Here is a 57,671-nt window from a genome sequence, read left to right as displayed (position 1 = left end):
GATGATCCGGACAGGTGGAGAATACCGGGTAAGTAACTTTCTTTTATACCAGCTAGCCTATGCTGAACTCTATTTCACGGATGTTAAATGGCCCGATTTCAGGAAAGAAAACCTTTATGAGGCGATCATTGAGTTCCAGCAACGTGAAAGACGTTTTGGAAAAACCAGCGCACAGGTGCAAGATGCTCCCCTTTAACAAAGCTTTTTTAAACAATCACCTTAATTTGCCTACTTTATAAAACCAACTGGATGCACAGAAGATTAGCCGTTGTGGCCTTACTGCTTATGTTGATCGGATTTAGCGCGCAGGCCCAACAACCTGATACCACAGGTCCAAAGGGGATCGACCCTGACCTGGAGGCATTAGTAAATGCAAAAACTCCCAAAGAATATACTATAGCTGGCATTGAGGTTACAGGTACAAAATACCGCGATCAGGCTTTGCTTTTATCTATCTCCGGTTTATCAGTTGGTGATAAAGTGGTTATTCCTGGAAGCGATAATATCAGCAAAGCAATCAATAACCTGTGGAAGCAAAACCTGTTCTCCGATGTACAGATTTATTATACCAGGCTTGAAGGCAGCAACCTGTTTATCGAGATCAATGTTGCAGAACGACCAAGCTTATCAGGCTTTGTTTTCAGAGGGGTAAAAAAATCCGAAGCTGAAGATCTGGAAGGTAAGACCGGACTTGTGAAAGGTCGCGTGATCACAGAGAATATGAAGCGTACTGCTATTGAAAACATCGAGAAATACTATATCGAGAAAGGATTCAGGGGTGCAAGGGTTAGTATCACCGAAAGAGCAGATACTGCATTTGTAAATACACAACAGCTTACTTTCAATATTGTCAAAGGAAATAAAGTACGGATAAACAATGTAAGTTTCTACGGCAATGAAATGGTTAATGAACTGAAGCTGAAGAAAAAAATGAAGGGTACAAAAGAGATGACAAGGATCAGCCTCTACCCCGAAAAAGATTCAAGCAGTTTCGGTGTTAAAAAACCGATGGAATTTAGTGAGTACATGAAAGACTGGGGCTTCCTTTCCCTTAGCAAAACAAGAGATTATTTAGATCCTTATTTCCGTTTCAAACTTTTCAGCTCCGCTAAATTCAACCAGAAGAAATTTGATGAGGACAAAGAAAAAGTATTGGAATATTATAACTCCATGGGATACCGCGATGCCAACATCGTTGAAGACTCGCAATACTATTCTAATAACGGCAACCTTAATATTGACCTCAAAGTTGAAGAAGGCAGGCGCTATTATTTCGGTAATATAGCCTGGAAGGGAAATACAAAATATGGAGATTCTATACTTAATGTAATCCTTGGAATTAAGAAAGGCGATATCTATAATGTGGAAACGCTTAATAAAAAGTTAGGTGTGCAGATGAGTGCTGAAGGTGGAGATATCAAAGGACTCTATATGGATGATGGTTATTTGTTTGCAGACGTTACCGCTGTGGAAACTGCTGTATACAATGACACCATAGATTTCGAGATCCGTATGCGTGAGGGCCCGCAGGCAACAATTAAGAATGTGAATATTTCCGGGAATGACAAAACAAAGGAATATGTTATCCGCCGTGAGATACGTACAGTGCCAGGCGATAAATTCAGTCGCGCTGCTTTAATACGTTCGCAGCGGGAGATCGCTAACCTCGGTTATTTCAACCAGGAAAAAATTGACATCAACCCTGTTCCCAATCCTGATGATGGAACAGTTGATATCAATTATAAGCTCGAGGAAAAATCAAATGACCAGTTGGAACTTTCTGCAGGTTGGGGTGGGGGTATTGGCTTGACAGGAACACTTGGCGTTACCTTCAATAACTTTTCGATCCGGAACATTTTCAATAAAGAAACATGGGATCCTCTCCCTACTGGTGATGGACAAAAGCTCAGCCTCCGTTTGCAGAGTAATGGACGCCAATTCCGGTCTTATAATTTCTCCTTCACCGAACCATGGCTTGGTGGAAAGCGACGCAACTCTTTTACAGTAAGTTTCAACAGCACACGTTTTGCCAATTCATATAACTATCTAACAGGTAGGTATGACCGCAAAGCTGCAGATACATCTTTCCTTCGCGCCATCAGTATGTCTGTTGCATTGGGTAAGCAGCTCAGATGGCCTGATGATTATTTCACGCTGGTTTATGCGCTTAATTTTACGCAGTATAAACTCAGTAATTATCCAAACCTGTTCCCCGGACTTGATAATACAACTGCGCATAATTTAAGTCTTAAGCTTTCACTTAGCAGGTCATCAATTGATCAGCCAATTTTCCCAAGAAGTGGATCAAGTTTCCTTGCCAGTGTACAGGCAACACCACCATATTCGCTCTTCAATCCCGACCGTGTAAAGGCCGGGAACCCATATGAGCTTCCGGAGTTTCATAAGTGGAGATTTACAGGTGAATGGTATGTTCCTATTGGAAAAGCAATGGGGGCTGATAAAAGCCGGCAGTTCGTGTTGAAAGCTGCTGCCAAGTATGGTTTTATGGGGCGTTATAACAAAAAACTTGAATATTCTCCATTTGAAAGATTCCAGGTTGGTGATGCCGGTTTGCAGAATAACTTCGGGATACTTGGATATGATATCATAGCACACCGCGGTTATCCGGTTTATGATAATTCAGATCCCACTGTGAATCCCGATAAATCACAGGCAGCGCAGTTCTTCACGATCTTTAATAAGTATACTCTGGAATTACGATATCCGTTTTCAACTAATCCAAACAGTACCATTTTCGGACTTGCGTTTTTTGAAGCCGCCAATGGATGGTATGATTATAAAGATTACAATCCCTTCAGATTACGTCGCAGTGCGGGTTTGGGTATGCGTTTCTTTTTGCCGATGTTCGGACTACTCGGTTTCGATTATGGGGTTGGATTTGACAGAATGGGACCCAATACCAAATTACGTGATGCGGCAAGGTTTACCTTTATGTTAGGATTTGAACCAGAATAAGGACAATAATTTTACCAATAAATGATCAGTATGAAAAAGTATATATTAGCGATTCTCGTATGTGTTGCGGCTACCCTGTCGCTCCAGGCACAGCGTTATGCCATAGTGGATACCAAATTCATTCTTGACAAAATGCCTGAATATAAACAGGCGCAGGAATCACTTGATCAGTTCAGCCAGCAGTGGCAAAAAGAGATCGATAATAAGCAGGCAGCACTAGATAAAATGTACAAAGACTTCGAGGCTGAACAGGTCATGCTTAGTGCGGAACTTCGTAAAAAAAGGGAAGATGAGATATTTGTACGGGAAAAAGAGGTTAGAGAACTCCAGCGTAAAAGGTTTGGCTTCGAAGGTGATCTTTTCAAGCTCCGTCAGGAACTCGTGAAACCTGTACAGGACAAGGTTTACACCGCAATTCAGAAAATTGCAGTGGCCCGTATGTATGACTTTATTTTGGATAAAAGTGAAGGAATTACTGTTATATTTGCCGATCCCAAACTCGACAAGAGTGAAGATGTACTCAAGGAGCTGGGTGTTAAATAATGTCTAATTCAATTTGTTAAGACAACTAAAACCACAACTAAAACAACTTTTAAGTAACAAAAAATCGCATGAAAAAAGTTTTATCAATTCTAATGGTGGCTGTGACGCTGGTTCTGGTTAGCAGCAGTGTACAGGCGCAAAGCAAGATCGGCTACATCAGTTTCAATGAAGTAGTTGCTGCTATGCCTGAAGCAAAGAAAGCAGATTCTGCCCTGGTTCAATTCCGTGACGCAATGATACAGAGCGCACAGGATAAAGAGAATGCACTCAATGAAGGCATCCAGAAGTTTAATGCCGATTCTTCCAAGATGACGAGCGCAGTTAAAGAAGTAAAGCGCCAGGATCTCCAGAAGAAACTTCAGGAACTGCAGGGTGAAGAGCAGCGTATCCAGCAGGAACTTCAAAAAAAGCAGGAAGAGCTGAGCGCACCAATTCAGAAAAAAGCTATGGATGCAGTAAATGCTGTTGCAAAAGAGAACGGCTACACTTATGTACTTCCTAAAGAATACCTGATTGTTTCTCCTCCGGGCGATGACTTGTTGCCAATGGTAAAGAAGAAACTGGGTCTTAAATAAAGATACTTTTCACAGGCTCTGTATGAACGCCGGGATAGCATCCTGGCGTTTGTTATTTTTGTATGATATGATAACTGACAACCAGGATGCTATTACGAATGATGGCCTCGCAGAAAATATTCCCATCGTACCTGCCAGTAAAAAGCCCGGAGAATTACCCATGGGCGACCCTCTGGCCTCGCTGCTTGGCGAACTGGCCAATGCTCCGATAGGAATTTTTGATTCTGGTTATGGAGGGCTCACCGTAATGAAGGAAATCGTAAAAGCCCTGCCGCAATACGATTATGTTTATTTGGGTGATAATGCCAGGGCTCCTTACGGAACCAGAAGTTTTGATACCGTGTATCGCTATACCCTGGAGGCCATAAAATGGTTTTTTAACCAGGGCTGTCAGCTTGTTGTTCTGGCCTGTAATACCGCGTCTGCAAAGGCCCTGCGCTCTATTCAGCAGAATGACCTGCCCAAATTGGCACCAGATAGAAGGATATTGGGTGTAATTCGTCCTACAACAGAGGTTATTGGAAATTTTTCTAGCAGCTTCGAAGTTGGTATACTGGCAACTCCTGGTACTGTCTCTTCCGGATCATATCCCATTGAGATTGCTAAATTCTTCCCCGGACTTAAAGTACATCAACATGCCTGTGCGATGTGGGTGCCTTTGGTTGAAAACAATGAGTATGATAAGGCGGGTGCAGATTATTTTGTTGAACAGGATATAAAACAACTCCTTGAACAGGGTGAAAATATCGATACGGTTCTGCTTGCATGTACTCATTATCCATTGCTTGAAAAGAAGATCAGGCAATTTCTGCCACAGGGAATCCGGTTATTGCAACAAGGTGAAATTGTAGCTGTAAGCCTGGTTGACTACCTCAAACGCCATCCTGAACTGGTTGCGCGCATTTCAACAGGCGGTAGCCGAAGGTTTTGCACAACAGATGATGTTACCGATTTTGAACGGCATGCGGGGATGTTTTACGGGCAGGGTGTAAAGGCTGCAAGAGTTGAGTTGGGCTAGCCGGGCTGTTTTCTAAACTAACCTGAATTTTCTCATCAGGAAGTAGATCAAAATGATAAATTTCCTTACCTTTGCCGTCCCTTTCACGACACAAGCGGGTATGGTGGCCCGATGTGATTGGAATTCAATCGTCTGGCTCTCCACAGGCGACTATTTTTTGGGCTAGTAAAAAACTTGTAAAATGAAAAGAACATTTCAACCACACCGCCGTCGTCGTAAATCCGTTCACGGATTCCGCAAGCGCATGCAAACCGCCAATGGCCGTAAAGTGCTGGCTAGCCGTCGTGCGAAAGGTCGTAAGAAACTAAGCGTTTCTTCTGAAAGCAAATTAAAGTAATCTGATCCCGCCTTTGTGCGAGGTTTCGATGATATTTATAGCTCCGCCGCATTATGCCGGTCCGGAGCTATTTTTGTATAAAATAGGTGTCTGACAGATGTTCGGGGGATGTTCGAACAAGTGTGAGATACCGGATAATCATGATAAACTCATTAAGAAAATCTGAAAGGCTTAAGCATCGCAAAAAGATCGATGAACTTTTCAAGAGCGGCAAAAGCTTTTCCATTTATCCCTTGAGGATTTACTACAAGGTAGAGAGTTTCAATTCGGTGATAACAGATCAGCAAGGCCTTGCACATGGTCTGCGACCTAGACCAGGTGTTTTGGCAGGTGTTGGGGTAAGCAAACGTCATTTCAGGAAAGCGGTTGACCGCAACCGTATCAAAAGACTTTTGCGCGAATCATATCGCACACAAAAACATGGGCTTACCGGGCTGGTAGATTCATTGCAGATAAGGGTGGACCTGTTTTTGATATACACCGGCAGAGAATTGCCGGGTTTGGAAATATGTGAAAAAGCAACCGGTCAATCATTGGAAAAATTGCAACGGTTGCTTTTTGAAAAACCCCAAACACCAATCATTTAGTGTATGGAAAAATTGAAGAAAATTCTGAGTTTACCCTTTATTGGATTGATCCGGTTCTACAAGTGGGGTATTTCGCCAATACTGGGTCCCAAATGCAGGTTTACACCAACATGCTCACAGTATAGCCTTGATGCTTTTAGAAAATATGGTATTTTCAAAGGCTTCTGGCTTACTATAAAACGTATAGGTCGTTGCCACCCATGGGGCGGATCGGGCTATGATCCCGTACCCTGAATTACCTGAATATTATTCAGCTTCAGCTTTAAGCATCTTCTCTAGCCTGCCCAAAGTTTCCCGCGCATCCTTATTGGTAATAAATTTATAGACCTCTGGCACATTGCCATTTTTGTCTGGTGTCAAAGAAGCAGGCATTCCTTTGAATGGTCCAACCAGGATTGCATTGTCTGCCGCAGTGATCTTTTTCATTTCTCCCGGAGCCAGGAAATGATTTCTTTTTTCCGCCGCAACATTAGAACCCACCATAAGTTGTTGAAGACTATCCATCCGTTCCATTAACTGGTCCTGGGTGATTCTACCCTCACGGGATGCTGCTTCCCCAAATGGCTGAAATCCCCCGATAAGGGTATCTTTTTTCAGATTTAATAAAAAGGTGCCGGATTCTGTAACAGGAAAATCCTTATTACCATCAGGACCTGAAAGGGTCAGTTTATCACCTTTGATATTAATGGTTTCTTCGTTGTGCTGGGTCCCTGGCTCAATAGTTACGCCATCCCCCGATACAACAAGCTTACCACTTGCCATCACTACTACTTTTTTTTGAGGAGGTGTTGAACAGGCAGCAAACAGAATAATGGCCGAGAGGCCAGTTAAAATCTTTTTCATGATATAGTTTTAAAAAAAGATCCCGCCCCATGGGCGGGATCAGGTATAAAGATACATTTAGAACTTTTATCAGGATGCAGCGCTGAAACGTTCCGCAACTTTTGTCCAGTTAACAACATTCCAGAATGCTGCGAGATAATCAGCTCTTCTGTTCTGGTATTTAAGATAATAAGCATGTTCCCAAACATCAACACCAAGTATTGGTGTTCCCTTTACTTCAGCAACATCCATCAATGGATTGTCCTGATTTGGTGTGGAACTGATTTCCAGGGCGCCATTCTTAACTATCAGCCATGCCCAGCCGCTTCCGAAACGCGTCATGCCAGCATTGGCAAATTTTTCCTTAAAAGCATCAAATGATCCGAATGCAGCCGTGATGGCATCATTCAATGTGCCCGATGGCTGTCCACCTGCATTTGGGGCCAGGCTATCCCAGAAAAAACTATGATTCCAGTGGCCACCACCGTTATTGCGAACTGCCGCTGAATGAGCTCCGGCATTGGCAATAAGTTCTTCGATGGTCTTGCTTTCATTTTCTGTGCCTGCAATGGCCTTATTCAGATTGTCTACATATGCCTGGTGGTGCTTGCCATGATGTATCTGCATGGTCTGCGTGTCAATATGCGGTTCCAATGCTTCATGGGAGTAAGGGAGCGCAGGGAGTGTAAATGCCATAAGATCAGTATTTAAAGATTAAAAAAAATAAGAAGTTCAATGGGAGGAGTTGCAAATTTAGAACCATTAGCTGAATAGGCAAAACTTCAAGCTTCTAACAAACCATTTATCCTAAAGTTGCACTTGTCCGCAAATTTTTGCCATTTTATGCGGCATTAAACGTTAAATTAGTGTATTAACCATTTCTAATTACTTAAAACATTATTCATGAGAAAATTACTGCTTGCGGTAAATCTCTTGCTTTTTCTATGCATTTCACTGATTGGTGTTGCACAGGAAAGAAGAGTGACCGGGAAGGTCACCAATGCCAGAGGTGAAGCGGTACCTTCCGCTTCTGTTGTAATCAAAGGAACAACCACTGGAACTACAACTGATGAAGGTGGAAACTTTTCTATCTCCGTACCGGATAATAATACCATTCTTCTGGTATCATACGCCGGGTATCTGTCCCAGGAAATAAGAGTTGGCGGAAGCAACATGCTATCCGTAAGTCTTCAGGAAGGGGAAGGAATGGAGGAGGTCATCGTTACTGCTTTTGGTGTCAAAAAGGAAAAGCGTGCCCTGGGATATTCGGCCCAGGAAATTAAAGGCGATGACCTGGTAAATATGCGACAACCCAATGTAATCAATGCCATGCAGGGTAAGGTTGCTGGTGTACAGATTAACAGCACAGGTGGCGCACCTGGCCAGGGTTCAAGGATCATTATCCGCGGAATAAATTCTCTTGATCCGAATGCTAACAACCAGCCCTTGTTTGTAATTGATGGCGTTGTTATGGACAACAGTACAACTGTATCTTCCAGTAATCAATCCGAGTTACGAGGGATGTCTAACAGGGTAGCGGATATTAATCCTGATGATATAGAAACCATGTCTGTTTTGAAAGGCGGCGCTGCAACTGCATTGTATGGATCATTGGGATCTAATGGTGTTGTAGTGATAACAACCAAATCAGCCAGGTCAGGTAAGATGAGGGTTGGCTTCACATCTTCCTATGGAATAGATGAGGTGAATAAATTCCCGGATGTGCAAAGAACATTCAGCCAGGGTAATAATGGTGTTTACGATCCAGTCAGTTTTTGGCCAAGCTGGGGACCAACTACAGAAGCTGCCAAAGCCATTGATCCAACACATCCCGATAAAATCTACCATCATTACAAACAAGGTTATAAGCAGGGCGACCAATTCAGGGCAAGCATCAATATGTCTGGAGGAACTGAAGCTGCATTGCTGAGTTCCTCACTGTCATATTTCAAACAGTATGGTACAATTCCCAACACTGATTATAAAAATATAAGTGCCAGGATAAATGGAAAATTTAAAGTCAGTGATAAGCTGAGTTTTAGTCCCTCAATAAATTATATCAATTCAGGTGGCTTGAGAGTTAATGCAGATAGATATAATGAGAGCCTCACATATTGGTCGCCGCGTTGGGATGTAATGGACTATATAAACCCTGACGGCACTATGAAAACTTATGGAAACAATAATCCGGTATATGGAACAGCAACAAATCAACTACGCGACAATGTAAACCGCATAATAGCCAATGGTTTGGTCAGTTATAAGCCACTTAAATGGCTCGCAGTTGATTATCGTTTTGGTATTGATAATTACAGTGACTTCCGGCGCTATACTGCACCTGGTCCAAAAGGTGTTGTGGATGAGATCGTTTACGAAGACAACGGACTTGGATTTGTTAATGAACAACGTATTGGAAACAGGATCATCAATTCCAATCTTATTATTTCTGCAAATAATGATTGGTCAGAGAAGTTTAATACAGTTTTACGCGTAGGCCACGATGTTCAGGATTATAAAAGCCATTCCCTCACAGCAGATGGACAGGAACTTGATATACCTGATCTGCTTACACTTAATAATACCAAATTCAGAACTGCATCAGAAGTACTGAGCCGGAGCAGACTGGTAAGTGTTTTTGGGGATCTCACAATGAGTTGGGATAACTATCTGTTCCTCACTGTTACAGCAAGAAATGAATGGACTTCTACTCTTACCATAGGAAACAATTCATTTTTCTACCCCTCTGTAAGTCTTTCTTATGTATTCAGTGATATGTTAGACCTTCCTTCCTGGATAAATTTTGGAAAGCTACGTGCCAGTTATGCCGAGATTGGAAAAGGAACTACACCATACAGAACCAATTCTTATTATGGAACAAGTGTTCTTCAGTCAAATGGTCAGGTGCTCTGGACTCGTTCCGATTCAAAAGGCGATGTTAACCTCGCTCCTGAAAGAACAAGGACACTGGAATTTGGAACAGATCTGAAATTTCTCAATAACCGACTGGGCTTAGAATTTTCCTGGTACAAACTTAACAGTACTGACCAGATCATTCCTGTATCCGTATCACCAACATCGGGATATACGCAGTTCATCCTGAATTCAGGTGAGCTCGAAAACAAAGGAATAGAACTGGGCTTAAGCGCCAATCCGGTTCGAAGCAGAAATTTTAACTGGGATGTTAATGTGAATTTTTCCAGGAACAGAAATAAAATTATTTCATTACGGGAAGGACTAACCGAAATAGTAATAGGAAGCCATTTTGGATATGTCGGATCCACCGTTACCATGAAGTACGTACCGGGATCTGCAGTGGGTAACCTCTATGGTTCATCCTTACTTCGTTACTACGGCGATAAGACCGATGATAAAAATACCGTTGATAAAGATCTTCCTTTGCAGATCGCTACAACCGGATCTAATGCCGGATTCCCGATATATGATCCAACCCAACGCATTCTTGGTAACTCACAGCCAAAATGGATCGGTGGTATCAGCAACAGCTTTACTTATAAAAATTTCAATTTGAGTTTTCTCTTTGATACACAGCAAGGTCAATTCCGGTATAACCAGTTAGAGAATTTTATGGCAGCATTTGGCATTGCAGATTATACAGAGAACAGGAATGAAACGATAGTATTTAATGGCGTACTGCCTGATGGGCAGCCGAATACCCAGCAGGTTTGGTTGGGCCAGGCTGTAGGACCAGATGGCAGAAACTACGGCGCAGGTTATTACAGAAATATTTATCGTCGCGCTTCTGAAAATTTTGTACATGACGCATCATGGGTAAGATTGAGAAATCTAAGTTTCACATATAACTTCTCACGTAGCTTACTCGAAAAAACGTTTGTGCAGGGAGCTTCTATTTCACTTACAGGAAACAATCTCTGGTTAATCACTAACTATAATGGATTTGATCCTGAATCTTCAAGCTTTAATGCCGGAAGCAATATGGATGGGTTCAGTGGATTTACTTATCCTGCTACCCGTAGCTATATCATGACATTAAACCTTAACTTCTAACCTTGTTTATTATGAAAAGACTAATAAATTTTATGCTTATTGCAGGGTCTGTAGTTGGGCTCACATCCTGTGAAAAATACCTGGATATAAATAATAATCCCAACCAGGCCACAAGGCCTCCGTTAAATGGACTTCTTGCCAGGGCAACATTTGATGCGGCACTAAATGTATTCCGCGTATCTAATACCAGTTCTTATTATGTTCAATACCTGGCTTCTCCCAACCCAGGTGGAGCATCAGATATTTTTGAGCCAATTGATGCCAGCAGTAGCTGGACTCAGCTCTATGATAATCTGAGTGATTCATATGATCTCTACCAAATGGGCGGAGAGCGTGGTGCTACAGAGTACCAGGGAGTAGCAAGAATACTGCAGGCCATGGACCTTATCCAGATACATGACCTATGGGGGGCCGCGCCTTTTGAACAGGCATTTACCGGTGAATTTATTCGACCGGTGTACGACGATGCAGAATCAATTTATGCTACCATCCTTAGTTATCTTGATGAGGGTATTGTATTACTTGGACAATCCGGATCTACGATTGCCCTCCCAACCGATAATTCTGACCTTATTCACCAGGGTAGCGTAGAAAATTGGATCAAAACAGCCCATGCCCTTAAAGCAAGGATGTTAAACCGCGTAAGTAAAACTTCGGAGTATGATGCAACAGCAATTCTGGAAGAAGTTGACGCTTCTTATGAGTCAACAGATGATGATGCTGCAATACTAACCTTTGACATTAGAAACCCATGGGCTGGTGTTGCCTTAAATAACGAGCAACTTGTTCTTGATGGATGGTTATCAGAACAGTTTGTAGATGCCATGGATGGAACAACCTTTGGGGTTGTAGATAAACGCATCGATAAGATTGCCACCCTCACCAAGTTTGGGGATTATCGCGGCACTCCTAATGGAGTGGGTCGGGTAGGTTCAGGTATTGATGATGAAGAAAGTTATATAAGCAGGCAAGGCTATTACTCAAATGATGAGGCCCCACTTTTTATTATCACCTATGAAGAAGTGCTTTTTATTGAAGCTGAAGCGGCATTCCGGTCTGGCGATAAGGCAAGGGCATATTCAGCCTACCTTAAGGGCATCCGCACCAATTTCGACAGACTTGGTGTTGCGGCTGCTGATCGCGATGCTTACCTGGCCAGTGATGTGGTGGCAGTTGGAGAAGATGGCCTAACCCTTCAACGCATCTTCGACGAGAAATACAAAGCCCTTTTTCTTAGTCCTGAAACATGGAATGATGCCAGGCGTTTTGATTATGGTTATACAGATTTTGAAATGCCTGCAAATGCTGCTACCACTACATTTGTACGCCGTTTAGTTTATCCATCTGTAGAAACCAGCAGAAACGGTGCAAACGTTCCTGCAATTGATGATAATACATTAAGGCTTTGGTGGGATGAGTGATTTTGGCAATAGTGATTTGTGAATAAGAAAGGGCCATCCGTTTTTCCGGATGGCCCTTTCTTATATTCCATGTTTACTTTATAATTAAAAACCACTGGTACTACAATACCAATCCATCTGGTCAATAGCATCCCAGTAGGTCATCCAGTAATCACGTACATCGGCCTGCATAAGTAAACCCTCCGATCTGTTGTAAATAGTTTGCATACCATAGCGATTCAGATCTCCGTATACTACAGACCCCCTTAATGGTGTAAAGCCACCCCATGCTCTCATCAAACTGAAACCATTATATGTTTCCACAATATAGTAGTCGCACTGGAAATCGCTATAAGCAACAATTCCCCTTTCCCGCTGTAACCAGTAAGATTCGTCTATGGGCTGCCTCGGACCAGTATCCTGGCGGCTACAGGCCGCGAGAAAAAGGACCATGGGCAACACAAAAAGTATAATCTTTTTCATCATCTTTTAATTATACAGCATAGACTCAAATGGACCCCGAAAGATTGACAAGAATTTGTTAATTGAGCGAGTAGAATAATGTTAAAAAAGTTAACGACGCATTTCGAAAAAACTCTTCATTAGGGAAGCACATTCCGTGGCCATTACCCCCCTTTCTACAATAGCTTTTGGATGAAAAGGCCAGTTGGTTCCCGTAATCCTGGCATGCCCATTCTTTTCATCTGCAGCTCCCCACACAACCCTGCTAACTTTGCTCCAATATAATGCTCCGGTACACATCAGGCAAGGTTCAACAGTAACATAAAGTGCTGCGTCAGGAAGATACTTTGCGCCCAGGTAATTGAAGGCCGATGTTAAAGCTATCATCTCGGCATGTGCGGTAGGGTCTTTTAATTGCTCCACCTGGTTGTGCCCCCGGGCAATGATCTTATTATCTATGACAATTATGGCACCCACGGGAACCTCACCCTTATCAAAAGCCAGTTGAGCTTCTCGTAATGCTTGTTGCATGTAGTATTCATCGGTCATTCCTCCGAAATTAAACAATAATATTACAGCACTGTTATTAGGTAGGAAGTGAAATAATTAATGACCTTTTTTTTGTCGTAATTTGAAATATGCAAATAGCCACCCTTCCTGAAAAAAAGTCCATTGACGATGAAATGCTGATTGCTTTAAATGGATTGCGCGCCAATTTTAAGTCTGGTGCAATAAGGTCATATGATTCACGACGCAATTCATTGCTCAAACTGAAAGCATTATTATTAAAGTATGAAGAGGAATTGTATGATGCCCTTTATGCTGATCTCCGTAAAAGCAAAGAGGAGGCATGGGTCACGGAGTTGGGGTTTGTTCTCTCTGAGATAAATCACACATTGGCCAACCTGAAAAAATGGATGCGGCCCAAAAGGGTTTCAACAAACCTCATGAATCTTCCATCTTCCAGTCATATCTATAAAGAACCCTTAGGTGTTGTTTTAATCATCGGGCCCTGGAATTATCCATTTCAACTTCTCTTTGGGCCGCTTGTGGGTGCTTTGGCAGCGGGCAACGCTATCGTCCTCAAACCCAGCGAACATGCTCCGGCTACCACGGCGGTTATGAAAAAATTAATAGCAGACGGTTTTTCTAAAAATGAAATTCTATATATCGAAGGTGATGGCTCAGTTGTTATTCCATCCATGATGAATAATTTCAGGTTTGACCATGTTTTCTTTACAGGAGGCACAGCAGTAGGTAAGGCAATTTACAAGATGGCCGCAGCGCAACTTGTTCCCGTAACACTCGAACTCGGTGGTAAAAGCCCTTGTGTAGTGGAAGCGGATGCCAATATTGAAGTAGCAGCCAGGAGAATTGGACTCACTACTTATTCTAATGCCGGACAAATGTGCATCGCTCCCGATTATATATTAGTACATCATTCTGTGAAGAACAGATTAGTAGAATCGTTACAGAAAGTTATAACTGATTTTTTTACTGAAGACCCGGCGGTCTCTTACAACTACGGTAGAATAATAAATGAGAAGCAATTTCAACGAATAAGTTCTTATCTAAAGCAAGGGCGGGTGATCTTTGGGGGCAAAACAAACGCGGCAGACCTTTATATTGAGCCCACTTTGATGGATGAAGTTTCATTGGACGCCCCCATTATGCAGGAAGAAATATTCGGCCCTGTGCTTCCCATCATCTCCTTCAACACCATGGATGAGGCTATTGAGATCATCTCAAGAAATCCGAACCCGCTTTCATTTTATGTATATACTTCCAGCAAAGAGAAAGAAGAAAAATGGATACATGCTTTGCCTTTTGGTGGTGGCGCTGTAAACAATAGCAGCTGGCATTTTACCAATCCGGCGCTGCCATTCGGTGGTCGGGGTACGAGTGGGATGGGCGCCTGCCATGGTAAGCATTCTTTCGATTGCTTCACCCATGAGAAAGCAGTACTAAAAACACCCACATGGTTTGATCCGGCAATGAAATATCCCCCCTTCAAGGGAAAATTGTCGTTGTTTCGAAAATTAATCAGGTAAGCATGATGCGTAAATATTTATTTGGTACGTTAAGCTTATCCCTAATAGTATTCTTTCTAATAATTTTTTCAAACGGAAATGAAATGAGTGGCAGACAACAAATAATGAAATTGATTTATCCACTGATAATGAAAGCAGGAAAATTATTTGGTGCCAAATCCGGCATTTTGGAGAATTCAGGAAAACATCCATGCAGTTCTCTTTACTCCATTTCTTATACTGCCAATAATGGACAGCAGATATCTCTTGGTTCAATGCAAGGCAAGAAACTGTTAATTGTTAATACAGCTTCTGATTGCGGATATACTGCTCAGTATGAAACACTGCAGAAGCTTTATGATACATATAAAGACAGGCTGGAGATCATTGCGTTTCCGGCAAATGATTTTAAGGAGCAGGAAAAAGGTAGCGATGAGGCAATCGCCCACTTCTGTAAAGTCAATTATGGAATAAGTTTCCCCCTGGCAAGAAAAACAACTGTTATAAAAGGAAATGACCAGAATCCTGTTTTTCGATGGCTGAGTGATCCAAACTTAAATGGTTGGTGCAACCAGGCGCCTGAGTGGAATTTTTCCAAATACCTCGTAGATGAAAAAGGTGTGCTCCTGAGGTATTTCGCTCCATCTGTTTCACCAATGGACAAATCTTTGACTGATATACTCAAGTAGCCCCAACCCTTAGCCGCAATTATAGGCCATATTGTCCATATCAACAGTTCGACGCTCAAATTGATAGCCTTGATACTGTTTCATTATCTCATCCAGCACGTAATCTATTTCCTCAACAGTTTTAACTGTAACCAGCTTAAGGCGGAATTCTTTTATGTTAGGAAGTCCTTTCAGGTAATTATTGTAATGCCGACGCATTTCATTGATGCCCGGTGTCAACCCTTTCCACTCTACTGACCTGTGCAGGTGCTTGCGGATCACATCCACTCTTTGAACTATATCCGGAGGAGTGAGGTGTTCGCCAGTGGAGAGAAAATGTTTTATTTCCCTGAAGATCCAAGGATAGCCAATGGCAGCTCTGCCTATCATTATCCCGTCCACACCATATCGGTTCTTATATTCCAATGCTTTTTCTGGTGAATCAATGTCACCATTGCCAAATATCGGAATGCTGATCCTTGGATTGTTTTTGACGCGGGCTATATGACTCCAATCTGAATGGCCTTTGTACAACTGGCTACGGGTTCTTCCATGTATTGACAATGCACTGATACCTGTATCCTGTAGCCTTTCAGCCACTTCATTGATATTAATCGATTCGGTATCCCATCCCAAACGGGTCTTTACCGTTACTGGTAATTTAGTTGATCTTACACAGGCTGCCGTCAACTTTACCATCATATCTACATCCTTCAACACGGCGGCACCCGCACCTTTTGTAACCACCTTTTTAACGGGGCAGCCGAAATTGATATCAAGCAGATCGGGATTAACAGCATCTACAATTTGCGCACTAAGCGCCATGGCTTCCTCGTCGCCGCCAAAAATCTGTATGCCAATCGGACGTTCATAATCAAATATGTCGAGTTTCTGCCGGCTCTTCATGGCATCTCTGATTAATCCCTCGCTACTGATGAATTCAGTATACATCAGGTCAGCGCCATTATCTTTGCATACCGCACGGAAAGGAGGGTCGCTTACATCCTCCATAGGTGCAAGCAACAATGGGAACTCCGGTAATGTTATATTTCCTATCTGTATCAATAGAGTATTTTATTATGCCTTGCGTTAAGCTGCCGCAGGTGCACTTGCATGGTCACAAAAAAAATGCATCTTGCAGCATGGCTTCCACGGGCAGAACCGCAAATTTACCAACTTAAACCGTGATGGCAACATCTGACCAATATGAATACCTATCTTAAGTATAAACCAGCCTGGTTGCAGTTGTTGGTTTTCGGGAGTCTTTGCTTTGGCATTTACCTGGTGCTGGGTTCGCTGGTCCAAATTTTTGTTGCCTGGATGCATGATATTTCTGTCATCGATCTGCAATCTATTGACTATGATAAACCAGGAATGATCCCGGCATTACGTAGCCTCCAGGGCTTGCTTACTATTGTTGTATTCCTGATCCCCTCCCTTATTTTTGCTTATCTCAGCCATAATCGCCCCCTACAGTATATCGGACTTAAAAGGCCCATGCCATCTAGTTTTTGGTGGCTTGGCTTACTCTTGCTGATAATAGCATTCCCGGCAGCTGCATGGGTTAATAAATTAAATCAGGAGATTCATCTTCCTTCATTTCTTAAGGATACCGAATTGGCAATGCGCGCAGCCGAAGAGAATGCACGGAAACTGGTAAAAGCAATGCTTGATATGAAGGGTCCGGCCGACCTGGCATTTATGCTGTTAATCATTGCCCTTCTGCCTGCAATTGCTGAAGAACTCTTCTTTAGAGGAGTGTTGCAGAGACTGTTTATTCAGGTAACAAAAAGTCCGTGGATGGGAATCATTATCACCGCCATTTTATTCTCAGCATTTCATGGTCAATTTCTTGGTTTCTTTACCCGAATGATGCTGGGTATTCTTCTTGGCGCCTTGTACTGGTACAGCGGTAGTATCTGGCCCGCCATCATCGGCCACTTCGTAAATAACGCTATTCAGGTTATCTATGTTTACCGCGATAAGACCTATATTGACCAGGAGCATCCGCTGCCACCAGGGTTTGTTATCTTTAGTTTCGTGGCCATTCTGGCGATACTGTGGTATATGCGAAAAATATCTCATACACATTATGGGGAAATATATGATACGGATGATGAACTGATATTGCCGGCCAGGCAGGATAACCAAAACGAGTAAAATAATCTTCATGGCTTTTAACTGGCAAACATTCAGAACCAGAACAGGAACTGCAATAATTTTTGCAGTGGTTATGTTGGCTGGATTACTCTGGAACCAATGGCTGTTCCTGTTGCTATTTTCAATTATACATTTCGGATGTTGGTATGAATACCAGCAACTGCTGGAGAAAATTGATCCTGATTATAAACAGATCACGCCTTTTCACCGATATGGAGTAATGATTGCGGGCTGGTGTATTCTTTTGTTCTTTACAGGAGACGATAGCTTTTCTGATGTTCTGTCGCTTCATGCAATAGCCTGGTGGGTAGGATTAGTGCTTATACTTGTTTTGCCAATTATGGAATTGCTTTTTTCTCGGCATATTAACCTGAGAAACATCAGACACTCCATACTTGGGTTGCTCTATATCTCCCTTAGCTTTGGTCTGCTGGTACAAATGAGATGGGAAGATATGCGTTTGCCTATGCTGATTATCTTTTCTATCTGGATTAATGATACAATGGCATATATAGTCGGCTCCCTGATAGGAAAAACCCCGTTAAGTGCTATTTCTCCAAAAAAAACCTGGGAAGGAACCATCGGGGGTATAATGCTCAGCGTTCTTGTAATGGCAATTATATCATATACCACCAATTATTTTTATTCTTTAACCCATTCGGTAATAATAGCATTGATCGCAGCTGTTTTCGGAACTTTTGGCGACCTTCTGGAGAGTAAGATTAAACGGATGGCCAATGTAAAAGACAGCGGATCATTTATGCCGGGCCATGGTGGATTTCTTGATCGGTTTGACTCCATCCTCCTGGCAACACCTTTTGTATGGATCTATGTGAATCTCTTCCTGCGTTGATTTCAGCCCCCCGTGCTTTTCCTTATCTTTGAGCTATGGAAAATCTCTTATCCCAGATCGCAGCATATAAGCAAGAGATCGAAAATACACAGGCCAATGGGGCGGCCAGCTTAGAAGAATATCGCATAAGGTTTCTTGGTACAAAAGGGATCGTCAAAGCCATGTTTGGTGAAATGAAGAATGTTCCAGCCGAACAAAAGAAAGAATTTGGCGCTATCCTGAATGAGTTTAAACAGTTTGCAGAAGCTAAATATGAATCCTGGAAGTCCTCGTTTTCAGGCCCCGTTGAATCAACCAATGATATTGATCTGACTCTTCCGGGTGACCCAATGAATCTTGGTTCGAGGCACCCCATCAGCCTGGTGAGAAACGAGATAATTTCAATATTCCGAAGGTTGGGATTTTCCGTTGCAGAAGGTCCGGAGGTTGAAGATGACTGGCATAATTTCACCGCCCTGAACCTTCCCGAGAACCATCCCGCCCGCGATATGCAGGACACATTTTATCTGAACCAGAATCCCGATTGGTTGCTACGTACACATACCAGCAATGTTCAGGTAAGAGAAATGGAAAAAGGTAAGCTGCCAATTCGCATCATTTGCCCGGGAAGGGTATACCGAAATGAAACGATTTCGGCACGCGCACACTGCTTCTTTCACCAGGTGGAAGGATTATATATTGACGAACATGTTTCTTTTGCCGATCTAAAACAGACCCTATACTTTTTTGTTCAGGAATTGTTTGGACGCGATGTAAAGATCCGCTTCCGGCCATCCTATTTCCCCTTTACAGAACCCAGTGCAGAGATGGATATAAGCTGCCTGCTTTGCAACGGAAAAGGTTGTAATCTATGTAAACATACCGGTTGGGTTGAGATACTTGGCTGTGGAATGGTTCACCCCCAGGTTTTGGAAAATTGTGGTATTGATAGTAATAAATACACTGGTTTTGCATTCGGAATGGGCATTGAAAGAATTACTATGCTGAAATACCAGATAAATGATCTTCGCCTCTTTAGCGAAAACGATGTGAGGTTTCTGCAACAGTTCACTGCAAGTTTATAAATGAATTCAATGATCAAATCCATTTGCGTATGTGGAGCTGGTACAATGGGAACCGGTATTGCACAGGCTGCTGCCCAGCATGGATTTACTGTTACAGTATATGATATCGGCGAAAGCATGCTGAAACAGAGCCGGATGGGCATGGAGAAAAACCTGCAATCTCTGGTAAATAAGAATAAAATTTCTGCATCTACCCGGAATATAATACTTGATGGGGTGTCCTTTACATCCAGCTACCAGTCATGTATAGCTGATTTTGTAATTGAAGCCATTCTCGAAAAGCCACTTGCCAAACAGGAACTTTTCAGGCAGCTTTTTGAAGTAAATAGTGAGGCCACCATTTTTGCCACTAATACCTCATCCTTATCAGTAACGGAAATCGCCAGGGCATTGCCTGACCCATCACGGGTGGTCGGTATGCATTTTTTTAACCCCGCCACCATAATGAAACTTGTAGAAGTTGTCCAAACTGAATTTAATAGTGCTGCAACTATAGAACTGGTTATGCAACTGGCGCTTGATATGGGAAAGAAACCAGTGCGATGCATTGATGCACCAGGCTTCATCGTCAATCGCGTGGCCAGGCCTTATTACATTGAAGCCTTACGGCTGGCGGAGGAGGGCGTGTCCATGACCGTTATTGACGCCCTGATGGAGTCGGCCGGTTTTAAAATGGGACCCTTCCATCTGATGGACCTTATCGGTAATGACATAAATTATGCGGTTAGCTGCAGTGTATATGAACAACTCGGTAAACCCTCAAGACTAACACCATCAGCCATACAGCAACAAATTGTTGCGGCAGGAAAACTGGGTCGGAAATCCGGTGAAGGCTACTATACCTATTGATATCTTTTATTATTACTTAGATTTGACTTCATGACCCCAACAGGTAATCCCGAAGCAGGAATGAATCACATATTGGTTACAGGAGGAACTGGATTTCTGGGGGCCTATATCCTCAGGAGGCTCATATTGGATGGTTTCAAGGTAACTGCCATTAAAAGAAAAGATAGTGCCCTGCCCAATTTTATTGATCCCGAAATAATGCAGCAAGTCAACTGGGTTGAAGGCGATGTTCTCAACATTGGTTCGCTGGAAGATGCAATGGAAAATGTTGACGCAGTCATCCATTCAGCCGCAGTAGTCTCTTTCCATAAGGCCGACCGTAATAAAATGTATGCTACCAATATAAATGGTACGGCTAATGTGGTGAATATGGCTATTGAAAAAGGTATTAAGAAGATGGTACATGTTAGTTCGGTGGCCGCGCTTGGTAGAACCAAAAACGGTGAGACCGTAGACGAGAATAAAACCTGGACTATCAGCAGAAATAATACTCATTATGCCATTACCAAACAGAAAGCAGAAATGGAAATGTGGAGGGGAATGGCTGAAGGCCTGCAGGGTGTAATTGTGAATCCCAGTACGATACTCGGCTATGGAAACTGGAATAACAGTAGCTGTGCTATTTTCAAAAATGCATGGCAGGAATTTCCCTGGTATACCAATGGAGTAAACGGCTTTGTTTATGTTGAAGATGTTGCAAATGCTACGGTCCAACTTCTTAAGTCAGATATTTCAATGGAACGTTTCATTGTAAATGGGGACAACTGGAGTTTTAAGGATCTGCTCACTTCGATGGCCACTTCTTTTGGGAAAAAACCTCCTTCACGAGAGGCAAGTCGGCTCCTGGGCTCCCTGGCATGGCGCTTCGAAAAACTTAAATCAATATTTTCCGGGCAGAAACCTCTACTCAGTCGTGAATCTGCAAAAATCGCACAAAGCAAAACCCGATTTACCAATAGTAAAATTATGGGAGCGTTACCCGGATTTCAGTTTACCCCCCTTGAAGAGGCAATTAAGATGAGCTGTAAACGGTATTTACAAGAGCATTCACGATAAATGGCCTCTTTTTTGATTCATCTGCATACGACTTCACTTAAAACAACGTTTTAATTGCTGTTCCAAACTTGATCCTTATGCAAACACTGGTCGTACTTTTTACCGCTCTGTTCTTATGTCTCAATTCCCTTAATGCCCAGGACCAATTTAAAGTGACTGGAAGGGTGATTGATTCGGCTACCCAACAACCCTTAAGTGGAGCATCGGTTTTTTGTCAGAATACAACCTTCGGAGTAATAACCAATGCCGATGGAGAATTTGCCATAAGTCTCCCGAGAGGAGGTTATGACCTCGTAGTTTCATTTACCGGCTACCAGTCTTTTGAACAGCGTATCAATACATCCAGTACTGAGCCAATTGCTATTTCTCTTATGGCAAAAGATAAAAGCATGGAAAGTGTTACTGTGGCAGGAAGCAATGAAGTACCTGATGGTTATGTAAAGTATGGTGAGTTTTTCAACGAGCTGTTTTTTGGAACAACTGCAAATGCGAAAGAATGTAAGCTGCTCAATCCTGAAGCATTAAGGTTTTTCTATAGTAAGAAACGTAATAAATTGAAAGTGCTTGCAAAGGAAGACTTGCAGATTGAAAATAATGCGCTCGGCTATAAGATCAGGTATCAATTGGATTCGTTGAGCTTTGAATATGGCCCTAAATTGAGCACCTATACAGGTTATCCCTTTTTTGAAGAGATGAATGGATCTGATGTAGAACAGGCAAAATGGAATTTCAATCGTAAGAAAGCTTACCTGGGCAGTAAACTCCATTTTATGCGCGCCTGGTATGATAGTACAATTCAGAAAGAAGGGTTTGCTCTTGAGCGTGTGAACCCCGATGCCAGAGAGTTTGAGGCAACACCAATCGAAAACTATTATGACTCTGCCTTTTATAGTTATGATAGCAGTGCTGTTGACATTGCCCTGCAAGGAAAATTTCGCATCAAATACAATAAGGAGAAACCCGATCCCAAATTTGTAAGCTTCTTTAAATTGCCACCCCATATAAGGGTGCAATTGTCAATCCTTGATATCCTTGATAGTTTTGTAATTGAAGAAAATGGCTATTGGCATCAACAGACTGATCTGATCAATACAGGTTATTGGAGTTATGAAAGGATGGCGGAAGCTGTGCCTTATGATTACCTGCCATCAGAATAAATTTGAACACAGTTTATTCTTATGGTTTCAGTTTGGCCCAGATCTCTGGAATTCTTTTGATCCAGATCAGTTCCCTTTTTTTCACAGATGCTTCATCCGTAGGCGATCCCCAATAAATTTTGCCACCCTCCAGGTCACCAGGAACGCCCGCCTGTGCAAGTACAACCGCATTTTTACCAATAGTAAGGGTTTTATTTACACCTACCTGACCCCATAATACTACCCCGTCCTCCAGCGTTACTGCACCCGCAATACCAACCTGTGCTGCTATAAGGCAGTTCTTTCCAGTAACTGTATCATGACCTACATGCACCTGGTTATCAAGTTTGGTACCGGCTCCAATTATCGTATCTGAACTAACACCCCTGTCGATAGTACAACCAGCTCCGGTTTCCACGTAATCCTCAAGTATAACCCTGCCACAACTCTGCATTTTTTTATACCAGATTGATCGATCTTTTTTAGTGTTATAATAGAAAGCATCTGATCCTATAACGGTACCGGATTGGATTATCACGTTGTTACCAATGATACAATGATCCAGTATGGTTACATTGGCATGAATACGGCAGTTGCTTCCAATCACAACATGATGTCCGATAAAAACATTCGGCGCAATATATGTGCCTTCTCCAATTTCAGCAGTATTGCTAATGGATTGCGTTGCAGGTGTGAAGGGGCGAAAGTGGTCAACAATTGTAGTATAGGCTTCAAAAGGATTGTCAACAACCAGTAATGCTTTGCCTTCTGGAACTATAACATCACGATTGTTTATGATAATAAATGAAGCTGCTGATGACAAACATTTCTCGTAGTATTTAGGATGATCCACAAACACAAGATCACCTTCTTCAACACGATGGATCTCATTAATACCTGTTGCCATACCAGAACTATTGCCGATGAGCTCCGCATTGATCAATCCAGCCATCCATGTTAAAGAAACCGGAGAAGGGAATCGCATAATTTGAAATTTGCTCAAAGGTAATTGCATCTGTTGTGATGGAAATCATGATTCGCTTTTCCACACGACAAATAAAAATGTGAATAAAATTTATTGAAATATTTTTTTCGTTAGCAAAAATTATTTTTAATATTGTGTAGGGAAATTTTGTTCCCTACTTACTAACCCATCCAAAATACAAAGCTCGGTTTACTCCCGGGCTTTTTTTCTGTCTATTATTCAATGTTTCATTCCTCATGTTGCATTACTTCGCGTTATATAAACCCTTTGAAGTGCTGACACAATTCAGTTCAGAAGGGAATAAGAAAACACTTAAGGATATCATTGATGTTCCTACAGATGTCTACCCTGTTGGCAGACTGGATTATGATAGTGAAGGATTGTTGCTACTTACCAATGACAAAGGCGTGAATGCCGCATTGTTACAGCCTTCTAAACGGCGGGAAAAATCTTACCTAGTGCAGTTGGAAGGTGAGATCACCCCAGAAGCTATATCTAAACTTGAGAAAGGAGTTGATATTAGTATTAACAGTAAAATACATCATACCCTGCCTGCTAAAGTTATATCGCTATCAAAAGCACCCGCATTGCCCGAAAGAAATCCTCCTATACGCTTCCGTAAGAATATTCCAACGAGTTGGATAAGTTTATCGATAAGTGAAGGCAAGAACCGTCAGGTTAGGAAAATGACAGCTGGTGTTGGATTCCCAACCCTAAGACTCGTTCGTTATAGTATAGGAGGCCTGAATATTGAGGGATGGCATCCTGGAGAACTGCGATCATTTACAAGGGAAGAATTTTATAAACTGGTTTTTAACGGCTAATCCCTCTATCCTCTCAATTCCTTACCTTGCCCCTTAAACATTATTTACATGCTGAAATCAATGACGGGCTTTGGAAGGTCAGAACAGAATGTGGGAGATAAGACCTTCCTGGTAGACATTAAATCGCTTAATGGCAAACAGTTTGAATGTTCATTGCGAATGCCCGCATTTCTGAAGCCATTTGAATTCGATATTCGTAAACGCCTTTCCGAAAAGCTGCAGAGAGGAACAATTGACTGCACCGTAAGCCTTAAGCAAACCGGGAATGCAAAACCTGTATCTATTAACACCTCACTGGCAAAAGCATACTACCAGCCGCTCGCTGAACTTTCAAAAGAATTGGGACTGGATCCTTCCCAGATCCTCGGTAATATTCTCAAACTTCCGGAAGTGATTACCCCCAGCTCCGATACTTTAACAGAAGAGGAGTGGCTGACCTTCCGTGATATACTTGACCAGGCAGCTGAAGAACTCAATATGCATCGTTACGAAGAGGGTAAGGTGCTGGAAGATGATTTATTGAAAAGGATTTCCAATATCGAAAAACAACAACTCATCGTTGAGGCACTCGAACCACAGCGACAAAAAAAGATAAGGGAAGGACTGGTAAAACTTCTTGAAGAGAATGTAGGTCAGGAGAATTATGATAAGAATCGCCTGGAACAAGAGATTATTTTCTATATAGAGAAAATTGATATCAGCGAAGAAATGGTTCGTCTGAGAAACCATTGTGACTATTTCAGGACCATGCTTCGTGAGAATGATTCAGAGATAGGAAAGAAACTTTCCTTCCTGCTGCAGGAAATTGGCAGGGAGATCAATACCACCGGCGCTAAAGCTTATGATTCTACTATCCAGCAGTCTGTGGTTATGATGAAAGATGAATTGGAAAAAGCCAAGGAGCAGGTGCTGAATGTTTTATAAGTTATTTTTACAGGTATGAAACTCGTTCATCGATTTTTGTTTTTAATAGTGCCAGCTGTTTTACTGGTTGCCTCTTGCCAGAAAGTGGATCTTTTTGAAAAAAATGTATCCCTGAAGGAGCATCGCTGGCCATCAGCAGTGAAACCCGAAATAAGTTTCACCATCACTGATACTACATCACTGTATAATCTTTTTGTGGTACTCCGGCATACGGAAGCCTATCGCTACAATAATTTATGGTTGAAGATCCATACAATTGCGCCTGGTGACAGTACTGGTTCACCTCAATCACTCGACCTGCAACTTGCCAGTAATGAAAAGGGATGGCTGGGTGTTGGGATGGATGATATTTATGAACACCGTATAAGAATTACTGCCTCTGCCATTCCCTTAAAACCTGGAACGTACCGCTTCAAACTGGAGCAGATAATGCGTGATGATCCATTATTACATATCCTGAATGTTGGGATAAGGGTGGAAAGGGCACCCAACTGATTATGCCATTACGTTTTTTACCTAAGCAGAAACTTGCCATCGCCACAGCCATTTATTGGTTCCTTTTGCTTTATATCATAGCCGCCCTTTTCTTTTGGTTTGCTAAACTCCAGCAGCAGAATCAACAGATGGCACAGCAAAAGTTAATGGAACTGGTTGCAAATGACCCCGATTATATCCGGAAAGTGGAAATGATCAATGAGGAAGCCCGGCGAAAAACGATGCAATTCAATGGAGAGGGTATTACGTTCCTGCTAATTATCCTGGTGGGTGCCGTATTCGTTTTCAGGGCTGTAAGAAGGCAGTTCAAAACAGCTCAGCAACAACAGAACTTTATGATGGCAATTACCCATGAGTTAAAAACGCCGATTGCTGTTGCAAAGCTTAACCTGGAAACACTACAGAAACACAGGCTCGATGAGGAGAAGCAAATGAAACTTATCCAGATGACGCTTCAGGAAACCAATCGCCTGAATACACTGACCAATAATATTTTACTCTCCTCTCAATTGGAGGCTGGTGGATACAAAATGGTCTTGGAAGACATTGCCATTTCCAATCTTGCAGAAAAGCTAATGACTGACCTGCAACACAGATACCCGGACAGATTAATGGAATGGAACATCCAGCCCGGTCAATTTATTAAAGGGGACCCTGTTTTGATTGAAATAATGATGAATAATTTACTTGATAATGCGCTTAAATATTCACCAAAAGATAGCCCAATAATATTATCCCTCTATGATGGTGGTACCGGTGTGATACTGCAGGTAAAGGACCAGGGTATCGGTATACCAAATGAAGAAAAGCAAAAAATCTTTGAACGATTTTACCGGATCGGAAATGAAGCAGTGAGAAAAACAAAGGGTACCGGTCTGGGTTTGTTCCTTTGTAAAAAAATAGCAACCGACCACCACGCCCTTATCAATGTTTCAGATAATGATCCGAGGGGCAGTATTTTTACCATACAATTCAGATATAAACGATGAAATCATTATCGATATTATTGGTGGAAGATGAAGAAAACCTCCATGAAGCGCTCAAGCTAAACCTTGAACTGGAAGGATATGAAGTAACCTCTGCCTTTGATGGTCTGAACGCAGTTAAAGCAGTGCAGAACGAATATTTTGACCTGATCATTCTTGATATAATGCTACCTGAAATGGATGGCCTTGCCGTAATGGAAACCATCCGTATACAGAATAATGAAGTACCCATATTGGTGTTGAGTGCCAAAAGCACCAGTGCCGACAGGGTCCTGGGCTTAAAAAAAGGTGCCGATGATTATCTCACCAAACCCTTTAACCTTGAAGAACTGCTGATAAGGGTACAGAAACTTATTGATAAGAACATCCGTATACAGGTTAAAGATTCTATTGGTGATATCTATGTATTTGGTGATAACAGGATTGATTTCAAAGCCCAGGAAGCGGTAACAAAAAACGGCACAACTATACAGCTTAGTAAAAAGGAAGCCATGTTGCTTAAATTACTCATCGAAAATAAAAACGATGTGGTTCCCCGTGAAAAGATCCTCCAGACAGTTTGGGGATACAACGTATATCCTACAACACGAACCATCGATAACTTCATTCTCAACTTCCGAAAATATTTTGAGGACGATAGCAGAAATCCACGTTACTTCCACTCTGTAAGAGGGGTTGGCTATAAATACAGCGAGTAGTTCATATTACACGGATCGCGGCCATTAGCGCTTCAGTTCTTTCAATCATTGAGCCATCAATAGTTACACTGGATTCCGGAACATAAAGTGCCCACTCACATTTATCCCAGGTTTCCTTTAATACGCTAAGGTCATTTTCTGATAATCCCCTTAATGCAAGCAGTTCTAATACCAAAGGTTTCTGCTGGGCCGATCGTTGCAACTTCATTTTGAAGCTGATGACCTCCCAAAGACCTTTCTCTATTCCCAGGTAGAAATTACGACCATCGTTTTCCTTCAAGGCTTTGCGTGCCATCAGCAATGGATCAGCTGGAGCAGATGGTGTTACAATTTTCTTGTCTGTTTCAGCCTTGGCTAACAATTCCTGTTCTACCCTCGCTAATTCAATTTTCTCTTTTTTCTTTTTGCGACCATAAAATACCAGGAATATTATTAACGCAAGCATTAATGCCAGCAACCACATAAGCCAATAAGAAGATCTATCACTTGATGAGCCATCAATTGCCCTCACAGGAAGATTTATTTTTCGGTTAACCCCAGGTGTTACATTTAAACGCAAACTGTCCGTTTCTACTGTGCGGTAGGCTTTTGAGAGGGGGTCGAAAAAGCTGAAACTGATTCCTGGTAAATTGAATGTCCCGCTCTTTTCCGGCGTGAATGTATACACTATGTATTTCGATCCGGTCATAGGCGCAACAACCTTATTGATATCTTCCTTAACCAGGGGATCATAAACAAGAAAGCTATCAGGGAGGTTCCAGGCGGGGGCGTTTACAAGGGGGATATTTCCACTGCCTTCTATCCTTAGATCGAGGCTTGCATTTTCACCCGCAGCCACTGTGCTGTCATTGAGGGTTGCTTTAAGTGTAAAATTTCCAACTGCCCCATTAAAGCCGGGAGGCGCGCCTTCGGGGAGAGGATTCACTGTTATAGTCAGGGGCTGGCTGCTTAGGGTAATATGATGCTCCTCCCAATTACCCATATCATCTGTCAACAGATCATCAAACATACGTTCCAAAGATGATCTTGGTTGTTCTGCCATTCCATCTGAACTTTTCCTGCGAAGAAACCGTACGGTATTCTGCAACTCAACTGGTTCAAGTACAAAACTTCCTTCCTGTAGAGGGAAAAGCTGTGTTTTGCGGATGATATGGACCTGGTAGGGTAACCCGTTAAAAGTTTCAATTGAAGCGCCACCGCCATCAGGGGCTACCATATCATAAACACTGAATCCATTCATGGAAGGCCGCTTGCTCACCCTAGATTCAGAACGTAGTCGGGTATATAGTTTATAAGTGGCCACTATAGGCTCTCCGATAAAGGCCGATGTTTTGTCTACCTCAAGCCTTACCAATAAATTATTCCTGATCTTATCTGCCGCATTCTGCCCGGGCTCCAATAGATAATCTTCCTCAGCTCTTTGCATCATATCCGGTATTCCCGGGTTCATTGGATATTTATTGGGGCTTGGAGCGGGAGCATCCGTTACTTCAATGGCAACATTATTTGATTGCATCAATCGTCCATTTATTGTTGCAGTTGCTCCTGTTATTATTATACGCCCCAACTTTTGTGGCCTCAGTATATAGGTCATGGCTTTATACTGACTAAGCTGTCCATTCACTAGGCTCATGCCGGTAGTTTCCACCGGCCCGTGCATTACAAGGAAATCACGGAAAACAGGGGCACGGAAGCCTTCCATAGACGTTGCGTTTTCCAAAATGAACTGTACCTGCAATACATCATTTATGCTGATGGTCTGCTTTTCAACAATCGTGGAAAAACTTGGTTGGGCTTTTACTATTTGCGGTACAAGTAACCAAACACAGATAATTATTAGGTGTCGAATTTTCAATCTTAAAATGTTTCGGAATTCAAAGATCGCCCAATTGTGGCCTTAGTATGATATCTTCCACACAGGCCTGGGGCGATAACCGGCTGGCAGCTTCAACCATTATAGCTATATCCGTTGCTGTCATGATTCGCTCCGGATCAATTCCTGCTCCTTCCCAGGAGGCAGTATAGGCGGCACCGGGCATAACCGCCGTTACCTTAATACCATATATTTTCATTTCTTCACGAAGGTTACGGCTGAATCCAAGTAAAGCATATTTACTTATTCCATAGGATCCACCATTAGGATAAGCATTGAGGGAAGCGATGGAGCAAATATTAAATATATGACCTGATTTCCTGGCCATCATAGAAGGCAGAAATGCCCTTGTAGTGTGATAGGCGCTATGCAAATTCAGCAACATCATTTCTTCCATCACTCCTTCGGATTCATTATGAATACTTCCCGGTATGAATGATCCGGCATTATTTACAAGAATATCAGGAATTCCAAATGAGATTACCCATTCCGAGAAAGCCTTTATCTGCTGCCGTTCACTCATATCAGAGGGCATGGCCCTGATAGAACTGCCCGGATAACGGTTGAGGAGCTCTTCGGTAGTTTTATAAAGACTTGCTTCGCCGCGGCTACATAAAAATAAAGAATGGCCACCAGCAGCAAACTGTTCCGCTATTGCTTTGCCAATACCTTTACTGGCACCTGTAATCACAATATTCATGCTTAAAAATAAGCATCTTAAGCTTCCTTCCTTCCCACTTTTCTTTTAAGGGCTACAAATGATCCGGATATAAGCCCTGCAATCACCAAAGTGCCTAACACAATTTTTGGAGATATCATACTTATGGTAGCAACCTGTCCGGCAGCATTTCCTGAGATAATGGTACCCACGGTTAATTCTGCTATAGAATCAGTTCGCTTGTCGAAATCATCATATTGATGGCCATCAGTAAATTTTGCTATTGCAATTACATTGGGCAGGTCTTTTTTTACTTGTTCAATCTGTGGCATCGTAGCCACCGCATTGAAACTTATCATACTGTTCCTTCCAAGAATTCTTGCCTCATAATTAAGTACATTTATATCACTACCCGTTACAGCAATCTCTTTTGCCCAGTGAACGCTATGATTATCTTTATCATACCTGGGAACAGCAGCCCAACCCACTATATTCATAGTATTATAACCCATTTCCAGCCTTCTTGCATTTGCCTTCTCCTGGTTGCGTTGTAATTCCACAATTAAATCATCATAATTTGTTTCGGCCGCATCATGATCTTTAACATAACCAATGGGATGATGGCTGATAACATAGGTAAATTCCTCATCAGCATTGTTGATACGGAATGATTTCCGCACCAGCATACCCTGTACGGAACTATCGGGTAAATTTCCCCACAGATCTTCCAGAATGAACCGGGTTTGGGCTGCGTCAATGAACTTGTACTGCTCAGGAATATCCAGCACAACACTATTGCCGGCTATCAATATCCTGCCTGTCTGGTAACGAATTTTTTTGTCAGTTGAATCAAGCTGCTTTTTAAATTGCTTCCTTAATACTTTTTCGGCCCTAACGGCTGCTTTTGAGCCTTCAGGATTTCCTGCAAAAGCCATAATGGAAATTACCAGGGCCAAGCCTGGCATTAAGATCCTTAACATGTTGAGATCGGGGTTTCGGGTTAGTCAGGCAAGTTTACATCATTATAACGTAACCAATATCTTTGTTGCAATGAAAAAAACGTACCGTCATATATTTTTCGATCTTGATCACACTCTCTGGGATTTTGAATCAAACGCCTTACAAACTTTAAAGGACATTTATTCATCTCTTCGGTTATATGAATTTGGAATCGAAGACTTTGAACGCTTTCACCACCAATATATTTTACACAATGATAAATTATGGGAGCGTTACCGTAATGGATTTATTAAGGTTGATGAACTCAGATGGAAACGTATGTGGTATACTTTACTCGATTTTAAAATCGGGGATGAAAAGCTTGCCCGACGAATGGGTGATGAATTCCTCAACCTGTTGCCTACCCGAACCATACTTTTTCCACACACCAATGAAATCCTGGATTACCTCCAAAGAAATGGCTATTCTCTTCATCTGATCACCAATGGTTTTGAAAACACCCAGCATAATAAATTGAAGTATTCTAATATTGACGGGTTCTTTTCAAAGGTTATCACCTCAGAAGGCAGTAACAGCCTGAAGCCCCATCGTGAAATATTTGACTATGCCTATAAAATAACAGGAGCAAATGCCTCTGATAGCATAATGATTGGAGACAATATTGAAGTTGATATAAACGGTGCAAGAAATGCCGGAATGGACCAGGTATTTGTTAACCATATAAATGACCAGCCCGATGAAAATGCCACCTATACAGTGTATTCCCTGATAGAGCTTAAAGAGATTTTTTAGCAGAAAGCAGAAGGCAGTAGAAACTGGGATCTCTTATGATTTTACCAGGTTCTACTGCCTATTATAAATTATGGCTGGAAAGTCTCCTGTTAAGAGACTTTAGCTGTACTGGCCTTCTTGCAACATGCTTTTTTATCGCCCGCCTTTGCCTCTTTTTTACAACAATCTTTATCTTTCTTTGAACATTTCTTTCCATCGCAAGCAATGGCCGCACCAGTACTCATTACTACAGCCAATGCCAATACAAATAATTTTTTCATATTTTTTCGGTTTTAGGTTATTACCAAGATAAAATCAATAACGTTAAATGTAAAACAATAATTGCTTTAAAGCAAGCCGGCCAGAACGGTAACCCCTCCCTTAACTTTCTGTTCTAATGAAACATTTACCCGGCTTCCAATTGGCAGCAGAATATCAACACGACTGCCAAATTTAATAAAACCCAGTTCTTCATTCTGCATAACCTGCATACCTGGTTGCAGATAATTTACGATCCTTTTAGCAACTGCACCAGCAATTTGTTTTACAAGTATTTCATTGTTTCCCTTTTTTATCACTACACTATGGCGCTCGTTCTCTGTTGATGATTTTGGATGCCATGCAACCAGGTATTTGCCCTTATGGTATTTGCTATATATTACATCCCCTGAAAGTGGATTTCGGTTTACGTGTACATTAGCCGGACTCATGAAAATGCTCACCTGAAGCCTTTTATCCTTAAAATATTCCTCATCAAAAACTTCCTCAATAACAACAACCTTTCCATCTGCCGGGCAAATCAATAAGGACTCGTCGTAAGTCATATTTCGGGCTGGAAGGCGGAAAAACGATATAATAAAAAGCAGGAGGGCTAATAAAACCACGAATATTATCCAGCTTACCAGCGGCGAATAAGCGCTGATAAAGAAAAAGGAGAGGAGATTGAGGGATGCAAATATCAGCGTAGCAATAGCAATTGATTTATAGCCTTCCTTATGAATGGTCATGTTAGTTGTTTAAAGTGCAAAATTAGGTATAAGCCCAAAGTGACCAATTATTATCTTGCAGCCATGAGTGATTTGCAACACCTTACAGATTTTCTCGATCCCATCTCTGTTGCACAGGTCAGCGGTGATGAGGGATTTCGTTCCGGACAGATCGGAAAAAACATTCGGGTTCATGAAGAAGACCTGTTCCCCGAATTGGACAATGTAGACCTTGTGATAGTTGGTTGTGGTGAAGAACGCGGTCTTGGAATGGGTAAACCATTTTCAAGGGCGCCCGACCATATCCGCGAATCTCTATACAGGGCATTTTACTGGCACAATGAAATAACACTTGCTGATATAGGAAATATAAAAGTGGGTGATTCACTCAGCGACACTTACGCCGCTTTGCGGATGGTGATCCGTGAAATCACCGATGCCGGCAAGATCATATTGATACTCGGCGGCGCCCATGATCTTACCCTGGCCCAGTATCATGCTTACGCAGATCGAAAGCAGATCATAGAGGCCGCTTGTATTGACGCGAGAATTGACCTCGACATGGAATCCTTGCCACAGTCAGAACATTTTATGATGGAGGTACTTACTGGCGAACCCAATTTTCTCCGGCATTATAGTCACCTGGCTTTCCAGAGCTATTACGTACACCCTTATATGCTGGAAAATATGGACAAATTGAGGTTTGATTGTTACCGTGTTGGTCAAATTAAGGAACAGATTGATGAAATGGAGCCTGTACTGCGAAATTGTCATATGGTGAGTTTTGATTTATCTGCTATCGCCCATGCCTATGCGCCCGGCTCAGCCATCTCACCCAATGGCCTGAATGGTGAAGAAGCCTGTGTATTAGCACGCTATGCAGGGATGAGCCATACCGTTAATAGTTTCGGGATATATGGCTACCAGCCCGCTAATGACCTGGCAGGAATGACTGCAAAACAGGTTAGCCAGATGATCTGGTATTTCATCGATGGAATCAGTAAAGGAAGACGTGAAGATTCCATTAATGATCGGGAATCATTTTATGAATACAATACTGCTTTTGCTGAAGTGGAAACAGTGTTTCTCCAAAGTAAAAAGACCGGAAGGTGGTGGATGCAGCTCCCCGATAATAAATTTATAGCCTGCTCCTACAAAGATTATGTGATCGCCAGCAATAATGATATACCTGAAAGGTGGTTAAGGGCACAGGAAAGGTCATAGACCAATTGCCCTTTACAGCTTTCAACCTAATTTTATCCAATGCTAACATCGAGATTATTCCAGTTTTTCCTGCTTACAGCAGTTAATATATTAGTTTCCTGCTCCGCGTCCAGGAAAATTGATCGCTCCGCACAATCTCTTGTGTTGAAAAAGGAGGGTATCCTTAATGCACATGTCGGCATAAGCATCTTTGACCCGGCAACAAATACATACCTCTATAAACACCAGGCAGATAAATATTTCGTACCAGCCAGCAACACAAAGCTGTTTACCATGTATGCTGCCTTGAAATACCTCGGTGATTCCATTGTGGGTATGCGCTATCATGAAACAGCCGATAGTATTTACCTCCAACCTGCAGGAGACCCCACTTTTTTGCACCCTGATTTTATTAATCAGCCCTTGGTAGAATGGCTTCAGAAAACAAATAAGGAACTGGTAATCTCCGATGCCAATTTCACCGATAAGGAACTTGGCTTTGGGTGGGCCTGGGATGACTTTAATAGTGGTTATATGGCCGAAAGAAGCCCGCTCCCTATTTATGGAAATGTTATAAAATGGACCCAGGTGATCGAAAAAGCCGAAGATCAATCGGGGAAACCAACAGATAATGCATTCGTTTTTTCTGAACCTGAAATATCCTGGAAAGTAAATTTTAATCCCGCAAAAAGCGATCGCTTTAACGTTATTCGTGAACGCAATAGCAATATCTTTTACATTACTGAAGGCAAGGAGATCCTGAATACCCGGGATGTTCCCTTCGTTACTAATGGTGTCTTATCCGCCCTTGATCTGTTGCGTGATACTATTGGCCGTTCTGTTTTATATGTGCCGGCAGGAAGCACAAAGGCACCAACGGCTTTTAAACACTCCCAGCTACGCGACTCTCTTTTAGCTATCATGATGCATCGCAGCGATAATTTTTTTGCCGAACAAGTACTATTGATGTGCTCTCAGCAATTATTTGGAGTGATGAATAGCGGCAAAATCATTGACACCCTGCTTAAAGGCGACCTTCATAATATGCCTCAGGAGGCAAAATGGGTGGATGGTAGTGGCTTAAGTCGATATAACCAATTCACCCCCAATAGCATAATATGGTTGTTGCAGGAGATGGAAAAGCTTGCCAGCAGGCAACAGATCCAGGCAATTTTGCCTGGTGCCAACGAAGGCACACTTGCTGGGTATTATAAAGAAATGCCTGGTGCTATTTATGCCAAAACGGGAACACTGAGTGGGCATTTGGCACTTAGCGGATATCTTACTACCCGAAAAAATCGTCACCTTCTTTTTTCTGTAATGGTTAATAATCACAATTCCAGTGCAGTTACTATACGCAGAAGCGTCGAGGCTTTTCTTAAAGAAATCTACCAGAAATATTAGTACCGCTTTCACACTCCAAAGTCTCCTCTACAGGCCTCTGTCAAAAGGTATGCTTTTCCCTATCTTCGCTTGCAGAAAATCACAAAAAGAAATTGGCGGATAGTATACAATTATTGCCCGATCACATTGCTAATCAGATCGCGGCGGGAGAGGTGATTCAAAGACCGGCCAGTGCCGTGAAAGAGTTGCTGGAGAATGCAGTGGATGCAGGTGCAACCGAGATCCGGCTCATAGTGAATGATGCTGGAAAATCTCTTATCCAGGTTGTGGACAACGGAAAGGGGATGAGTGAAACCGATGCAAGACTCTGTTTTGAGCGACATGCAACCTCAAAGATCCGCCAGATCGAAGACCTCTTCCATATTAATACGATGGGCTTCCGGGGTGAAGCCCTTGCTTCCGTGGCCGCCGTTTCCCAGGTTGAAATGCGTACCAGGAGGCATTCGGATGAGATGGGAACCTATATTGAAGTTGAAAACAGTGAAGTTCTTCGGCAGGAACCCTGCGCTACCGCTCCCGGTACAAGCATTGCCATGAAGAACCTCTTCTTTAACGTACCTGCACGCCGTAATTTTCTGAAAAGCAATGCAGCCGAAATGCGCCATATCATTGATGAATTTATCCGTGTGTCAATGGCCTTTCCCCAATTATTCTTTTCTCTTTCTCACAATGGCCAACAGGTTTTTCATCTGGAGAAAGGTTCCCTGAAACAACGTATTGTTCAGATCCTGGGAAATAGCTACAATGCTAAGCTCGTATCGGTACATGAACAGACCGATTACCTCAATATTCAGGGCTTTGTAGGCAAACCCGATGCAGCTAAAAAGACACGTGGCGACCAATATCTCTTTGTTAACAATCGATTCATTCGGAGCGCTTATCTTAATCACGCACTGATGCAGGCCTACCATGATCTGATCCCTGGCGATAGCTTCCCGATGTATGTGCTTTTTATAGACCTCAATCCGGAACATATCGATGTCAATGTGCATCCCACCAAGCAGGAGATAAAATTCGAGGACGAAAAAATCGTATACGCATTCGTTCAGGCAGCTGTAAAGCATGCCCTTGCGCAATTCAGTATCACCCCCACATTAGAATTCGATATTGATGCCGGTATCCAGCAATCTGATGCTGTATCTAAACCTTTTACTGCCGCTCAACAGTCGGCCGCAAGTAACTCCGGTCTATTCCAAACTTTTAGTCGCGCTAACCAGGCCCATTTTATTGATAAAGGAAATAGTTCAACTGTTTCTGGTACTGACCAGATTCCTGATGGAGGATTACAAAACTGGAAAGATTTTTTTGAACCGGCTTTAAGATCCTCCACAGATAGCTCAGGTCCTGAGGTTCAGTATGATAGATCACCAGGCTTTGATTGGGAGCAACCCAGGAAAAAGTGGCAGTTACTCGAACATGGTGATCTGCTTCAGATCCAGCAACAATATATAATTGCTCCCACCCAGCAGGGCTTCTTATTGGTAAACCAGCAACTGGCCCACGAAAGGATCCTATATGAGCGCTTCGCCGCTGCTCTTGTTGGAAAACCAATGGCTACTCAGCGCAGCCTTTTTCCGGTTACACTCGATCTCTCACCCACGGATGCTACATTAATGACCGAACTCCTGGGTGATATGGGCCTACTCGGATACCTGATCGAGCCATTCGGACAAAATAGCTTTGTAGTTCAGGGCACTCCCGCAGATATCCTGCAGGGGAATGAAAAATCTTCTATAGAAAAACTGCTTGATCAGTATAAACACTTTAGCTCCGACGTAAAATTCAGCCGCCGTGAACGCCTGATCCGTTCTCTTGCCTCTCAACACGCTATTCGGCCGTGCAGCCAGTTATCTCAAAGAGAAATGAGACAACTTGTGTCAGACCTTTTAAGTTGTGCCCAGCCAAATATTACGGCTACTGGTATAGCAACTTTTATAGAGTTTAACCATGAATATCTTGCCCGGCTTTTTGGAAATTAAGAACCCATCCCTTTAATCTGGCAGCTCAAATTATTTTCTGCGGGTTCCTGCAGGTTTATTCATTTTTCTGTTGGGGTCTAGTTTTTTAACTTAGACGCTCACTACAGCAGATGGAATATGAAGAATCATTGGTTTGCCTTTATTATCGCACTCGCATTATCAGGATCAGTATCAGCCCAGAAGAAAACTAACTTATCAGCCGAAAAATGGGTGGATAGTGTTTTTAATACCCTTTCGGAAAATCAGAAGATCGCCCAGCTTATGGTCGTGAGGATGTCGGGCTTGCAAAATGGCCGGCCTGTGTTTTTTGATAAGGAAGTGGAAGAACTCGTCAAAAAATACAATATCGGGAGTATCTGCCTGTTTCAGGGTGGGCCCATTCAACATGCTCAAAGAGTTAACCACCTTCAATCCATTGCCAGGACCCCTGTATTGGTGACCGTTGATGGTGAATGGGGCCTCGGTATGAGATTCGATAGCGTACAATCTCTTCCCCGGCAGATGATGCTCGGCGCCATGCAAAACCCCGGATTGATGTATGAATATGGCAAATTAGTTGCCGTCCAATGCCGGAGGGCAGGCATCCAGGTAAATTATGCCCCCGTTGTGGATGTCAACAATAATCCGGATAATCCCGTCATTAATGAAAGATCTTTTGGTGAAGACAAATACAAAGTAACAAGTTTCGCTCTACAGTATATGAAGGGGATGCAGGAGAATGGCGTTATGGCAAGTGCCAAACATTTTCCCGGGCATGGGGATGTATCAGTTGATTCACATCATGACCTCCCGGTCATTAATAAATCCAGAACCGAACTCGATTCGTTGGAGCTGTATCCTTTCCGTGAACTTATTAATGCTGGTATAGGTAGCGTCATGGTGGCCCATTTGTCTGTTCCCGCAATCGATAAAACGCCCAACCTGCCAACTACTCTTTCTGTCAATAATGTGACCCACCTGCTCCGGGAGCAGTTAGGATTCCAGGGCCTCACTTTCACCGATGCACTCGAAATGCAAGGGGTAGCAAAATTCTTTCCCAAGGGGGAAGCCTCCGCTAGAGCCCTGATCGCAGGCAATGATATGCTCTGCCTTCCGGGTGATGTGCCTGGTAGCATTGCTACCATAAAAAAAGCGATTAAAAAACGCCAGCTGAACTGGAAAGACCTTAATCTGCGGGTTAAGAAGGTGCTTCTTGCCAAATACCAATACGGATTGGCAAACTGGTCGCCGGTTAGTATCGAGAACCTTACTGAAGACTTAAATAAAGGGATAAGTGCCTTGCGCCGAAGAGTGGCGGAGGATGCAATAACCCTCCTGAGGAATGAGAACAGTGCCATTTTTCCACTGACCGCGGGTACTAACAGAAGGGTTGCATTTGTAGGGATAGGATTAAAAAAGGACAACCTTTTTTCTGCACGCATGCGCTCAGATTACGACGCGCATACCTATTATTTCGATTATAGCAAGAATCGGGAAAAGGCAGATGCCCTACTCCAGGTGCTGAAAAATGATTACGACGTAGTTGTTTTGTCAATGCACGGATACAACAGGGTGCCCGCCCGGAATTTCGGGATAAGTGAAGCCGCTATTTATCTTACCACCCAACTACAGCAGCAACACCAAACAGTGACCGTCTATTTTGGCAACCCATATGCAATGCGTAACAGCTGTTCAGGTAAAGTATTGATTGCTGCATATGATGACGATCCAATTACCCAGGAAACTGCTGCCGATATCCTGAATGGTAAATTCAGCGCAAAAGGCAAACTCCCGGTTACTGTTTGCGAAGGATTGCCCTCAGGTTCTGGCATTGTACAACAACGGCTACTCCCCGAATCATGGCCCGGAAACCTGGATCTGGATCTGAATATGCTTTCGCAAATTGACTCCATATGTGAGGACGCCATTGCTCAAAAGGCAATTCCCGGCTGTGTAGTACTTGTGGCCCGCGATGGTAAGATTGCTTACGAAAGATCATTCGGGACCTATTCTTATACCGATTCCACCCGGGTTTATTGCGAAACCCTCTATGATATGGCTTCCGTAACCAAAGTGATGGCAACAACCTTATCAGTGATGAAGCTTTATGAAGAAGGCAGGCTTGATATTCACAAGCGGATAGGGGATTATCTTCCCTGGACCAAAGGCAGTGATAAAGCCGGAATTATGATCAAAGACCTTCTCATGCACGAAGGCGGATTAAAATCATTCATACCTTTTTACCGGGAAACCATCAATCCACTTGATGGCTCCCCCAACGGGTCAATTTATGCCTTCCGCCCTGATTCTGTTTTTTCAGTAAGAGTTGCCGAAAATCTGTATATGCGCGCCGACTGGAATGATACCCTTTATGCGCGTATCCTTCAGAGTGAACTCGGTCCAAGGGGTAAATACATATATAGTGACAATGATTTTATATTTCTGGGTAAGATCGTAGAAGCTATCAGCGGTAAGTCTTTAGACGCGTATACCCGCGAATCTTTTTACCAGCCCCTTCAGCTGAACGCTACCGGATTTACTCCCAGAACCCGCTTTCCGGCATCTTATTCTGCCCCAACCGAAGAAGAGACAATCTTTCGTAAACAATTGATTCAGGGCGATGTACATGACCCTGGTGCAGCCATGTTCGGAGGAGTGGCCGGCCACGCCGGATTATTCAGCAATGCATATGAAATAGCCGTACTCAGTCAGTTACTGCTCAATAAAGGCACCATTAATGGTATCCAATTCTTTAAGCCCTCCACTGTAAACTTATTTACCGCATACAATACAAAAAATAGTCGCCGGGGTCTTGGTTTTGATAAACCTGAAAAAGATAACCATATGCGTGAGGAGCCTTATCCTTCCGCTTCTGCTTCTCCGGAAACATATGGTCACACTGGATTTACTGGCACCTGCGTATGGATCGACCCAAAATATAATCTCACCTATATCTTCCTGAGCAATCGGGTGAATAATAACGGAGATCCCAATAAGTTTCTGCGGATGAGTGTTCGCCCAAAAGTTCAGGAAGTGATCTACAAGGCTATTAAGCAATAATTCCCCTAAACTATCCTTACATTTGTTTCGCTTGCTATGTACCCATTCATAACAAAACCAAAAGCTAAAAAATGAGCTACATTTCTGAAGTACATGCCCGGCAGATTCTCGACAGCCGCGGAAATCCAACTGTTGAAGTAGATGTGATCACAGATGAAGGTGCCCTTGGACGGGCTTCTGTTCCGAGTGGAGCCAGTACAGGCATTCATGAGGCCGTGGAATTACGCGATAATGATAAGAAAAAATATGTAGGTAAAGGTGTTCTTAAAGCCGTTAAAAACGTCAATTCAATCATCTCCGATAAACTTTTGGGATGGGATGTTTCAGACCAGGCAGGAATTGATAACCTGATGATTCAGCTGGATGGTACTCCAAACAAAGGAAAACTGGGTGCAAATGCAATTCTGGCAGTTAGTATGGCGGCTGCAAAAGCTGCTGCCCTTGAAGCGGCCCTTCCCCTTTACCGTTACATCGGGGGAACCAACGCCAAAACCCTCCCCGTTCCAATGATGAATATCGTCAATGGTGGCGCCCATGCCGATAACAAGATCGATTTCCAGGAATTTATGATCATGCCTGTTGGCGCCCCCGACTTTTCAGAAGGCCTTCGTTGGGGAGTAGAGATCTTTCATACCCTGAAAAACGTACTCAAGAAGAAAGGCTATAGCACTAACGTGGGCGATGAAGGTGGATTTGCTCCGAATATTCAAAGTAATGAAGAGGCCATAGAAACTGTTCTGGAAGCGATCACTGCAGCCGGATATAAAACGGGCTCACAAATAATGATAGCTATGGACGCGGCCAATAGCGAACTCTGGGACGCTAAGGCAAAAAAATACGTTTTCCATAAGAGCGATGGCAAAAAAATGAGTTCAGACCAACTCGTAAAATATTGGGAATCATGGGTAAAGCAATACCCTATCGCCTCCATTGAAGATGGCATGGCCGAAGATGATTGGAATGGATGGAAAGCCCTTACTGAAGCTGTAGGAACAAAATGCCAGCTTGTTGGTGATGATCTCTTCGTAACTAATGTTGAGCGCCTGCAACAGGGGATCGACAAAAAAATTGGAAATGGTCTCCTCGTGAAAGTAAACCAGATAGGAACTATTACTGAAACGATCAATGCTGTAACCCTGGCGCAACACAATGGTTATAACACTATTATGAGCCATAGGAGTGGAGAAACGGAGGACACCACCATCGCAGATCTCGCTGTCGCATTGAACTGCGGACAAATCAAAACCGGTTCTGCCAGCCGTACAGATCGTATGGCCAAGTATAACCAACTGATACGTATTGAAGAAATGCTCGCAGAAACGGCCGTATACCCGAAAAATCTTAAATTCGGGAAATAACACTACAGCCAATCTTTATTATTATAATGAATAAACTCTTCAACCAGATACCGCCATTGCTCCGGAATAAATATATCCTGGCAGTGGCGGTATTTGCTGTCTGGATGGTTTTCTTCGATGACCGGGATATTATAACTACCCATTTCCGGTATAAAAAAGAGCTTAATGACCTGAAGCACAGTAAGGAGTATTATGAGGAAAAGATCGCTGAAACCCGTACGGAGCTTGATAAATTACAGAATGATCCCTTGCTTCTCGAAAAATATGCAAGGGAACGCTACCGCATGAAAAGGGACGAAGAAGATCTCTATATTATTAGTGAATCTAAAACTCACTAAATTATTTTTTGGTTAAGGCAATATTACCCATTTGATGCCGTTTATATCAATGGACGAAACCCCGGATTGGACCCCGGGATATTTACTGGACAAATAAAATGGTTTGATTATGGCAATCTTTACACAGGAAGATCTGTTACTGTATCTCTACAAGGAAACTTCCCCCGCACAAAATGAAGCTATCGAAGCTGCTTTAAAAAATGACTGGGAACTCCAGGAAAAGTTAGCAACCCTTAAGGAATCCATCACTTTACTGGATCAACCACTAGAATCACCCCGTATGGAGGTTGTTCTAAACGTGTTGAATTATGCCAGGGAAGCAGTGGAAACAGGTGCATGACAATAAGAGAAAGGTACCAGAGATTAATCGAGTATTTTCAACAAAAGGCCCCCAATGCCGAAACGGAATTGTTCTATGACAACCCGTTCCAGCTATTGGTGGCCGTTGTTTTGTCGGCCCAATGCACCGATAAACGGGTTAATCTAACGACTCCCGCACTTTTCCAACGCTTTCCTGATCCCGCTTCCCTTGCAGAAGCTTCCGTAGATGAGGTGTTTTCCCTCATAAAAAGTATTTCATACCCCAATAACAAAGCAAAACATCTGATTGGACTGGGCAAAATGCTGATGGAAAAATTCGGTGGTGAGGTCCCTATGACAGTTGATGAATTGGTTCTTTTGCCTGGGGTTGGACGTAAAACAGCCAATGTTATTACATCAGTAATTGATTCCCAGCCCAATATGGCTGTTGATACACATGTTTTTCGCGTTGCTGCCCGCATCGGACTAACCAGGAACGCAAAAACACCCCTTGCAGCTGAAAAACAGCTGATTCGGCATTTACCGCAACAACTTGTATATAAAGCACATCACTGGCTTATTCTCCATGGAAGGTATGTTTGCACTGCCCGTTCTCCGCAATGTGCAATTTGTGGCCTTAAAGAAATATGCCGATACTTCCAGTCATTGCCCAAGGCCCCACAACAGTAGATTCTGGATTTCTGTTACTTATGGAAAAATATTCCCGCCCAGGAATCTGCCAATAATACAAACTTCCAAACGCAATTTGTTGATTAACAATTAGATGTGAAAAATAGTAGAATTACTATAGGGAATTTTCATGCATTTTTGGAGAGAAGTCCTGCATAAAAGGAGAAGGTTTTACGTTTTAAAACTTACCTGATCCCGCATTCTATTAAAACGAAAACGTACACGTCTATGAAAACAAAGCTATACGTAGCTGGAATTGGCGGCTGCCTGCTTATTGCGGCTTACTTTACGCCTTCCGACCTGTTTTCCTTTGATCCCCAGGCTCCTGCAATTCAGGATTCAATTTATTCGTCAGCTCTGTTAGATTATAAAACTTCTGAGCTTCCGGGTTTGGAAATCAAAACTCCTGCCAAAATTGCTATTGTCAATAAAATGGCTGTTGCTGCTAACCTGAAAGCCGACAAAAAAGAAAAAAAATCGGTTGAGATCCTGGCATCAAAGCAGGAAAAGGCCTCTGTTTTAGAAAAAGTGGAAAAGACTCCCGAACCAGAAGAAATACAAATAACTGAGCAATATCTCACTGAAGCCGATGCGGTTCCTGCTTCTTCAGAAGAGATTTCCAGTGATATTCACCCTTATATCAAACCAACCCGAACCCTGAAAGTGCCTGGTGCCAGTATCGCCACAACACAAAAAGCGGCAAAGCTTAAAGTAAATGAGCCTCAAATAAAAATAACTACACCAGTTGTGAGAGAAGCAGGTGCTGTTGCAGCGGCTACCAGGCCAAAAAGGATCGTGGAAGACTTCGCAACCACTGAATTTGCCGTCAATACATCCAATTCAAATAACGGAAAGAAATTCCCTCATGATAATGAAGAAGAAGATGCTTCTGCCCGCGAAGAACTGGAGAAAGCTGACGCGACAGAATCTGTTAAAGCAGAAACCGTCGTAAAAGTGGAAGAGAAATTCTACGCTTTTCGGGGTAAAGCTGCGGTTAAAGCCAGCCTTTTTAAATATGTTCCCCCCTTCTGGGATGGCTTTTCCCAGGAACTTGGAGAAGAATCTGCCGACAGAACTGAACTCATTCGCAAAGCAAAGCAGCTGGCTGCCATGGCAAAAAAGAATGGCTACAATACTGATATTGCGTTTTTGGCTGATATGAGTGTGAAATCAAATAAGAACCGCTTTTTTATCGTGAACCTCAAAACCATGAGGATTGAAAAAACCTCTCTTCTTGCACAGGGCAGGGGCCGGGAAAAACTTAATCTGGATAAAGATTATTCAAACACTCCCGGCAGTAATCTGAGCTCATTGGGTATCTATAAAGTGGGCAAATCATATAATGGCGCTTTTGGGCATTCATACCGCCTTTTTGGTCTGGAAGAATCTAATAGCAAAGCCTTCCAGCGAGCCATCGTTTTGCATGCAATGGGAACCATTCCTGATATGGAAACCAATTTTCCGATCTGGCAAAGTGAAGGTTGCCCTTCTGTGTCTCCCGGTATGCTGAAACAAGTTGGAAATATGATAGATCGTAGTCCCAAACCCATCCTTTTCTGGATGTATGACGATAATTACCTTCCTATGAGCTAAGATTTCAGGACTAATATTCGCTAACTTTACTACCATTTCCTTGTTTAGGAATAAAGCAACGCTATGGAATGTAAGGCATCAGACGAAATGGTTTTAAATAGTAAGCTTTCTTTTGCTCCCCTCATTGAAGCATGGAAAAGAAGCGCTGCAGAAGGTAGTACAGGTAAAAAAAAGCTTTACCAGAACTTGTTGGAAAGGGTATTAAAACATCCGGAACTTCTCCTGCCCATCGATAGCCCGGAACTTCTCACCGAACATGCTGAGTGGGTTGATATTCTCATTAGCACCATCTTTCCGATTTCTTATTCGGAAGACAAAGATCTTTATGCTGTAGCAATTCCATTTTCCTATAAAATAATTTTCGCCAGCGCACTTTTTCGTAAACAGTTTATGGATGAAAAAGGCGAGATACTTTCCATGCCCGACATCCCCTACCAGCAACCATTATCCGAAGACAAATGTTCTGTTGCTTATAAACTGATCCTTTCCAAATTTTACGGACAGGAAATCCAGGGGAATGTAACAGCCATTCACCACTATCGCAACCCGGTAAATGGTATGATTAACTATATCGAACTGGAACTTGATACCACATTTATTGATGTAAAGGCTCTTGCACCACTTCCGGAAATAGGCACCAGTCTGCACTGTTGTAATATTGCCGAACTGGGGAAAATGGACCAGCTTAAGGATATGCTGCCACTCGGTAATTTCCAGTTTGAGGGACTCACTATTGTGCGCTTAAGGGATGTTACGCAAAGAGAAGTGATCAATAATATTAAATCTATCCTCCTAGAAGCCCGATCATATGAGGATGACGAAATATTTTCTGAACTCCAGGAACAGGTTAGAGCCTTAATGGGTATGCCTGAATTGGATATGGGTATAACTCCATTCTTCAGGATCAACGATAATTATTTTTTATCCGAACAGTTTGGTGGGCATAGTATGATGGTTACAAATTCTGAACAAGGAATTTCCATCCGTGAATCTCTCTGTAAAGAATTCCTGGAAATGTTCCGCGAAAGCGAAACACCGGTGCTGTTCAGTGAAATAAATGCAAAACAGATTCTCGATCATCCTTTTCTGTCAAGACTGCCCCATCAGGGATATTATAGCGCTGCTTTTTATCCATTAAAATCAAAGGGTAAACTCCTGGGAGTTTTATCGGTGGTACATCCGCAGGAAGGCAAGATACAACGGCAGCATCTGGCGCAATTGAATCCTGCCGTACCTTTATTTGTCCTGGCGATTGAGAAAGGTGCTGAAATACTCAGTAATGAAGTAGATAAGATCATCAAAAAGCATTTCACGGCTGTTCAATCTTCCGTTGAATGGAAATTTACAGAGGCGGCTGTTCATTACCTGACCAATAAAAAAAATGGCATTAAAGCCAAGATCGAACCTATTTTTTTCGATCATGTCTTCCCATTATATGGCGCCGTCGATATTCGGAATTCTTCAATAGAGCGGGTAAAAGCTATCCAGCTTGATCTGATTGAACAACTAAAATTAGCAGGTGAAATTGTTCGCAAAGCTCAGGAGATCAGTCCATTACCAATATTGCAGGAGGTTTCTTACCGGATTGATAAGTATCTGTATAACGTTTCAAATATCCTGTTTTCAGGAGATGAACTGATCATCGATAAATTCCTGAAAAATGAAGTAATCGAATTATTTGAGCATCTTAAAGTTGTACTCCCAACTGTATCAAATGATATTGATACTTATCTGTCACGGCTCGATCCACGAATCAGGCTGCTGGTGGATAACAGGCATAAATATGAAGAAAGTATAACACTGATCAATCAGGAAATAGCAAGATTTCTCGACCAGGAACAAGAGCATGCGCAGAAGATTTACCCACATTATTTTGAACGCTTCGTAACAGACGGTGTAGATTTTAATATGTATATAGGGCAGTCAATCTCTCCCGAACGTCCATTTGATACTTTCTACCTGAAGAACCTCAAGATGTGGCAGCTCACAACACTTACACGTGCCGCAAAAATTGTGAATGAATTGCAGCAGAGGTTAAGCAAGCCTCTTCAAACTACACAACTGATATTGGCACATAGCCTTCCCATCTCCATCAGTTTCCGGACTGCCGAACGAAAATTCGATGTGGAAGGGGCCTATAATATGCGCTACGAAATCATTAAAAAAAGGATTGATAAAGTTCACCTGAAAGATTCGAATGAACGACTGACTCAAACAGGAAAACTTGCTATCGTTTTTTCACAGCCTCGTGAAGCAGCTGAATACCTCGATTACATTGAATTCCTCCAAAATCAGGGATTACTTCTCAAAGATCTCGAACAACTTGAATTGGAGGAATTGCAGGGAGTTATCGGACTTAAAGCACTTCGTGTAGGGATCAATATGGAAGGCCCCGCAAGAAATGAATCTGTTTCAACTCTTGAGGTTAAGGAACTTCAATGATTAAAATTGGTATCCCAGTGAAATAAAGGGGATACCACCATCATCAGACCATGCATAATTTGCGGTAACAACAAATGCGCCCGCAGGAGCCAGCCAAACCCCTGCTCCATAGCCCCGATGCCATTTGTCAGATTTTTCTCCTTTCACCCAAACCCTTCCTATATCATGAAAGGCCAAAATTCCCAATGTTCCCGGCAGAATATATCCTTTTATATAGGCCAACTTTAAGCGAAGGTCGAAATTATTATATAACATTTTTTTGCCCGCAAAACGGTATTTGCGAAAACCCCGAAGGTTTTCTGAGCCTCCCAGGAACTGCGATTGAAAGAATTCAGGTTTTCCTTCATTTATTCCACCGCCAACACGCCCAGCCAATACCAATTCACTTTTTTTATGGAGCGTTGTATAAACAGAAAGGTCGGTATTGAACTGGCTGAATGAAAATGCGTTTCTACCCAGGCCATCGGCCCAGTTAACTATATTGGTCCACTTGATTCCTTTCCCCGGCATAGCCTCCTGGTTGCGGGTATCAAGAATTGTTTGTAGCTGGATTCCCGCATAAGTCTTCCTTGAAAACAATCTTTCCGGGTCCAGTCCCGATCCGGGATCTAATCCACCATTTGGGTCATCAAGATATTTCCCTTTATTATCATCCTCGTCTATACGGTAATGTTGTAAAACAGGTCCCAGAAGGAGGGAGAATGACTTGCCTGGATTTGCTTTCAGGAGAGCGCCGAATTCTGCAAGATTGAATCTACTTCGGTAATAACTGATTTTCTTACTACCCGTATCCGGAAACAAGGTCTCATTGCCATAGCCAAAAAAATTCTGGACATAATTCGGGGCCTTTAGATTTGCCGCAACCCTCAGATCAAGTTTTCTGTGAGTGCTAAATGGTACAGGAATAATGTCCACGGCATCCAATTGGTACCTGAAACTGTATGCCCCGGAACCAAGCGCATGATTGCCTGTTAATATTTGCCGGATCGCATAAGGTTCTTTGCGAAATCCATGGCGTATCCTGCGAAACCCTGCCCCCAGGAAAATGCCATCATCGGGATTGAATGCCACAGACAAGAGGGGAGCAGTAACATTGTACCTGAAACTTCTCGGCGAATAGGCATGTATGGTAGTATCAGTGGAAAAATTCCTCCGAAACTCTTTACCCAGGTCACTAAAATTGGCTTCTGCAAGATGATCATACCAACGGATATTCTTTGGTCGGGCCACCAGTTTGTCAGATATCAGACTGTCTTTCCCTTTTCCACTGATAATCCGTACAAGTGGCCCATGGGTAGATTCGCCTTCCAAATGAAATATATCATCGCCATTCATTCCATACAACCTTAGTTCACTGGTAAGGTCAGGGTCGATCTTCCTCTCATACAATTTCCTTGACTGCTGTCCCTGCTTATTTATATTAAACATCTGTACCAGTAGCTGGCCATCCTGCTGCCATTCAAGCTCAAACCATTCGCGCTCATCCGATCCTGTTAGTGTAATGATCTTTGAAAGAAAGCGATAATACGCAAGCATTTCATCAGAGAGATGTTTTCTGCGTTGTTTCAATTTGGATCCAATATCCATACCGTGCAACATTCTTATTTCCCCTGGCTGCTCCAGAATGGCGGCATCAATAACGCTGTCGGTCATGCGTTTCAGGAATTCATCAACGGTAACTTTCCAGGTTGCCTCATCCGGTTCATTCAGATATAGTCGGTCAAAAAAACGAGCATTGAAATTAAAGGTCCTTATATCTCTTGCCCTGGAACGGAATCCCTGGAACTTGGGTTGCAACCAATTTCTGCTGATAATGCCTGGAAGGAAACCATTGTTTATAAAAAATGGCTGGTCGCGGTCGCGGGGTATGGGGTAATAAACAGTTTCATCACTTGTTTTATTCCGGCCCCATCGCCATTGATCTTCATGCCGGTCAAAATCCATGATAAACATGTCAAGGGTCCTGGCCAGAAGTACCGCACGCTGGTTTACCCGGTTCTCATTGTCCTCCAGCAACTCCTCCAGTAAATTCTCGCTGTTCCAGGTCTTCGAAACACCCTCGGGTTCACGTGGTTCAAGCAGGAAAAGACCATTGGCAAATGTCTTTTGATAGATGCCTAAAGCTGTATCATCGGGCACATAATACAATTTAGGTACCAGGTGCGGAATACCGGCTGCTGCAGCTAAAGGTGGAACCGATAAAGCAGCAAAGGGATAAGAAGCAGATATGCCATCCACCACCGCATCTTTAATGAACGTTTCGCGTAAGTTTTCTGGCAAAGTCTTATCAGGATATTTTTCCACGCTTCGCAAAGCATATTCCCTTCCTGAACTGTCCTCAAGTCTTAATGATCTCGATTGCATTCCGCCTCCCTGCTTTACCGGCTTTAATCCCCCATATAGTGTGGTAATATCCAGCACCGGAACCCTTACCGGACTAATCCATTCAGGACGATAATTATCTCCCAATAACCATTTTTTAAATGGACCAGCTTTATAACCGGGAGCAGCTATAACGGTTACAGAATCAGGAAAAATCTTTCCTCTTCCACTGAGTGTCTGCGCCTCCGCAAGCATCACTGTGAGCTGTAACATTAAAGCAATTGAGAAACTGAAAAGCTTTTTCATGGCTGTCTTGTTTCTGTGATCGCAACTGGTTTTCTATAGGAGAAAAATAGTAAAGAGGCCTTCGACTGGCGACCTTCATTGGCAATATACATATCACCATTAGGCGCAAAACAAATGGCCTCCGGCTGCTGAAATAAATCGCCATTGATATTATATACCGCTTCCAGTTTTCCATTTGGCGCACACTCCAATAACACTTTCCCGATTGAGGCAAGTATAAATATCTTGTTTGTCAAAGGGTGGAAAGCTGCCGCTGAGGGTTGGCATTCAATGGTATCATCTTTTCCCATGCTACGAATGGCACGTATCGGAATCGAAAAAGCAGGTTCTTCAAGGTAGCTGTGAGTGCGGAGATCAAACCTCCATGCATTAATGGTGTCGGCATTTCTGCCACATGTTTTGCAGAATAATAGTAATTGATTCCGTTCAGGGTCATACACCATACTCTCAAATTCTGTATAGCGGGGAAAACTTCCATAATAAACCTGCTGCTCCGAAAAATTATCAGCGTCAAGAAGGTGAAGATTGCCATTGCTTTCAAGCACATAATATCCCTCTGGGGTGTAAACTAATTCCTCATAATCCGCCTTCTTTCCAAAAGGCCGTTTTTCAATGTCACCAGTAAGTGGATTTAATAAAAAGGCTACTCCCAATTCATCATTAATCGCAATTAATTCACCCGGCGACCGGAAGCTGATGCCTGATATCTCACGCAAAGATTTTTTGAGCAGTAGTGTTGAGCCAGGCTCCATTTCATAACCCTCCAAAGCAGGAACAAAAGATCTCCCTCCCAGACGGTTGCAGGCAACTGACATAATGCATATTGCCAACACTGTTATTAGAGGGAGTATCCGGCGCATACTGCAAGTTAGTAACTCTGCACAATGCTTGGTTAATTGCTTTAATTTAGTAGCCCAAACCCGGATTATGGATCAGCAGAGCAAAATTCTTGAATCTTCGGAACAATATGTGCGACAGTTATTTGAACAAAAAGTTCCCGCAGCATATTATTTCCATGATCTGCTCCATACCGTTGCCGTTGCTAAAGCTGCCCGTTTGATGGCCGATCATTACAAATTGGAGGGCGATGATTTTCTGGCCCTTATGCTCGCTGCCTGGTTTCATGACACCGGGTATAGCAGGCAATATGCAGAACATGAATTAGCAAGTGTGGAGATCGCTAGAGATTTCCTGGTGCCTGAAAAAATCAGCGCTGAATTATTCAACAGGGTAGAAGGATGCATCCTTGCAACACGAATGCCCCAGGCGCCTATTAAACTGATTGAGCAAATCCTCTGTGATGCAGACCTTTTTCACCTCGGTACAGAACACTTTGAAGAACAAACCCGGCTTCTTAGAAAAGAGATCAATACAGTTACAGATAAAGAAATCACTAAAAAGGACTGGAGAAAAATCAATATCCGTTTTCTGGAACAACACAACTATTTCACTGAGTTTGCAAGGCATCATCTTGATCCGGGAAAGAAGAAAAATCTCGAAGAACTTCAACCACCCTTACCAGTTGTTAAAAGGAATATTGCCCCCAAAAAGGAGGGAACAAAACGCAGGAAAGAGATTCATCATACAGAGCCTAAACCTGTGAGTATTGAAGTTATTGATCCAACTCCCAAACCAGTTGCAGACTCTTCCCTATCCCCTGGTGCACCTGCAAATCCGGAGAAAAACAAGAAAAGTAAACTCGCCGATCCCCGGCCCGAAAGAGGTATCGCCACCATGTTCAGGATTATGAGTGAGAACCATATCAATCTCAGTCAGATGGCCGATAGTAAGGCTAATATCATGATATCTGTTAATACAATTGTTCTCTCTATCCTAGTTTCAGTTTTACTCGGCAAACTCCAATATTACCCCCAATTCATTCTACCTACTTTTCTTCTTGCATCTTCTTGCCTGGGGGCTGTGGTATTTGCCATATTTGCCACCAGGCCAAATGTAACTAAGGGTTATTTTTCTGAAGAAGATATCCGCCATAAAAAAGTAAATCTCCTCTTCTTTGGAAATTTTTTCAAGATGGAACTTCCCGATTATGAATGGGCCATGAAGGAAATGATGAAAGATTCTGAATACCTCTATGGCAGTATGATTAAAGATATCTATTACCTTGGCAAAGTGCTGGCACGAAAATATCATTATCTCCGCATTTCCTATAATGTCTTCATGTTTGGACTTATCATCGCCGTGCTGGCTTTTGGAGTTGCCGCATTCATGGGGAATAAATAAGAGAACAGTTATTCATGATCGATTATATCCGCGCGTATAAAAAATACAGCAGCAGCTATTATGTATCTGAAGGTGTGCGCACAACCGCAGGCGTTATGATACCCCTGTTGACAGCTGCGTACTTCGGTGAATTACGCATGGGCATAGCTCTTGGACTGGGCGCGATGTGTGTAGCGCTCACTGATAATACAGGGCCCATCCACCACCGGAAAAATGGTATGGTTGCAGCCCTGGTACTGATTTTTTTTATGGCCCTGCTAACAGGTTTCGGAATGAATTGGCCTGTTCTGCTGGCACTGTTGATTGGCGTTATGGGATTTGCCTGCTCCATTATTGGCGTGTATGGCGTGAGGGTGGCTGCTGTTGGAGTGGCAGGCCTCTTAGTAATGATACTTAGTATTGATGAACGAAATAATACAGAAGATGTTATACGAAATGCATTCCTGGTGGCAGCAGGCGGATTATTCTACATCGTACTCAGTTTGTTGCTCTATAAACTGAGGCCTTATAAGCTTATCCAACAAGCATTAGGTGACGCGCTTATCTCTACCGGCGATTATCTTCGTTCCAGGGCCGCCTTCTATGAAACAGGAGTTGATTATGAAAATACTTACAAGAATATTCTGGAACAACAGGTTCAGGTTCACAATAAACAAAACCTGGTACGTGAAATGCTGTTCAAGACCCGCGATATTGTTCGGGAATCCACACATACCAGCCGGATCCTGATGATGATTTTCCTTGATAGTGTTGATTTGTTCGAAAGGGTAATGACCTCACAGCAGGATTATAAAAAACTGCATGAACAAATGGATGATACCAATCTACTTCCGGCTTTCCGTAACATAATAATCAAACTGGCAGCCGAAACCGAAGATATCGGCCTTGCTCTGCAGGAAGGTAAGGCATCCTCTCCCGATACCGGCATGGAGCGAGAAATAAGAAGCTTAGAGGAGAATTTTCTGAAACTGCGTACTTCGGCTATGGATGATAGTAATATAGAAGGCTTTATTGGCATGCGTCATATACTGAACAGCCTTAAAGATCTGTATGCCCGCATAGAAACACTCCATCGCTATACCAGCTTCGATCAAAGAATAAGTGATAATTTCAAGCGGCAGGTTGAATACTCTAAATTTGTTTCACCAAGCGATTTCAACAGCAAATTATTACTGAATAACCTTAATGCAGATTCCAATATTTTCAGGCATTCCATTCGGGTTGCCCTTTCATTGGTTGTTGGCTATTTCCTCAGCCTTGTATTGCCGGTTGAACATGGCTACTGGATACTGCTCACCATCCTGGTAATATTAAAACCGGCTTATAGCCTGACCAAACAACGAAACCTCCAACGTCTGGGAGGAACTTTTGCCGGGGCTGTCATCGGAACTGTTTTCCTACTGTTTATTAAAGACGAAAAGGCATTGCTTTCTATACTAATTCTCGGAATGATCATCGCTTATAGTATGGTTCGCCTTAAATATATGGTAAGCGTCATTGCTATGACCGTTTACATTCTTATCGCCTTTCATTTCCTGAAACCTGGCGACTTCACGGAGGTTTTACGCGACCGGTTGATTGATACTATTGCAGGTTCTGCCATCGCATTTATTGCCACCTTTGCAGTGCCCCCACGCTGGGAACATGAACAGATCCAGGATCTCCTTGGCGATACCCTCAAGGCTATCCGGAATTATTTCAATTTTATAAGTAAACCTTTTATCAACGAACCTCTTACTAATCTTGATTATAAACTCCATCGTAAAGAGGCCTTCGTAAAATTGGCAAATCTGTCGGATGCATTCCAGCGAATGCTAAATGAGCCGCGAAGGCAGCAAAAGAAAGTACAGGTGATTCACCAGATGGTTGTAAGCAATCACATGCTGGCATCGCATATTGCAACTCTTTCATCATATAGAAAACTGGCAGAACAATATGCAAGCGATAATTTCAGGCATATCATTCGTGCTTCATGCCAGCATCTGGAAATTGCAGAACAAACCCTGAGAAAAGATGTCATTATAACTAAATCTCCCAACGATGAGGAAAACTTCCTGATCCGTGAAGAACTGAAAATACTTTTGCACCAACGCCTTCATGAACTCTCTGAAGGCAGCCTTGATACAAGTACCAGAAGGCGTTTCTCAGAACTTAAGACCATTGCCGACCAGTTCGAATACATAAATAAGATCAGTATTGAATTGGAGCGACTGGCAGTGAAACTATCAATTAATTCAGACCACCAAGCATCTCGCGTAGCTTAAGGATCAATTCTGTTTTCGTGATCGGAATTCCCATGATCTTATTGTAAGCTTTTGCATCTACCAGGTATTGGTCGCGGATGATCCTAACCAGCTGCCCATTGTTGATCTCTGGAATAAGCACATGATCGAAATTCTTGATCATATCTCCCAGGTTTCTTGGGAAAGGTCGCAGGTGACGTAAGTGCGCATGGCTAACTGAATACCCTTCGGCCTGCATTTCAGCCACTGCACTCTTGATAGCCCCATAAGTAGATCCCCATCCCAATACTAAGATCTGGCCTTTTTCAGGCCCGCTGTCAAGCTTTTGCTCCGGAATATATTCAGCGATCTTATCAACTTTTTCCTGCCTGATTTTCACCATCAATTGATGGTTTTCAGGATCGTAGGATATATTACCCGTAATATTCTGTTTTTCCAATCCACCCACCCTGTGTTCCAGTCCGGCAGTACCGGGAATTGCCCAGGGCCTGACTAGTTTCTCATCCCTCAAATAAGGTTGAAATTTTTCCTCCCCATGCCCAAGGTCTGTCTTGAATTTCACATCAATCGGGGCAAGATCATTACTGGTTGGGAATTTCCAGGGTTCAGCGCCATTGGCAATATAACCATCGCTCAAAAAGATAACAGGCGTCATATGTTGTAATGATATACGCGCAGCCTCATATACGGCACTGAAACAATCACTTGGGGTTGAGGCTGCTACTATCGGCATGGGGCACTCACCATTACGTCCGTAATAGGCCTGCATAAGGTCACTCTGTTCTGTTTTAGTGGGTAGTCCGGTTGAAGGGCCTCCCCTCTGTATATTTATTATGAGCAAAGGAATTTCCAGCATTACCGCCAATCCCATTGCTTCCGTTTTCAATGCCATACCCGGACCCGAGGTAGTGGTGATCCCAAAATGACCTCCGTAAGCTGCTCCAATAGCAGAAGTTATTGCTGCGATCTCATCTTCGGCCTGGAAGGTTCGGACACCGAAATTTTTATACCTGCTTAATTCATGTAAAATATCAGACGCCGGAGTAATTGGATATGATCCAAGAAATAACGGGAGACCGCTTTTTTGTGAAGCAGCAATCAAGCCATAGGCCAAGGCCTGGTTACCCATGATGCTCCGGTATTCACCGGGTTCCATTTTGGCTTTTTCAACCTTATAACGGGTAGTAAATGTTTCAGTTGTATCCGCAAAATTATATCCTGCTTTCAATACCCTGATATTGCTCTCAAGAAGGTCAGGCTTCTTACTGAATTTTTCAGTAAGAAACTTGATACTGCTATCCATATCGCGATTGTACATCCAGTAAAGAAATCCCAGCACGAACATATTCTTCGCACGGTCTTTCTCTTTTGTACCAAGTGTAAAATCTTTCAGTGATTCCCTCGTCATTTTTGTCACATCCATCTTGATCACATCGTAGGATGAGAGGCTATCATCCTCAATGGGATTAACACCATCGGGATAATTGGCCAGACGAAGATTTTTGGCATCGAAACCATCAGTGTTGACGATGATCTTTCCGCCCTTTTTAATCGATTTTAGATTGGTTTTTAACGCTGCGGCATTCATGGCCACCAGTACATCACATTCATCACCTGGAGTAAATATACGGTCGCTTGAAAAGCGTAACTGATAACCACTCACTCCCGGGATAGTACCCTGGGGTGCCCGGATCTCCGCGGGGAAATCAGGAAAGGTTGCGAGATCAATACCAAGCATCGCGGTGTTATTGGTGAATTGGGTACCGGTTAATTGCATACCATCGCCACTGTCACCGGCGAATTTGATCACCACTTCGGGAAGGAGTTCTTCTTTGCGCATACTACAAAGATAAAGGGGAAATGGGAATGGGTAAAAGGGAAAAGAAACTTGCCTTAACCTTCATTTCCCGTTAGGACGCGGAATACTTCCTCAAGACTGGTTTCTCCGCTCTGCAGGCTGATAATATTAAGATTATGCTCAACAGCCAGCGACAATAATTGCTTTCGGGCCTCATTTACATCCGTTGCCCTGATCTCCCATTCAGTTGCTCCCACCTGTTGCAGGTCAGTCAGCGTCGTTACTCCCTTTTTTATTAAAGAGGCCTCCACCACCTCCCGGAATTGTACCCGTACCAGTGGCTCGCTGTTTTGCGACTGAAGTTCAGCGAGGGTATTGTTGGCAATAAGTTGACCTTTGTTGATGATGATCACCCTGCTGCAAACTGCTTCTACTTCCTGTAAGATATGAGAGGAAAATAGTACTGTTTTATCACGCCCCAACTCCCTGATAACCTCCCGAATTTCCAATATCTGGTTCGGATCAAGACCCGTGGTTGGCTCGTCCAGTATCAGAACTTCCGGATCGTGGATCAGAGCTGCAGCCAATCCAACACGTTGTTTGTATCCCTTTGATAATTGCCCGATCTTCTTATCGCTTTCAGGGGTTAGTCCCACCTTAGCGATAACATCATTGATGCGGGTATTCTTATTTTCAACGGAATGTACATCCGCCATAAAATGAAGATACTCCCGAACATACATATCGTAATAAAGCGGATTTGATTCAGGCAGGTATCCGATCTTACGTTTGGTGGTCAGCGGGTCTGCCTGCACATCCGTGCCGCAGACCCAGGCCTTTCCACCATCCGGGCGTAGGTAGCCCGTAAGTATCTTCATAGTCGTCGATTTGCCGGCACCATTTGGTCCAAGAAAGCCAACGATCTCACCCTTGTTAACCGTGAAAGAAATATTATTGACAGCCTTTTGCTGGCCGTATACTTTCAGTAAGGATTCAACTGATATAGACATGCAACAAACCTACTGAATTATAAGTCATCAAACTCATAGATCTCATCAATATGCGTTCCTGCCGGCATCTCAAATACGGGATTGATGAGACCATCCTTAAGTCCATATACCCAACCATGTAAGTGGGGTGCCTGGCGATCTTTCCAGGCCTTTTGGATAATGGATGTCTTAGCCAGATTCCTCACCTGCTCTTCTACGTTAAGTTCTGTGAGGCGGTTACTCCGTTTTTCTTCATCGGCAATTCCATCGATCTCATCGCGATGGAATCTGTAAACATCCTTGATGTTCATTAGCCATTTATTGATGATCCCGAAATTATGCTTGGTCATTGCGGCCTTCACACCACCACAACCATAATGGCCACACACAATTACATGTTTCACCTTCAGGTGATTCACTGCATAATCCAGTACAGTCAACATATTAAGATCTGTATGCACCACCATATTGGCAACATTCCGATGCACAAAAATCTCCCCCGGCTGTGTACCGGTGATCTGATTGGCCGGAACGCGACTGTCACTGCATCCGATCCATAAAAACTCGGGTGTTTGTAATTTCGACAGCCTCTCAAAATATCCAGGATCTGCTGAAACAGTTTCTGCCGCCCATGCTTTGTTCTCTAATAAGAGCCTTTCGTAAGTGTTCATTATGCGCTTGCTTTTAATAGTCCTTCAATATTT

Annotated in this window: 53 protein-coding genes (2 of these 53 only partly in view); 36 read left to right on the top strand and 17 right to left on the bottom strand. The window is 42.8% G+C overall.

Translation table 11 applies throughout. The annotated features are described in order from the left end of the window. From V6M43_RS05840 to yidD, 8 genes are all read left to right on the top strand, one after another. A protein-coding gene (locus V6M43_RS05840) for an isoprenyl transferase (protein ID WP_039126330.1) crosses the window boundary here: on the top strand, positions 1-196 show its 3' end. 560 nt of this gene lie to the left of the window's left edge; the window shows 196 of its 756 coding nt (coding positions 561-756); the start codon falls outside the window, past its left edge; it ends in the stop codon at positions 194-196. Between the two features lie 53 nt (positions 197-249). After that, positions 250-2,976 carry a BamA/OMP85 family outer membrane protein gene (locus tag V6M43_RS05835; RefSeq protein WP_332733232.1) on the top strand — a complete coding sequence of 909 codons (2,727 nt, stop codon included), beginning with the start codon at positions 250-252 and terminating at the stop codon, positions 2,974-2,976. A 30-nt stretch (positions 2,977-3,006) separates the two neighbouring features. After that, positions 3,007-3,519 (top strand): OmpH family outer membrane protein, encoded by a 513-nt coding sequence (locus tag V6M43_RS05830; protein ID WP_332733230.1) that lies wholly within the window; start codon positions 3,007-3,009, stop codon positions 3,517-3,519. A 68-nt stretch (positions 3,520-3,587) separates the two neighbouring features. Further along, entirely contained in the window at positions 3,588-4,094 is a 507-nt protein-coding gene (locus V6M43_RS05825; protein WP_332733229.1) for an OmpH family outer membrane protein, read from the top strand. Positions 4,095-4,161: 67 nt separating this feature from the next. Further along, positions 4,162-5,112 carry a glutamate racemase gene (gene murI, locus V6M43_RS05820; protein ID WP_332733227.1) on the top strand — a complete coding sequence of 317 codons (951 nt, stop codon included), beginning with the start codon at positions 4,162-4,164 and terminating at the stop codon, positions 5,110-5,112. Between the two features lie 181 nt (positions 5,113-5,293). Beyond that, positions 5,294-5,449 (top strand): 50S ribosomal protein L34, encoded by a 156-nt coding sequence (gene rpmH, locus V6M43_RS05815; RefSeq protein WP_072037555.1) that lies wholly within the window; start codon positions 5,294-5,296, stop codon positions 5,447-5,449. A gap of 140 nt (positions 5,450-5,589) precedes the next feature. Then, positions 5,590-6,036, top strand: a complete 447-nt coding sequence (gene rnpA, locus V6M43_RS05810) for a ribonuclease P protein component (protein ID WP_332733224.1) — start codon at positions 5,590-5,592, stop codon at positions 6,034-6,036. A gap of 3 nt (positions 6,037-6,039) precedes the next feature. Beyond that, entirely contained in the window at positions 6,040-6,270 is a 231-nt protein-coding gene (gene yidD, locus V6M43_RS05805; RefSeq protein WP_332733222.1) for a membrane protein insertion efficiency factor YidD, read from the top strand. Positions 6,271-6,282: 12 nt separating this feature from the next. Here yidD and V6M43_RS05800 read toward each other — a convergent pair whose 3' ends face one another. Further along, positions 6,283-6,879 carry a hypothetical protein gene (locus tag V6M43_RS05800; protein ID WP_332733221.1) on the bottom strand — a complete coding sequence of 199 codons (597 nt, stop codon included), beginning with the start codon at positions 6,877-6,879 and terminating at the stop codon, positions 6,283-6,285. 69 nt (positions 6,880-6,948) lie between these two features. Next, a complete protein-coding gene (locus V6M43_RS05795; protein ID WP_332733219.1) occupies positions 6,949-7,554 on the bottom strand; it encodes a superoxide dismutase in 606 nt (201 codons plus the stop codon). 207 nt (positions 7,555-7,761) lie between these two features. Between V6M43_RS05795 and V6M43_RS05790 the strand changes: the two genes are divergently transcribed. Both V6M43_RS05790 and V6M43_RS05785 read left to right on the top strand, forming a co-directional pair. Beyond that, positions 7,762-10,884 (top strand): SusC/RagA family TonB-linked outer membrane protein, encoded by a 3,123-nt coding sequence (locus V6M43_RS05790; protein ID WP_332733217.1) that lies wholly within the window; start codon positions 7,762-7,764, stop codon positions 10,882-10,884. A gap of 11 nt (positions 10,885-10,895) precedes the next feature. Continuing rightward, positions 10,896-12,305, top strand: coding sequence for a SusD/RagB family nutrient-binding outer membrane lipoprotein (locus V6M43_RS05785; protein WP_332733215.1), 1,410 nt, complete (start codon positions 10,896-10,898; stop codon positions 12,303-12,305). An 84-nt stretch (positions 12,306-12,389) separates the two neighbouring features. Here V6M43_RS05785 and V6M43_RS05780 read toward each other — a convergent pair whose 3' ends face one another. Further along, entirely contained in the window at positions 12,390-12,767 is a 378-nt protein-coding gene (locus tag V6M43_RS05780) for a hypothetical protein (RefSeq protein ID WP_332733213.1), read from the bottom strand. A gap of 90 nt (positions 12,768-12,857) precedes the next feature. Then, complete coding sequence (locus V6M43_RS05775) at positions 12,858-13,295, bottom strand: nucleoside deaminase (RefSeq protein ID WP_332733212.1); 438 nt, start codon at positions 13,293-13,295, stop codon at positions 12,858-12,860. 89 nt (positions 13,296-13,384) lie between these two features. Between V6M43_RS05775 and V6M43_RS05770 the strand changes: the two genes are divergently transcribed. Both V6M43_RS05770 and V6M43_RS05765 read left to right on the top strand, forming a co-directional pair. Continuing rightward, complete coding sequence (locus tag V6M43_RS05770; protein ID WP_332733210.1) at positions 13,385-14,797, top strand: aldehyde dehydrogenase family protein; 1,413 nt, start codon at positions 13,385-13,387, stop codon at positions 14,795-14,797. An 83-nt stretch (positions 14,798-14,880) separates the two neighbouring features. Then, positions 14,881-15,465: a glutathione peroxidase gene (locus V6M43_RS05765; RefSeq protein WP_332733208.1), complete on the top strand. Its 585-nt coding sequence runs from the start codon at positions 14,881-14,883 to the stop codon at positions 15,463-15,465. Positions 15,466-15,474: 9 nt separating this feature from the next. On the opposite strand, the gene dusB is transcribed toward V6M43_RS05765, so the two are convergent. Continuing rightward, positions 15,475-16,509 (bottom strand): tRNA dihydrouridine synthase DusB, encoded by a 1,035-nt coding sequence (dusB, locus tag V6M43_RS05760; RefSeq protein WP_332733206.1) that lies wholly within the window; start codon positions 16,507-16,509, stop codon positions 15,475-15,477. Positions 16,510-16,650: 141 nt separating this feature from the next. Here dusB and V6M43_RS05755 point away from each other — a divergent pair, with 141 nt between their 5' ends. The 6 genes from V6M43_RS05755 (at position 16,651) to V6M43_RS05730 (ending at position 22,583) form a co-directional block, all read left to right on the top strand. Further along, the gene (locus tag V6M43_RS05755; protein WP_332733204.1) at positions 16,651-17,604 is read left to right on the top strand and encodes a CPBP family intramembrane glutamic endopeptidase; all 954 of its coding nucleotides are present in this window, start codon (positions 16,651-16,653) and stop codon (positions 17,602-17,604) included. Between the two features lie 10 nt (positions 17,605-17,614). Next, on the top strand, positions 17,615-18,457 hold the full coding sequence (locus tag V6M43_RS05750) for a phosphatidate cytidylyltransferase (RefSeq protein WP_332733202.1): 843 nt from the start codon (positions 17,615-17,617) through the stop codon (positions 18,455-18,457). Between the two features lie 35 nt (positions 18,458-18,492). Next, positions 18,493-19,521, top strand: a complete 1,029-nt coding sequence (pheS, locus tag V6M43_RS05745) for a phenylalanine--tRNA ligase subunit alpha (protein WP_332733199.1) — start codon at positions 18,493-18,495, stop codon at positions 19,519-19,521. A 9-nt stretch (positions 19,522-19,530) separates the two neighbouring features. Continuing rightward, positions 19,531-20,370, top strand: coding sequence for a 3-hydroxyacyl-CoA dehydrogenase NAD-binding domain-containing protein (locus tag V6M43_RS05740; protein ID WP_332733198.1), 840 nt, complete (start codon positions 19,531-19,533; stop codon positions 20,368-20,370). Between the two features lie 30 nt (positions 20,371-20,400). Next, on the top strand, positions 20,401-21,426 hold the full coding sequence (locus V6M43_RS05735; protein ID WP_332733196.1) for an SDR family NAD(P)-dependent oxidoreductase: 1,026 nt from the start codon (positions 20,401-20,403) through the stop codon (positions 21,424-21,426). A gap of 77 nt (positions 21,427-21,503) precedes the next feature. Beyond that, positions 21,504-22,583, top strand: coding sequence for a carboxypeptidase-like regulatory domain-containing protein (locus V6M43_RS05730; protein ID WP_332733194.1), 1,080 nt, complete (start codon positions 21,504-21,506; stop codon positions 22,581-22,583). A 19-nt stretch (positions 22,584-22,602) separates the two neighbouring features. Here V6M43_RS05730 and V6M43_RS05725 read toward each other — a convergent pair whose 3' ends face one another. After that, complete coding sequence (locus V6M43_RS05725; RefSeq protein WP_332733193.1) at positions 22,603-23,547, bottom strand: UDP-3-O-(3-hydroxymyristoyl)glucosamine N-acyltransferase; 945 nt, start codon at positions 23,545-23,547, stop codon at positions 22,603-22,605. Between the two features lie 236 nt (positions 23,548-23,783). Here V6M43_RS05725 and V6M43_RS05720 point away from each other — a divergent pair, with 236 nt between their 5' ends. From V6M43_RS05720 to V6M43_RS05700, 5 genes are read left to right on the top strand one after another with little or no spacing between them, the layout of a single operon-like run. After that, positions 23,784-24,371 carry a pseudouridine synthase gene (locus V6M43_RS05720; RefSeq protein WP_332733191.1) on the top strand — a complete coding sequence of 196 codons (588 nt, stop codon included), beginning with the start codon at positions 23,784-23,786 and terminating at the stop codon, positions 24,369-24,371. Positions 24,372-24,419: 48 nt separating this feature from the next. Then, entirely contained in the window at positions 24,420-25,295 is an 876-nt protein-coding gene (locus V6M43_RS05715; RefSeq protein WP_332733189.1) for a YicC/YloC family endoribonuclease, read from the top strand. A 15-nt stretch (positions 25,296-25,310) separates the two neighbouring features. Continuing rightward, a complete protein-coding gene (locus V6M43_RS05710; protein ID WP_332733187.1) occupies positions 25,311-25,790 on the top strand; it encodes a gliding motility lipoprotein GldH in 480 nt (159 codons plus the stop codon). 2 nt (positions 25,791-25,792) lie between these two features. After that, the gene (locus tag V6M43_RS05705; RefSeq protein WP_332733185.1) at positions 25,793-26,779 is read left to right on the top strand and encodes a sensor histidine kinase; all 987 of its coding nucleotides are present in this window, start codon (positions 25,793-25,795) and stop codon (positions 26,777-26,779) included. Then, positions 26,776-27,474 (top strand): response regulator transcription factor, encoded by a 699-nt coding sequence (locus tag V6M43_RS05700; RefSeq protein ID WP_332733183.1) that lies wholly within the window; start codon positions 26,776-26,778, stop codon positions 27,472-27,474. The genes V6M43_RS05705 and V6M43_RS05700 overlap by 4 nt, the downstream gene beginning before the upstream one ends. 1 nt (position 27,475) lies before the next feature. Here the strand turns inward: V6M43_RS05700 and V6M43_RS05695 are convergent, their stop codons facing one another. The 3 genes from V6M43_RS05695 to V6M43_RS05685 are packed head-to-tail and all read right to left on the bottom strand — an operon-like array spanning position 27,476 to position 30,985. After that, positions 27,476-29,329: a BatD family protein gene (locus V6M43_RS05695; protein WP_332733181.1), complete on the bottom strand. Its 1,854-nt coding sequence runs from the start codon at positions 29,327-29,329 to the stop codon at positions 27,476-27,478. A 19-nt stretch (positions 29,330-29,348) separates the two neighbouring features. Then, positions 29,349-30,047 (bottom strand): SDR family oxidoreductase, encoded by a 699-nt coding sequence (locus tag V6M43_RS05690; RefSeq protein ID WP_332733180.1) that lies wholly within the window; start codon positions 30,045-30,047, stop codon positions 29,349-29,351. Positions 30,048-30,064: 17 nt separating this feature from the next. Further along, the gene (locus tag V6M43_RS05685) at positions 30,065-30,985 is read right to left on the bottom strand and encodes a DUF2167 domain-containing protein (RefSeq protein ID WP_332733178.1); all 921 of its coding nucleotides are present in this window, start codon (positions 30,983-30,985) and stop codon (positions 30,065-30,067) included. Between the two features lie 70 nt (positions 30,986-31,055). Between V6M43_RS05685 and V6M43_RS05680 the strand changes: the two genes are divergently transcribed. Beyond that, positions 31,056-31,757 (top strand): YjjG family noncanonical pyrimidine nucleotidase, encoded by a 702-nt coding sequence (locus V6M43_RS05680; protein ID WP_332733176.1) that lies wholly within the window; start codon positions 31,056-31,058, stop codon positions 31,755-31,757. 89 nt (positions 31,758-31,846) lie between these two features. On the opposite strand, the gene V6M43_RS05675 is transcribed toward V6M43_RS05680, so the two are convergent. Continuing rightward, positions 31,847-32,017, bottom strand: coding sequence for a hypothetical protein (locus tag V6M43_RS05675; RefSeq protein ID WP_332733174.1), 171 nt, complete (start codon positions 32,015-32,017; stop codon positions 31,847-31,849). A 66-nt stretch (positions 32,018-32,083) separates the two neighbouring features. Next, complete coding sequence (locus tag V6M43_RS05670; RefSeq protein ID WP_332733173.1) at positions 32,084-32,743, bottom strand: phosphatidylserine decarboxylase family protein; 660 nt, start codon at positions 32,741-32,743, stop codon at positions 32,084-32,086. Positions 32,744-32,806: 63 nt separating this feature from the next. Here V6M43_RS05670 and V6M43_RS05665 point away from each other — a divergent pair, with 63 nt between their 5' ends. The 10 genes from V6M43_RS05665 to V6M43_RS05620 all read left to right on the top strand — a co-directional run bounded on the left by V6M43_RS05665 (position 32,807) and on the right by V6M43_RS05620 (position 47,068). Beyond that, positions 32,807-33,946, top strand: a complete 1,140-nt coding sequence (locus V6M43_RS05665; RefSeq protein WP_332733171.1) for a formimidoylglutamase — start codon at positions 32,807-32,809, stop codon at positions 33,944-33,946. 39 nt (positions 33,947-33,985) lie between these two features. Further along, positions 33,986-35,329, top strand: coding sequence for a D-alanyl-D-alanine carboxypeptidase/D-alanyl-D-alanine endopeptidase (dacB, locus tag V6M43_RS05660; RefSeq protein WP_332733168.1), 1,344 nt, complete (start codon positions 33,986-33,988; stop codon positions 35,327-35,329). 92 nt (positions 35,330-35,421) lie between these two features. Further along, the gene (gene mutL, locus V6M43_RS05655) at positions 35,422-37,308 is read left to right on the top strand and encodes a DNA mismatch repair endonuclease MutL (RefSeq protein ID WP_332733167.1); all 1,887 of its coding nucleotides are present in this window, start codon (positions 35,422-35,424) and stop codon (positions 37,306-37,308) included. Between the two features lie 117 nt (positions 37,309-37,425). Beyond that, positions 37,426-40,347, top strand: coding sequence for a glycoside hydrolase family 3 N-terminal domain-containing protein (locus V6M43_RS05650; RefSeq protein WP_332733166.1), 2,922 nt, complete (start codon positions 37,426-37,428; stop codon positions 40,345-40,347). A 71-nt stretch (positions 40,348-40,418) separates the two neighbouring features. Beyond that, a complete protein-coding gene (gene eno / locus V6M43_RS05645; RefSeq protein WP_332733165.1) occupies positions 40,419-41,705 on the top strand; it encodes a phosphopyruvate hydratase in 1,287 nt (428 codons plus the stop codon). A 26-nt stretch (positions 41,706-41,731) separates the two neighbouring features. Further along, positions 41,732-42,043: an FtsB family cell division protein gene (locus tag V6M43_RS05640; RefSeq protein ID WP_332733164.1), complete on the top strand. Its 312-nt coding sequence runs from the start codon at positions 41,732-41,734 to the stop codon at positions 42,041-42,043. 109 nt (positions 42,044-42,152) lie between these two features. After that, a complete protein-coding gene (locus V6M43_RS05635) occupies positions 42,153-42,383 on the top strand; it encodes a hypothetical protein (protein ID WP_332733163.1) in 231 nt (76 codons plus the stop codon). Beyond that, a complete protein-coding gene (gene nth / locus V6M43_RS05630; protein ID WP_332733162.1) occupies positions 42,380-43,033 on the top strand; it encodes an endonuclease III in 654 nt (217 codons plus the stop codon). Before V6M43_RS05635 ends, nth begins: the two co-directional genes overlap by 4 nt. 228 nt (positions 43,034-43,261) lie before the next feature. Continuing rightward, on the top strand, positions 43,262-44,626 hold the full coding sequence (locus V6M43_RS05625) for a murein L,D-transpeptidase catalytic domain-containing protein (protein ID WP_332733161.1): 1,365 nt from the start codon (positions 43,262-43,264) through the stop codon (positions 44,624-44,626). A gap of 63 nt (positions 44,627-44,689) precedes the next feature. Then, positions 44,690-47,068: a GAF domain-containing protein gene (locus V6M43_RS05620; RefSeq protein WP_332733159.1), complete on the top strand. Its 2,379-nt coding sequence runs from the start codon at positions 44,690-44,692 to the stop codon at positions 47,066-47,068. Here the strand turns inward: V6M43_RS05620 and V6M43_RS05615 are convergent, their stop codons facing one another. Together V6M43_RS05615 and V6M43_RS05610 are read right to left on the bottom strand one after the other, a co-directional pair. Then, positions 47,069-49,696: a BamA/TamA family outer membrane protein gene (locus V6M43_RS05615; protein WP_332733158.1), complete on the bottom strand. Its 2,628-nt coding sequence runs from the start codon at positions 49,694-49,696 to the stop codon at positions 47,069-47,071. It abuts the gene before it with no gap. Beyond that, complete coding sequence (locus V6M43_RS05610; RefSeq protein ID WP_332733157.1) at positions 49,693-50,511, bottom strand: hypothetical protein; 819 nt, start codon at positions 50,509-50,511, stop codon at positions 49,693-49,695. Before V6M43_RS05610 ends, V6M43_RS05615 begins: the two co-directional genes overlap by 4 nt. A gap of 112 nt (positions 50,512-50,623) precedes the next feature. Between V6M43_RS05610 and V6M43_RS05605 the strand changes: the two genes are divergently transcribed. Together V6M43_RS05605 and V6M43_RS05600 are read left to right on the top strand one after the other, a co-directional pair. Further along, positions 50,624-51,937 (top strand): Pycsar system effector family protein, encoded by a 1,314-nt coding sequence (locus V6M43_RS05605; RefSeq protein WP_332733156.1) that lies wholly within the window; start codon positions 50,624-50,626, stop codon positions 51,935-51,937. Between the two features lie 14 nt (positions 51,938-51,951). Continuing rightward, positions 51,952-54,201 carry an FUSC family protein gene (locus V6M43_RS05600; RefSeq protein ID WP_332733154.1) on the top strand — a complete coding sequence of 750 codons (2,250 nt, stop codon included), beginning with the start codon at positions 51,952-51,954 and terminating at the stop codon, positions 54,199-54,201. Here the strand turns inward: V6M43_RS05600 and V6M43_RS05595 are convergent. The 4 genes in view from V6M43_RS05595 to V6M43_RS05580 are tightly spaced (at most 53 nt apart) and all read right to left on the bottom strand, a layout consistent with a single transcriptional unit that may run on beyond the window. Next, positions 54,167-56,020, bottom strand: a complete 1,854-nt coding sequence (locus tag V6M43_RS05595) for a 2-oxoacid:acceptor oxidoreductase subunit alpha (RefSeq protein ID WP_332733153.1) — start codon at positions 56,018-56,020, stop codon at positions 54,167-54,169. The two genes, V6M43_RS05600 and V6M43_RS05595, sit on opposite strands and share 35 nt — an antisense overlap. 53 nt (positions 56,021-56,073) lie before the next feature. Continuing rightward, positions 56,074-56,988 carry a gliding motility-associated ABC transporter ATP-binding subunit GldA gene (gldA, locus tag V6M43_RS05590; protein WP_332733152.1) on the bottom strand — a complete coding sequence of 305 codons (915 nt, stop codon included), beginning with the start codon at positions 56,986-56,988 and terminating at the stop codon, positions 56,074-56,076. A gap of 17 nt (positions 56,989-57,005) precedes the next feature. Further along, on the bottom strand, positions 57,006-57,638 hold the full coding sequence (gene can / locus V6M43_RS05585) for a carbonate dehydratase (RefSeq protein ID WP_332733151.1): 633 nt from the start codon (positions 57,636-57,638) through the stop codon (positions 57,006-57,008). Beyond that, positions 57,638-57,671: the 3' portion of a SulP family inorganic anion transporter gene (locus V6M43_RS05580; protein ID WP_332733150.1), read on the bottom strand. 1,547 nt of this gene lie beyond the right edge of the window; the window shows 34 of its 1,581 coding nt (coding positions 1,548-1,581); the start codon falls outside the window, past its right edge; its stop codon occupies positions 57,638-57,640. The genes can and V6M43_RS05580 overlap by 1 nt, the downstream gene beginning before the upstream one ends.

This window comes from Flavihumibacter sp. (assembly GCF_036676075.1).
In the GTDB taxonomy this organism is placed as follows: Bacteria; Bacteroidota; Bacteroidia; order Chitinophagales; family Chitinophagaceae; genus Flavihumibacter.
The sequence above is the reverse complement of the archived record's forward strand: the minus strand, read 5'-3'. Positions and strand labels throughout refer to the sequence as shown.

Bases quoted from the DNA above. Each gene is read 5' to 3' on its own strand.
- V6M43_RS05835 (WP_332733232.1), top strand. From the start codon at position 250: ATGCACAGAAGATTAGCCGTTGTGGCCTTACTGCTTATGTTGATCGGA.
- V6M43_RS05830 (WP_332733230.1), top strand. From the start codon at position 3,007: ATGAAAAAGTATATATTAGCGATTCTCGTATGTGTTGCGGCTACCCTG.
- V6M43_RS05825 (WP_332733229.1), top strand. From the start codon at position 3,588: ATGAAAAAAGTTTTATCAATTCTAATGGTGGCTGTGACGCTGGTTCTG.
- murI (WP_332733227.1), top strand. From the start codon at position 4,162: ATGATAACTGACAACCAGGATGCTATTACGAATGATGGCCTCGCAGAA.
- rpmH (WP_072037555.1), top strand. From the start codon at position 5,294: ATGAAAAGAACATTTCAACCACACCGCCGTCGTCGTAAATCCGTTCAC.
- rnpA (WP_332733224.1), top strand. From the start codon at position 5,590: ATGATAAACTCATTAAGAAAATCTGAAAGGCTTAAGCATCGCAAAAAG.
- yidD (WP_332733222.1), top strand. From the start codon at position 6,040: ATGGAAAAATTGAAGAAAATTCTGAGTTTACCCTTTATTGGATTGATC.
- V6M43_RS05800 (WP_332733221.1), bottom strand. From the start codon at position 6,879: ATGAAAAAGATTTTAACTGGCCTCTCGGCCATTATTCTGTTTGCTGCC.
- V6M43_RS05795 (WP_332733219.1), bottom strand. From the start codon at position 7,554: ATGGCATTTACACTCCCTGCGCTCCCTTACTCCCATGAAGCATTGGAA.
- V6M43_RS05790 (WP_332733217.1), top strand. From the start codon at position 7,762: ATGAGAAAATTACTGCTTGCGGTAAATCTCTTGCTTTTTCTATGCATT.
- V6M43_RS05785 (WP_332733215.1), top strand. From the start codon at position 10,896: ATGAAAAGACTAATAAATTTTATGCTTATTGCAGGGTCTGTAGTTGGG.
- V6M43_RS05780 (WP_332733213.1), bottom strand. From the start codon at position 12,767: ATGAAAAAGATTATACTTTTTGTGTTGCCCATGGTCCTTTTTCTCGCG.
- V6M43_RS05775 (WP_332733212.1), bottom strand. From the start codon at position 13,295: ATGACCGATGAATACTACATGCAACAAGCATTACGAGAAGCTCAACTG.
- V6M43_RS05770 (WP_332733210.1), top strand. From the start codon at position 13,385: ATGCAAATAGCCACCCTTCCTGAAAAAAAGTCCATTGACGATGAAATG.
- V6M43_RS05765 (WP_332733208.1), top strand. From the start codon at position 14,881: ATGAGTGGCAGACAACAAATAATGAAATTGATTTATCCACTGATAATG.
- V6M43_RS05755 (WP_332733204.1), top strand. From the start codon at position 16,651: ATGAATACCTATCTTAAGTATAAACCAGCCTGGTTGCAGTTGTTGGTT.
- V6M43_RS05750 (WP_332733202.1), top strand. From the start codon at position 17,615: ATGGCTTTTAACTGGCAAACATTCAGAACCAGAACAGGAACTGCAATA.
- pheS (WP_332733199.1), top strand. From the start codon at position 18,493: ATGGAAAATCTCTTATCCCAGATCGCAGCATATAAGCAAGAGATCGAA.
- V6M43_RS05740 (WP_332733198.1), top strand. From the start codon at position 19,531: ATGATCAAATCCATTTGCGTATGTGGAGCTGGTACAATGGGAACCGGT.
- V6M43_RS05735 (WP_332733196.1), top strand. From the start codon at position 20,401: ATGACCCCAACAGGTAATCCCGAAGCAGGAATGAATCACATATTGGTT.
- V6M43_RS05730 (WP_332733194.1), top strand. From the start codon at position 21,504: ATGCAAACACTGGTCGTACTTTTTACCGCTCTGTTCTTATGTCTCAAT.
- V6M43_RS05725 (WP_332733193.1), bottom strand. From the start codon at position 23,547: ATGCGATTCCCTTCTCCGGTTTCTTTAACATGGATGGCTGGATTGATC.
- V6M43_RS05720 (WP_332733191.1), top strand. From the start codon at position 23,784: ATGTTGCATTACTTCGCGTTATATAAACCCTTTGAAGTGCTGACACAA.
- V6M43_RS05715 (WP_332733189.1), top strand. From the start codon at position 24,420: ATGCTGAAATCAATGACGGGCTTTGGAAGGTCAGAACAGAATGTGGGA.
- V6M43_RS05710 (WP_332733187.1), top strand. From the start codon at position 25,311: ATGAAACTCGTTCATCGATTTTTGTTTTTAATAGTGCCAGCTGTTTTA.
- V6M43_RS05705 (WP_332733185.1), top strand. From the start codon at position 25,793: ATGCCATTACGTTTTTTACCTAAGCAGAAACTTGCCATCGCCACAGCC.
- V6M43_RS05700 (WP_332733183.1), top strand. From the start codon at position 26,776: ATGAAATCATTATCGATATTATTGGTGGAAGATGAAGAAAACCTCCAT.
- V6M43_RS05690 (WP_332733180.1), bottom strand. From the start codon at position 30,047: ATGAATATTGTGATTACAGGTGCCAGTAAAGGTATTGGCAAAGCAATA.
- V6M43_RS05685 (WP_332733178.1), bottom strand. From the start codon at position 30,985: ATGTTAAGGATCTTAATGCCAGGCTTGGCCCTGGTAATTTCCATTATG.
- V6M43_RS05680 (WP_332733176.1), top strand. From the start codon at position 31,056: ATGAAAAAAACGTACCGTCATATATTTTTCGATCTTGATCACACTCTC.
- V6M43_RS05675 (WP_332733174.1), bottom strand. From the start codon at position 32,017: ATGAAAAAATTATTTGTATTGGCATTGGCTGTAGTAATGAGTACTGGT.
- V6M43_RS05670 (WP_332733173.1), bottom strand. From the start codon at position 32,743: ATGACCATTCATAAGGAAGGCTATAAATCAATTGCTATTGCTACGCTG.
- V6M43_RS05665 (WP_332733171.1), top strand. From the start codon at position 32,807: ATGAGTGATTTGCAACACCTTACAGATTTTCTCGATCCCATCTCTGTT.
- dacB (WP_332733168.1), top strand. From the start codon at position 33,986: ATGCTAACATCGAGATTATTCCAGTTTTTCCTGCTTACAGCAGTTAAT.
- V6M43_RS05650 (WP_332733166.1), top strand. From the start codon at position 37,426: ATGAAGAATCATTGGTTTGCCTTTATTATCGCACTCGCATTATCAGGA.
- eno (WP_332733165.1), top strand. From the start codon at position 40,419: ATGAGCTACATTTCTGAAGTACATGCCCGGCAGATTCTCGACAGCCGC.
- V6M43_RS05640 (WP_332733164.1), top strand. From the start codon at position 41,732: ATGAATAAACTCTTCAACCAGATACCGCCATTGCTCCGGAATAAATAT.
- V6M43_RS05635 (WP_332733163.1), top strand. From the start codon at position 42,153: ATGGCAATCTTTACACAGGAAGATCTGTTACTGTATCTCTACAAGGAA.
- nth (WP_332733162.1), top strand. From the start codon at position 42,380: ATGACAATAAGAGAAAGGTACCAGAGATTAATCGAGTATTTTCAACAA.
- V6M43_RS05625 (WP_332733161.1), top strand. From the start codon at position 43,262: ATGAAAACAAAGCTATACGTAGCTGGAATTGGCGGCTGCCTGCTTATT.
- V6M43_RS05620 (WP_332733159.1), top strand. From the start codon at position 44,690: ATGGAATGTAAGGCATCAGACGAAATGGTTTTAAATAGTAAGCTTTCT.
- V6M43_RS05615 (WP_332733158.1), bottom strand. From the start codon at position 49,696: ATGAAAAAGCTTTTCAGTTTCTCAATTGCTTTAATGTTACAGCTCACA.
- V6M43_RS05610 (WP_332733157.1), bottom strand. From the start codon at position 50,511: ATGTCAGTTGCCTGCAACCGTCTGGGAGGGAGATCTTTTGTTCCTGCT.
- V6M43_RS05605 (WP_332733156.1), top strand. From the start codon at position 50,624: ATGGATCAGCAGAGCAAAATTCTTGAATCTTCGGAACAATATGTGCGA.
- V6M43_RS05600 (WP_332733154.1), top strand. From the start codon at position 51,952: ATGATCGATTATATCCGCGCGTATAAAAAATACAGCAGCAGCTATTAT.
- V6M43_RS05595 (WP_332733153.1), bottom strand. From the start codon at position 56,020: ATGCGCAAAGAAGAACTCCTTCCCGAAGTGGTGATCAAATTCGCCGGT.
- gldA (WP_332733152.1), bottom strand. From the start codon at position 56,988: ATGTCTATATCAGTTGAATCCTTACTGAAAGTATACGGCCAGCAAAAG.
- can (WP_332733151.1), bottom strand. From the start codon at position 57,638: ATGAACACTTACGAAAGGCTCTTATTAGAGAACAAAGCATGGGCGGCA.